The 57671-nt window shown below is 66.7% G+C and carries 49 protein-coding genes (2 of these 49 only partly in view); 29 read left to right on the forward strand and 20 right to left on the reverse strand.

Annotation, left to right across the window (positions count from 1 at the left end):
• Together katG and IBX18_RS07810 are read right to left on the reverse strand one after the other, a co-directional pair.
• A protein-coding gene (gene katG, locus IBX18_RS07805; RefSeq protein ID WP_194833058.1) for a catalase/peroxidase HPI crosses the window boundary here: on the reverse strand, positions 1-266 show its beginning. 1957 nt of this gene lie to the left of the window's left edge; the window shows 266 of its 2223 coding nt (coding positions 1-266); it begins with the start codon at positions 264-266; its stop codon lies off the left edge, out of view.
• 35 nt (positions 267-301) lie between these two features.
• Positions 302-718 carry a Fur family transcriptional regulator gene (locus IBX18_RS07810; RefSeq protein ID WP_228540702.1) on the reverse strand — a complete coding sequence of 139 codons (417 nt, stop codon included), beginning with the start codon at positions 716-718 and terminating at the stop codon, positions 302-304.
• A gap of 162 nt (positions 719-880) precedes the next feature.
• Here IBX18_RS07810 and IBX18_RS07815 point away from each other — a divergent pair, with 162 nt between their 5' ends.
• From IBX18_RS07815 to IBX18_RS07835, 5 genes are all read left to right on the forward strand, one after another.
• A complete protein-coding gene (locus IBX18_RS07815; protein ID WP_194833060.1) occupies positions 881-1129 on the forward strand; it encodes a CsbD family protein in 249 nt (82 codons plus the stop codon).
• Between the two features lie 137 nt (positions 1130-1266).
• Positions 1267-2367 carry a glutamate--cysteine ligase gene (locus tag IBX18_RS07820; RefSeq protein WP_194833061.1) on the forward strand — a complete coding sequence of 367 codons (1101 nt, stop codon included), beginning with the start codon at positions 1267-1269 and terminating at the stop codon, positions 2365-2367.
• A 167-nt stretch (positions 2368-2534) separates the two neighbouring features.
• The gene (locus IBX18_RS07825; RefSeq protein WP_194833062.1) at positions 2535-2681 is read left to right on the forward strand and encodes a hypothetical protein; all 147 of its coding nucleotides are present in this window, start codon (positions 2535-2537) and stop codon (positions 2679-2681) included.
• Positions 2682-2706: 25 nt separating this feature from the next.
• Positions 2707-4086 (forward strand): acyl-CoA dehydrogenase family protein, encoded by a 1380-nt coding sequence (locus IBX18_RS07830; protein WP_194833063.1) that lies wholly within the window; start codon positions 2707-2709, stop codon positions 4084-4086.
• A 79-nt stretch (positions 4087-4165) separates the two neighbouring features.
• Positions 4166-4303 (forward strand): hypothetical protein, encoded by a 138-nt coding sequence (locus IBX18_RS07835; protein ID WP_194833064.1) that lies wholly within the window; start codon positions 4166-4168, stop codon positions 4301-4303.
• Between the two features lie 5 nt (positions 4304-4308).
• Here IBX18_RS07835 and IBX18_RS07840 read toward each other — a convergent pair whose 3' ends face one another.
• Positions 4309-4770 carry a VOC family protein gene (locus tag IBX18_RS07840; protein ID WP_194833065.1) on the reverse strand — a complete coding sequence of 154 codons (462 nt, stop codon included), beginning with the start codon at positions 4768-4770 and terminating at the stop codon, positions 4309-4311.
• A 123-nt stretch (positions 4771-4893) separates the two neighbouring features.
• On the opposite strand from IBX18_RS07840, the gene IBX18_RS07845 reads away from it, so the two are divergent.
• The gene (locus IBX18_RS07845; RefSeq protein ID WP_228540592.1) at positions 4894-5916 is read left to right on the forward strand and encodes a YafY family protein; all 1023 of its coding nucleotides are present in this window, start codon (positions 4894-4896) and stop codon (positions 5914-5916) included.
• Here the strand turns inward: IBX18_RS07845 and IBX18_RS07850 are convergent.
• The gene (locus tag IBX18_RS07850; protein ID WP_194833067.1) at positions 5863-6045 is read right to left on the reverse strand and encodes a hypothetical protein; all 183 of its coding nucleotides are present in this window, start codon (positions 6043-6045) and stop codon (positions 5863-5865) included. The genes IBX18_RS07845 and IBX18_RS07850 overlap by 54 nt on opposite strands.
• Positions 6046-6228: 183 nt before the next feature.
• Between IBX18_RS07850 and IBX18_RS07855 the strand changes: the two genes are divergently transcribed.
• Positions 6229-8190, forward strand: a complete 1962-nt coding sequence (locus IBX18_RS07855; protein WP_194833068.1) for a cutinase family protein — start codon at positions 6229-6231, stop codon at positions 8188-8190.
• Positions 8191-8234: 44 nt separating this feature from the next.
• On the opposite strand, the gene IBX18_RS07860 is transcribed toward IBX18_RS07855, so the two are convergent.
• The 3 genes from IBX18_RS07860 to IBX18_RS07870 form a co-directional block, all read right to left on the reverse strand.
• Positions 8235-9500 (reverse strand): DUF6545 domain-containing protein, encoded by a 1266-nt coding sequence (locus tag IBX18_RS07860; RefSeq protein ID WP_194833069.1) that lies wholly within the window; start codon positions 9498-9500, stop codon positions 8235-8237.
• 3 nt (positions 9501-9503) lie between these two features.
• The gene (locus tag IBX18_RS07865) at positions 9504-10043 is read right to left on the reverse strand and encodes a hypothetical protein (protein ID WP_194833070.1); all 540 of its coding nucleotides are present in this window, start codon (positions 10041-10043) and stop codon (positions 9504-9506) included.
• Positions 10044-10749: 706 nt separating this feature from the next.
• The gene (locus IBX18_RS07870) at positions 10750-11334 is read right to left on the reverse strand and encodes a hypothetical protein (protein WP_107656979.1); all 585 of its coding nucleotides are present in this window, start codon (positions 11332-11334) and stop codon (positions 10750-10752) included.
• Between the two features lie 260 nt (positions 11335-11594).
• On the opposite strand from IBX18_RS07870, the gene IBX18_RS07875 reads away from it, so the two are divergent.
• From IBX18_RS07875 to IBX18_RS07915, 9 genes are all read left to right on the forward strand, one after another.
• Complete coding sequence (locus IBX18_RS07875; protein WP_194833071.1) at positions 11595-11927, forward strand: hypothetical protein; 333 nt, start codon at positions 11595-11597, stop codon at positions 11925-11927.
• A gap of 177 nt (positions 11928-12104) precedes the next feature.
• Positions 12105-20573: a type I polyketide synthase gene (locus IBX18_RS07880; protein WP_194833072.1), complete on the forward strand. Its 8469-nt coding sequence runs from the start codon at positions 12105-12107 to the stop codon at positions 20571-20573.
• Positions 20574-20595: 22 nt separating this feature from the next.
• The gene (locus tag IBX18_RS07885) at positions 20596-22170 is read left to right on the forward strand and encodes an NAD(P)/FAD-dependent oxidoreductase (RefSeq protein ID WP_194833073.1); all 1575 of its coding nucleotides are present in this window, start codon (positions 20596-20598) and stop codon (positions 22168-22170) included.
• Between the two features lie 35 nt (positions 22171-22205).
• A complete protein-coding gene (locus IBX18_RS07890; protein ID WP_194833074.1) occupies positions 22206-22346 on the forward strand; it encodes a hypothetical protein in 141 nt (46 codons plus the stop codon).
• Between the two features lie 36 nt (positions 22347-22382).
• Positions 22383-24170, forward strand: coding sequence for a long-chain-acyl-CoA synthetase (locus IBX18_RS07895; protein ID WP_194833075.1), 1788 nt, complete (start codon positions 22383-22385; stop codon positions 24168-24170).
• On the forward strand, positions 24167-24985 hold the full coding sequence (locus IBX18_RS07900) for an alpha/beta fold hydrolase (RefSeq protein WP_194833076.1): 819 nt from the start codon (positions 24167-24169) through the stop codon (positions 24983-24985). The genes IBX18_RS07895 and IBX18_RS07900 overlap by 4 nt, the downstream gene beginning before the upstream one ends.
• A complete protein-coding gene (locus tag IBX18_RS07905; RefSeq protein WP_194833077.1) occupies positions 24975-25451 on the forward strand; it encodes a PaaI family thioesterase in 477 nt (158 codons plus the stop codon). Before IBX18_RS07900 ends, IBX18_RS07905 begins: the two co-directional genes overlap by 11 nt.
• Before the next feature lie 61 nt (positions 25452-25512).
• The gene (locus IBX18_RS07910) at positions 25513-26910 is read left to right on the forward strand and encodes a cation:proton antiporter (RefSeq protein ID WP_194833078.1); all 1398 of its coding nucleotides are present in this window, start codon (positions 25513-25515) and stop codon (positions 26908-26910) included.
• Positions 26907-27629: a LuxR C-terminal-related transcriptional regulator gene (locus IBX18_RS07915; protein ID WP_194833079.1), complete on the forward strand. Its 723-nt coding sequence runs from the start codon at positions 26907-26909 to the stop codon at positions 27627-27629. The genes IBX18_RS07910 and IBX18_RS07915 overlap by 4 nt, the downstream gene beginning before the upstream one ends.
• A 16-nt stretch (positions 27630-27645) precedes the next feature.
• On the opposite strand, the gene IBX18_RS07920 is transcribed toward IBX18_RS07915, so the two are convergent.
• The 3 genes from IBX18_RS07920 to panC are packed head-to-tail and all read right to left on the reverse strand — an operon-like array spanning position 27646 to position 30406.
• Complete coding sequence (locus IBX18_RS07920; RefSeq protein WP_194833080.1) at positions 27646-28515, reverse strand: P1 family peptidase; 870 nt, start codon at positions 28513-28515, stop codon at positions 27646-27648.
• 12 nt (positions 28516-28527) lie between these two features.
• On the reverse strand, positions 28528-29511 hold the full coding sequence (locus tag IBX18_RS07925; protein ID WP_194833081.1) for a hypothetical protein: 984 nt from the start codon (positions 29509-29511) through the stop codon (positions 28528-28530).
• A 22-nt stretch (positions 29512-29533) separates the two neighbouring features.
• Positions 29534-30406 (reverse strand): pantoate--beta-alanine ligase, encoded by an 873-nt coding sequence (gene panC, locus IBX18_RS07930; protein WP_373889172.1) that lies wholly within the window; start codon positions 30404-30406, stop codon positions 29534-29536.
• Positions 30407-30723: 317 nt separating this feature from the next.
• On the opposite strand from panC, the gene IBX18_RS07935 reads away from it, so the two are divergent.
• The 9 genes from IBX18_RS07935 to IBX18_RS07975 all read left to right on the forward strand — a co-directional run bounded on the left by IBX18_RS07935 (position 30724) and on the right by IBX18_RS07975 (position 40173).
• Positions 30724-31125, forward strand: a complete 402-nt coding sequence (locus tag IBX18_RS07935) for a DUF4440 domain-containing protein (protein ID WP_194833083.1) — start codon at positions 30724-30726, stop codon at positions 31123-31125.
• Positions 31122-32714, forward strand: a complete 1593-nt coding sequence (locus tag IBX18_RS07940; protein ID WP_194833084.1) for an NAD(P)/FAD-dependent oxidoreductase — start codon at positions 31122-31124, stop codon at positions 32712-32714. The genes IBX18_RS07935 and IBX18_RS07940 overlap by 4 nt, the downstream gene beginning before the upstream one ends.
• Positions 32715-33998 (forward strand): hypothetical protein, encoded by a 1284-nt coding sequence (locus tag IBX18_RS07945; RefSeq protein ID WP_194833085.1) that lies wholly within the window; start codon positions 32715-32717, stop codon positions 33996-33998.
• Positions 33999-34012: 14 nt separating this feature from the next.
• Entirely contained in the window at positions 34013-35029 is a 1017-nt protein-coding gene (locus tag IBX18_RS07950) for a TauD/TfdA family dioxygenase (RefSeq protein WP_194833086.1), read from the forward strand.
• A gap of 127 nt (positions 35030-35156) precedes the next feature.
• Positions 35157-36719, forward strand: coding sequence for an ABC transporter substrate-binding protein (locus tag IBX18_RS07955; protein WP_194833087.1), 1563 nt, complete (start codon positions 35157-35159; stop codon positions 36717-36719).
• 10 nt (positions 36720-36729) lie between these two features.
• Positions 36730-37680: an ABC transporter permease gene (locus IBX18_RS07960; protein WP_107656963.1), complete on the forward strand. Its 951-nt coding sequence runs from the start codon at positions 36730-36732 to the stop codon at positions 37678-37680.
• Positions 37677-38573 carry an ABC transporter permease gene (locus IBX18_RS07965; RefSeq protein WP_306796190.1) on the forward strand — a complete coding sequence of 299 codons (897 nt, stop codon included), beginning with the start codon at positions 37677-37679 and terminating at the stop codon, positions 38571-38573. Before IBX18_RS07960 ends, IBX18_RS07965 begins: the two co-directional genes overlap by 4 nt.
• Entirely contained in the window at positions 38570-39403 is an 834-nt protein-coding gene (locus IBX18_RS07970) for an ABC transporter ATP-binding protein (protein ID WP_194833088.1), read from the forward strand. The genes IBX18_RS07965 and IBX18_RS07970 overlap by 4 nt, the downstream gene beginning before the upstream one ends.
• On the forward strand, positions 39400-40173 hold the full coding sequence (locus IBX18_RS07975) for an ATP-binding cassette domain-containing protein (protein WP_194833089.1): 774 nt from the start codon (positions 39400-39402) through the stop codon (positions 40171-40173). The genes IBX18_RS07970 and IBX18_RS07975 overlap by 4 nt, the downstream gene beginning before the upstream one ends.
• Positions 40174-40192: 19 nt before the next feature.
• On the opposite strand, the gene IBX18_RS07980 is transcribed toward IBX18_RS07975, so the two are convergent.
• The 10 genes from IBX18_RS07980 to IBX18_RS08025 are packed head-to-tail and all read right to left on the reverse strand — an operon-like array spanning position 40193 to position 51055.
• Complete coding sequence (locus IBX18_RS07980) at positions 40193-41506, reverse strand: cytochrome P450 (protein WP_194833090.1); 1314 nt, start codon at positions 41504-41506, stop codon at positions 40193-40195.
• Positions 41503-42702 carry an MFS transporter gene (locus IBX18_RS07985; RefSeq protein ID WP_194833091.1) on the reverse strand — a complete coding sequence of 400 codons (1200 nt, stop codon included), beginning with the start codon at positions 42700-42702 and terminating at the stop codon, positions 41503-41505. Before IBX18_RS07985 ends, IBX18_RS07980 begins: the two co-directional genes overlap by 4 nt.
• 23 nt (positions 42703-42725) lie before the next feature.
• Positions 42726-43640 (reverse strand): NAD(P)-dependent oxidoreductase, encoded by a 915-nt coding sequence (locus IBX18_RS07990; RefSeq protein WP_194833092.1) that lies wholly within the window; start codon positions 43638-43640, stop codon positions 42726-42728.
• Between the two features lie 38 nt (positions 43641-43678).
• On the reverse strand, positions 43679-44965 hold the full coding sequence (locus IBX18_RS43050; RefSeq protein ID WP_194833093.1) for a cytochrome P450: 1287 nt from the start codon (positions 44963-44965) through the stop codon (positions 43679-43681).
• Positions 44946-45623, reverse strand: coding sequence for a GNAT family N-acetyltransferase (locus IBX18_RS08000; RefSeq protein ID WP_194833094.1), 678 nt, complete (start codon positions 45621-45623; stop codon positions 44946-44948). Before IBX18_RS08000 ends, IBX18_RS43050 begins: the two co-directional genes overlap by 20 nt.
• Positions 45624-46769: an acetyl-CoA carboxylase biotin carboxylase subunit family protein gene (locus IBX18_RS08005; protein WP_194833095.1), complete on the reverse strand. Its 1146-nt coding sequence runs from the start codon at positions 46767-46769 to the stop codon at positions 45624-45626. It abuts the gene before it with no gap.
• Positions 46753-47871 (reverse strand): aminotransferase class I/II-fold pyridoxal phosphate-dependent enzyme, encoded by a 1119-nt coding sequence (locus tag IBX18_RS08010; protein WP_194833096.1) that lies wholly within the window; start codon positions 47869-47871, stop codon positions 46753-46755. Before IBX18_RS08010 ends, IBX18_RS08005 begins: the two co-directional genes overlap by 17 nt.
• Positions 47861-48844, reverse strand: coding sequence for an arginase family protein (locus tag IBX18_RS08015; RefSeq protein ID WP_194833097.1), 984 nt, complete (start codon positions 48842-48844; stop codon positions 47861-47863). The genes IBX18_RS08010 and IBX18_RS08015 overlap by 11 nt, the downstream gene beginning before the upstream one ends.
• A complete protein-coding gene (locus IBX18_RS08020; protein WP_194833098.1) occupies positions 48841-49860 on the reverse strand; it encodes a methyltransferase domain-containing protein in 1020 nt (339 codons plus the stop codon). Before IBX18_RS08020 ends, IBX18_RS08015 begins: the two co-directional genes overlap by 4 nt.
• 28 nt (positions 49861-49888) lie before the next feature.
• Positions 49889-51055 carry a 4-hydroxyphenylacetate 3-hydroxylase N-terminal domain-containing protein gene (locus IBX18_RS08025; RefSeq protein WP_194833099.1) on the reverse strand — a complete coding sequence of 389 codons (1167 nt, stop codon included), beginning with the start codon at positions 51053-51055 and terminating at the stop codon, positions 49889-49891.
• A gap of 622 nt (positions 51056-51677) precedes the next feature.
• On the opposite strand from IBX18_RS08025, the gene IBX18_RS08030 reads away from it, so the two are divergent.
• The 4 genes in view from IBX18_RS08030 to IBX18_RS08045 are tightly spaced (at most 43 nt apart) and all read left to right on the forward strand, a layout consistent with a single transcriptional unit that may run on beyond the window.
• Entirely contained in the window at positions 51678-56504 is a 4827-nt protein-coding gene (locus IBX18_RS08030; protein WP_194833100.1) for a type I polyketide synthase, read from the forward strand.
• Positions 56501-57343, forward strand: coding sequence for a 3-hydroxyacyl-CoA dehydrogenase family protein (locus IBX18_RS08035; protein ID WP_194833101.1), 843 nt, complete (start codon positions 56501-56503; stop codon positions 57341-57343). Before IBX18_RS08030 ends, IBX18_RS08035 begins: the two co-directional genes overlap by 4 nt.
• 43 nt (positions 57344-57386) lie before the next feature.
• Positions 57387-57650, forward strand: coding sequence for an acyl carrier protein (locus tag IBX18_RS08040; RefSeq protein ID WP_135231292.1), 264 nt, complete (start codon positions 57387-57389; stop codon positions 57648-57650).
• Positions 57650-57671, forward strand: the start of a protein-coding gene (locus IBX18_RS08045; RefSeq protein WP_194833102.1) for an acyl-CoA dehydrogenase family protein. 1133 nt of this gene lie beyond the right edge of the window; only the first 22 of its 1155 coding nucleotides appear in the window; its start codon is at positions 57650-57652; its stop codon lies off the right edge, out of view. Before IBX18_RS08040 ends, IBX18_RS08045 begins: the two co-directional genes overlap by 1 nt.

A 57671-nucleotide genomic window follows, 5' to 3' on the forward strand; every position in this document is an offset into this window, starting at 1 on the left:
TTGGTCATCACCGCGGCGACGTCGGCCTTCAGCGCGTCGACGTCGAGCTTCGCGAACTCCGCGGGGTAGTCGAAGTCCGCGCCCAGCGGGTTGGACTTGGACGAGTGGGCGTGCAGCACCGACACATCGATCTGCTCCGGCCACCAGTCCCGGTTGGTGTGCGGGCGGCCCTCCTTGACGGTCGGCGACGGGATCGCCGGATTCTCACTCTCGCTTGCGCTTCGGGTTTCGGTGTCCGGAGTGGGCGGGCGGCTTTCGGATGACACAGAATTCCTTCCTGATCGAGTTATCTGGGCTGTGGTCAGGGGTGGGCTGGGGCGGTCGGTGACGCCGAGCAGTCGGGGCACAGACCCCAGTAGATGACCTCGGCCTCGTCGATCGAGTAGCCGTGGTCGTCGGACGCGGTCAAACACGGTGCCTCGCCGACGGCGCAGTCGACATCGGCGATGGCCCCGCAGTTGCGGCACACCACGTGGTGGTGGTTGTCGCCGACCCGCGTCTCGTACCGCGACACCGAGCGGGACGGTTGGATGCAGCGGAGCAGGCCCGCGGCGGTGAGCGTGTGCAACGAGTCGTACACCGCCTGGTGCGACACCGTCGCCAGCCGGGACCGCACCGCGCGGATGATCGAGTCGGTGTCGGCGTGCGGATGCTCGTGTACCGCGCTCAGCACCGCGACGCGGGGAGCTGTTACGCGCAGCGAGACTTCCCGCAACATCTGCTGGAACTCTGTGGCCGTCGTCACGTCGGAGAGTCTGGTCCCTTTTCTGGAATGAGTCAAGCATTTGTTTCGCGATCGCGGACAGGCGGATTGGGGCGGCCGATAGCGGGTACGCGCCGAATGTCAGTCGTTCGTCGGATCGGTCGGAGGTTATTTGCTGTGACGGAGCAGGGAAGCGGGCCCCGCGAGGGTGTCGAAGGTGTCGTCGAGGACGTGAAGGGCAAGGCCAAGGAGGCGGCCGGCGTCGTCACCGGAGATGAGAACCTGAAGGGCGAGGGCCAGGCGCAACAGGACAAGGCCGAGTCCGAGCGCGAAGCCGCGGCCAAGGAGGCGGCTGCGGAGAAGGCGCGCGCCGAGGCCAAAGTGGACGAGGCGCGGCAAGCGAGCCATCAGCACGACGGTCAATAGCGGGCACGCGCATACACTTGGCTGGCAGGCAGGCGAATTCGCCTGCCTGCCAGTCTTTTTCGGGCGCTCGTCGGCCCAGGCGGTATTGCTCGGCGGCGCACTGTTTGCCGGGTCGCTCGGCGGGCATCTTCCCGAGCATGGAAACTCCAGCGACGGTCGGTGTCGAAGAGGAATTCTTGTTGGCCGATCCGGACACCGGCGCCCCCGTCCCCAAGAACATCGAAGTGGCCCGCACCGCCGAGGACGTCGGCGTGGAGTTGCAGCTGGAACTGACCAGTTGTCAGGTGGAGACCAGCACGGGGGTGCACTCCGATACCGCGGCACTGCTGAAGGAGCTCGGCCAACTGCGGCGTGACGTCGCGGCATGCGCCGAGCGCAACGGTGCGCGCCTGCTCGCCGTGGCGGTTCCGCCTACCGTTCCCGAGCAGTACCCGATCACCGAAACACCCCGCTATCAGCGCATTGCGCGCGAATTCGGGATGATCGCCCGCGAACAGGGCCTGTCCGGTTGCCACGTGCACGTGGCGGTTCCGGATCGTGAAGTCGCCGTGCAGGTCAGCAACCACCTGCGGCCCTGGTTGCCGGTGTATCTGGCCATGACCGCGAATTCGTCGATCTATCGCGGCTCGGAAACCGGGTATGCCAGCTGGCGCAGCATCCTGTGGCGGCGGTGGCCGAGCGCGGGTCCGCCGCCGTACTTCGACTCGCTCGACGACTACGAGAGCATGGTCGACATGATGCTGTCCAGCGGCAGCATCATGGACCGGAAGATGGTCTACTGGGACGTCCGGCCTTCGGAATCCTTTCCGACAGTGGAGGTTCGGGTGAGCGACGTCCCCGCCACGGTTGCCGAAACCGCGTTGCTGGCAACCCTGGTCCGGGCCACCGTGATAACGGCATTGGCCGACATCGAGCAGGGTCGCACCGCTCCTGACGTACCCGCGGAGGTACTCCGCGCCGCCTACTGGAACGCCGCCCGTTCCGGCCTCGACGGCGAGGGCTTGGACCCGCTCAGCCGTCGCGTCGCACCTGTCCGCACCTTGATCGCCGGGTTGGTCGACCACACCCGATCCGCCCTCGACGAATTCGGCGCCTACCCGTTCGTCACCGACACCCTGGCCGAGTTGTCGCAGCGCGGCAACGGTGCCCGCCGCCAGCTCCGCGCCCTGCGCACCCGCGGCGAAATCACCGACGTCACAGCCGAACTCGCGACCGCGACGTTGGAAGGTTGCCAGTGAGAGCGGCGGCGGGCGCACCGGCCCGCCGAGGCAGGGTGTTTGGGCAGGGCGACGCCGGTTACCACCCAGTAGAGGCGGATGCGTCCGGCTCATCCACGGATCGAATCAACCGACCCCGCGATCCGGGTGCACCAGCGCATCCGATCGCCACGTAGACGGGAGAGTTCATGACCCACCAGGACGTTATCGCGCAGCTGAAGCAGGACATCACCACGGCCGAAGACGCCGACGACAAGGCGACCGCCGATCGGCTCCGTGCGGAACTGGCGGAGGCGCAGCGCTCAGCCGGTGAGGGCCAGGAGAGTCGATCATGATGGTGTCGATAACCGAGGTCTAGTCATGGCTTTCGATCTGACCCCGACGGCGGCCCAGCACGACCTGGCCAAACGGGCGCACGAGTTCGCGCAGGACTGCATCAGGCCGGTGGCGCAGCATTATGACCAGGCTCAGGAGTTCCCGTGGCCGATCCTCGAGGAGGCCGCCGAGCGCGGGTTCTACAGCCCGTTGTTCTATCGCGACCTGATCGGCGACCCGACCGGCTTGTCGCTGCCGATGTTCATGGAGGAACTGTTCTGGGGCTGCGCGGGCATCGGGTTGGCGATCGTGATGCCCGCGCTGGCCCTGTCGGCGATCGGCCAGGCCGCCACACCGGAGCAGATGTTGCAGTGGGCGCCCGAATGTTTCGGCACGCCAGGTGATTTGAAACTCGCCGCGCTCGCCATCTCCGAACCGGAGGGCGGCAGCGATGTGCGCAACCTGCGCACCAGGGCGGTCCGCGACGGGGACGACTGGATCATCGACGGCCACAAGATGTGGATCGGCAACGGCGGCATCGCCGACGTGCACGTGGTGAACGCGGTGGTGGACGAGGAACTGGGCCACCGCGGGCAAGCGCTCTTCGTAGTGCCTGGCGGCACACCAGGTTTGCAACTGGTTCGCAAGCTGGACAAACTGGGTTGCCGCGCCTCGCACACCGCGGAATTGAAGTTCGACCACGTGCGCGTGCCTGCCGACAATTTGCTCGGTGGCCTCGACAAGCTCGAGCACACACTGGCCAAGCGGCGCGAAGCGGCTCGCGACGGTGGCCGATCGGGTTCGGTGACGCTGGGTACCTTCGAGCAGACCCGCCCCATGGTGGCCGCGCAGGCCCTCGGAATCGCCAGGGCCGCTTTGGAATACATGACCACCTACGCGAATCGGCGCGAAGCGTTCGGCGCGCCGATCATCGACAATCAAGGCGTCTCGTTCCCCATCGCGGACCTGGCCACCCAGATCGATGCCGCACGGTTGCTGACCTGGCGGGCGTCCTGGATGGCGGCCAACGGAGTGCCTTTCGAGCGCGGCGAAGGATCGATGGCGAAACTGGCGGCCAGCGAGGTCGCCGTCCGAGCCACTGAACGCGCCATCCAGACCATGGGCGGCTGGGGGTACATCACCGACCATCCGGTGGAGAAATGGTACCGAGATGCCAAGCTCTACACCATCTTCGAAGGCACCAGCGAGATCCAGCGCATCGTCATCTCGCACGCACTCGGCGCGGTCGACGGCAGGCCGCCGCTGCACGTCGACCTCGAGCCCTCGGGCGGGCCGCTGAACAAGATGTTCGGCCGCGGCACCGAGGTGCGCGGCAGAGCGGCGGCCTCGGCGCTGAACATGCGCGATCACGTCCCGGGGCCGATCCTGAAGGCCGCGCTCAAGATCCTGCGCCCGCCCCGCTGAATAGGTAAACACCGTTTGATATTCGCGGAAGCGGGAATCGCGAAGTCACAACCAGCCCGACGACCGGAGGTCCTTGCTCATGGCAGTGTCGCGCACCCGCCCGAACGAACCCGCTCTCATCGACAGTGTGTCCGGCGTGCTCTTGACGCTGCTGTTGCTGATCGTGCTCGGCGCCCTCGTCCTCAACTACACGCTCACCGCCGCCATCCCGTACTGAGGCGCTCAGTCCAGGCAGAATTCGTTCCCTTCGGGGTCGGTCATCACGATGTGGCCCGCCCCTAGCGGTGGCTCGGGGTCGTGCCGCTGTACTCGCTTCGCGCCCAGCGCGACCAGCCGATCGCATGCGGACTCCAGCGCCGCCATCCGCTCCTCGCCCTGCAAGCCGGGTGCCGCGCGGACGTCGAGATGGACGCGGTTCTTGGCAATCTTGTCCTCCGGCACCTGCTGGAAGAACACCCGCGGGCCCTGCCCGTCCGGATCCTCGATGGCCGATCGCGTATTGCGCTGCTCCGGCGGCACCCCGATCCGTGCGAGGAACTCGTCCCACGCGGCCAGCGGGTCGGCGTCGGCGGGCAGCTCGACCCCGGGCGGGCCGGGATGGACGTAGCCGAGCGCGTCGCGCCAGAAGGTCGACAGCGCCCGCGGGTCGTGCGCGTCGAAGGTGATCTGGATCTGGCGGCTCATCGGGCTGCTCCGTTCGTAGGTCGGTTCTGGTTCCAGACGAAGGTGTCTGCCTCCACGCGACTATCCTGACACCCTTAGCGGACAGAATCGGTCCGCTATTGCGGACATGCTGGGGGAGTGCAGATGGCAGGCGGTGACGAGCGGGGCACGACCGAGCGGGTGTTGACGCTGCTCGGACTGCTGCAGCAACGTCCCGTGTGGACCGGCCCCGAACTCGCCGAGCGGCTCGGCGTCACACCGCGCACCGTCCGGCGCGATGTCGAACGGCTGCGCGCGCTCGGCTATCCCGTGCACGCCAGCCAGGGTGTCGGCGGCGGTTACCAACTCGGTCCTGGACAGGACCTGCCGCCACTGCTGCTCGACGACGAGGAAGCGATCGCCACCGCGGTCTCGCTGCTCGTCGGTGCGGGTGGCGCGGTCACCGGCGCGGGCGATGCCGCGCTGCGGGCGCTGACCAAACTCGATCGGGTGCTGCCCACCCGGCTGCGGCACGAGGTGCGCGCGCTGGCGGGGGCGGTCGAGTCGTTCGATATCGGTTATCCGCGAGTCGATTCCGAGGCGCTGATGGTTTTGGCCCGGGCCTGCCGCGACGAGGTCGAGGCGGGCTTCGACTACCAGTCCGGAGATCGGACGCGACGGCGACGAGTCGAGCCCTATCGGCTGGTCGCTTCCGATCGGCGCTGGTACCTGCTCGCTTACGACCTCGACCGCGACGACTGGCGCACCTTCCGCGTCGACCGGATGACCGACGTGGCCGCCCGCACCTGGCGTTTTCGGCCGCGCGCCGTACCGGATGCGGCGACCTACGTGCAGGAAGGCGTGGCGAGCCGGGTGTACCCACACCAGGCCCGCTTTCTGGTGCACGCCCCAGCCGACACTGTGCGCGTGCAGGTTCCGGCGTCGGCGGCCGTGGTGCACCCACGCGGCGATGAACACTGCGAGCTGATCAGCGGCGCCGCCAGTCTCGACTTCGTGCTCATGCACGTGCTTCTGCTCGGACACGACTTCGAGGTACTCGACCCGCCGGAGCTGGCCGCGCGCTGCCACACTTTCGCGCAGCGCCTACGCGCGGCCGGTATCGAACCGAAGGGCTCAGCGGCGACGGCGCAAGTTCCACGAACGAGCACCGGTGCCGACGCCGGCTAGGTGCAGTGCGACGAGCAGCAGTCCGAGGGTGGTGAGGGTGCCTGCGGTGATCTCGTCACCGAGGCTGGCATCGGTCAGATCGAACAGCAAAGCGAGCCCGAACGCGACAGCGGCGGCATAAGCCATCATGGTGAACCTCCTGTGGTGCCAAGGAATTACCCGATGTTCGTCCGCGCAACCATTGCCGTTGCGGAATTCTCGAAGAACTTCTTAACGACATTAAGAACGACACTGCGGACAATTCATGATTCGAGAATTTGTTTTAACGTGGTCGGCGATCGCCCAGCCGAAGACCGTGTGCAGGAGTCAGTGATGCGTTCGTCCAAGCGCTATGTGGTCACCACGCTGGTGACCGTCGGCGTTGCCGTGGGTTCGTCCGGTGCCACCGCGGTGGCACACGCCGAACCAGGCACGTGCGCAGCAACATTCAACCTGTTCATCCCCGGCACCTGGGAGACCGACGAGGACGCCGACCCGGGGCGGCCCATCGGCATGCTCGCGCCGATCGCCGAGGCCATCCAGCGCCAGCAGGGCCCGAGGTCCGAAATCTACTTCACGCCGTACATGGCTCGCGCCTTCGACAACGGCTACACCTACGCCGACAGCAAGAACACCGCGCTGGAGAACGCCACCGCCGCGCTGCGCGACTACGGAACACGCTGCCCCACAGCACGATTCACCATCAATGGCTACAGTCAGGGTGCCGACGCCGCAGGCGATCTGGCCGCCGCCATCGGCAACGATCGCGGCCCGGTGCCTGCCGATCGCGTCCTGGCCGTCGGCCTGCTCGCCGACCCCGGCGCCGGCACGCCGGGCGAGACGATCGTCGGTCCGGGTACCGCAGGCACCGGCATCGCCGACCCGCGTCCGCAGGGCATGGGCAAACTCTCAGGACGGGTCACTTCGATCTGCGACCCCAAAGACCTGTACTGCTCGATCCAGAAGAGCGCCAATCCACTGCTCGGCGCGCTGGGCTCGATCCTGAGCAAGGCGCTGAGCGGTGGTGCACCGCCGCCGGACGCGAATTTCCCGATCGGCGCCGCGCTGACCTCGGACTTCTCCAAAGCGGACCTGCCAGGACTGGCGACCACCGTGGCCGGTCTGACCGCAGGCCTCGCCGCCCCCTCGGGGGTCGATCTGGCCCAGGTCCGCAGCAGTGCGGAAAAGTTGCTGGATACCCTCAACCCCCTGGTGGACCTGATCGATTCCGGCGCGGCCAACCCCGCTGCCACGGCCCAGCTGGTCGCCGCGCCGACCGGTACCGCCGAGCGCGACGCGGGGGAGGTGCTGACTCAACTCGACCAGTCGGACCTGTCGGGCGCCGTCGCGGCCATGACCACGATCGCCGACACCGCGACCGAACTGCTGGACAACGGCGTAGGCACGCTGCGGCCGAATTCCCCCAAAGCCCGTTCGCTGCGTGCGGCGGCCAAGTCCGTCCGGCGTGAGGTCGCGCCGCTGGCCGCCGCCTCGCCCGAAACCCTGGGCGCCGCAACAAGAGTCCTTTCGCTGCTCAAACCTACGGTGCTGGTCGACCAGGCGCTCGATGTCGCCGCCGACGTCACCACGTTCGACTTCCCCCGGATTCTCGACAACCTCATGCTGCTCCCGCAGAAGATCGTCGCGATGGACGCCGAGGGCGCCAACCAGGTCGCCGCCGAGCTGAACGACCAGCTGCAACCCCTGCTGAAACTCGTTGGCACCGTTGACCTGAAGTGGATCTCGCAGGTGCTGTCGGTGATCCCGGACGCGCAGGGCTTCACCGAGGTCGCGGCGCAGGTCACCTCGATCCTGTCCAACTTCGACATCACCCGGCTGGTGCAGATCATCGGCCGGATCCAGGACGTCGCCTGGTCGGTGCTGACGAAGCTGGTGCCGCCGCCGGGGCAGGCGCCCGACTTGGCCGGCGCGGGCGTCGCGCTGTCCGGCCTACTGCCGATCGGGGCCGACTTGGCCGCCGCCACAGTCGATTTGCTCACCGGCAAGGCGCAGCAGACCCCGCCGGTGGTGCTGGGCAGGCGGGCCGACACCCCGGCCAAGACCATCGCGGAGCCGGGTCCGGACCTCGACGACCTGACCGGCCCGCTCACCCGGATCACGACCTTTCACGACATCAACCTGGTGAACCTCATCGTCGACGGCCTCAGTGCCGCGAACTTCGTCGCGTCCGGCGCGCACGTGAACTACGGATCCCTGGTGGTCGACGGCGCCGGTCGCAACGCCGTCCAGTGGCTCGGCGACTGGATGAATCAGCGGATCGGCCACGTCAAGTGACACCCGAAAGTGGTGCCGGACTGCGGGTTACCCCGCTGCGCCGACTACCCGACGACCTGACCCGGCTGCCTGCTCTCGAACGCGCCCGGCGCGAATCGCTGTGCGCCGACCGATGTTCGGCGTTCCGCGGTGCGATCGGTCGCGTGCAACAGGGACTTCGCGGGCTGCCAGAAGCGCAGCAGGGTCTGTTCGTCGGGGACGTCGGCCCCACGCGCGGTCGGTTCGCCCGCCGGTTCGCCGCTGTTGTCGGTGAGCCGCTGGGTCGCCAGCACCAGCTCGGCGACCATGCGAATGTTCTCCTGGTCGTCCTCGATGACGCTGGTCTCGATCAGCTCGTCGACCGCGGTCGGCAGCGGCAGCACGTAGCGGGCGACGATCTCGGCCGCGTCGTGGATCTCCATCCGCCGGCGGTGCAGCCGCTCCTGGGGCGAAACGTTCCAGTTGTCCGCCCATTTCAGCTGGAAGACGACCTGCGGCGCGGCCGCGGTCAGGTCCCGCCAGAGCGGATACACCCGGCGCGCGGCGCGCGATTCCCGATCCAGCCGCAGCAGTTGCACGACGGCCTGCACCGAGGATGGCAGAAACACCATGATCAGCGCGCTGAAGAAGAACAACCCCGGCTCGCCGGTGGCGAATCCCTCGGCCACCATGTTGTACGCGTTGTCGGTGAACGCGCTGCCCGCTCCGGCGGCGTCCAACGCCACCGAGACCGCGATGAGGCAGGCGGGCAGCGAGCTGGCGATACCGAAGATGACCAGGGCGGCCACCGTGAGCCGTTCCCGCAGCGTGGTCGTCCGCCACATCGTGCCCCTGGTTTTCAGCACGTAGTAGTAGGTCGAAACAATAACGGGCAGAGCGGAATACAGCCCGATGTAGACGCCGTAGCGCCAACCGCCGTACTCGGCGATGGACGACATCCCGTTGGCCCGGGCGGGCGCGCTCAGCAGCAGGAAGGCCAGGCCGATCGCGAGCGACGTGCCGATCACGACCTTGAACTGGATCCGGTATCGCACCGGCCCGTTCTCGTGCAGCAGCGCCATCCCGAGTCCGCAGGCCCACGCCGTGACGGTCAGCCAATGCCAGGTGTCGAACACGGTGGGCAGGCCGCCCGGGACGAGCTTGGAGATCGGGCGCGCGAAGAGCGGCTCACGCAGGATGGCCGCTGCCGCGTCGAAGCCGAGCAGGATGTTGATCATGCGGCCGAACACCGAGGTGTGCAGGGTCAGTGAGAGCCGGATCAGGGCGATGACCACGATGAACAACGTCGCTGAGACGGTGACCCCCGCGGGTAGGTGGTCGTGCGGCCACATGCGTCACAACTCCTTCAACATCGGGTCGCGACGTGGTCCGACGGTCCTGGCACGGAAGCCGATCAGGGTCGCCAACAGTTCGGCTTCGTACTCTTCGATGGAGGCGTAACTCGATACTCCGCGCGCTGCGCGGACCGTGCTGAGGTCGATGTCGTGATTCAGCGCCACCCCGCTCGTCAGTGTCGACCATTCCACCGCGGAGATCGACGTGTCCTGTCCGTGGTCGAGCAACATATGGCTGACCTCATGCAAAGTTACGTGCAGTTCTACCGCCGGGTCCGCAGATTGCCGAAGAAAGATCACGTCGTAGTCCTTGCACGCCAACCACAGTCCGCACAATCCGACCGGCGCGGTCGTCGGCAGGAGTAATCGCACGATCCGCCGTCCGCGCATGCGCTCGACACACGCGATGAACTCCTCGATGGTCCAGTCCGCAGGCAGTTCGAGCCGGTCGACCACCGCTTGCAGGCGGGCCCGGGTGGAGATCTTCCCTCTAGGTTTCCAGGTGAGGGCGGCGACTCTGCGCCGGATCAGTTTCAACATCGCACCTGCCTCCTCGTCCGAGTGAGGCGGCGCGCGTCGGTGATGTCCGGCTCGTCGGCATAACCGCTGGTCCGAGCCGTTACGCCCGCGTCGAGGCCGGTGGAATCGAGAACATATCCAATCACGACTTCCTCCCCCCGAGCACCTGTGGAGATCTGATCTTGCTCACCGCGCGAACAGCGGCATCATTGCCGCCGGCGCGGTGTCGTTCGCCGAAGTCATCCGGTTCAACGGTTCGTTGAAGCCATCGGTTCAACGGCGGCACGACGTTATCCATTGTTCCGAATTGTCTTCAGGGGCCGGCATGTCGACACACGTCGACTCGTCGTCATCGGCTTGCCGGGCTCGCCTATACCCTACCTGGCGCTGCGGCCCTGGGTAGGGGGTGTTTTTGGGACACGATTCGCAAACTATGCATGTGACCTGCATGGACACCGGCGGACGGCAGTGCAAGATCGAACATAGGGGGAGGCGGGATTTCGGTTTCCCGCGGCTGCGCTCGCCCGCGCGCAGCAGTTTCGGCGACGGCGCCAACGCCCGGATGATCACAAGGGCGAACAGTACCCGTTCGCACGTCGAAAGATCCTGCTGTCGAACATGTTTCGGTGGACCCCGCGCCGCATCGATGGCAGCGGGGCCTGGCCAGGGCTTATCCAACGCATAGGCACCGCGGTGCGTGCGTCCGCGGCCGGCTTCTTCGCAGGTGTTACGTCTCCGGGGTGTCGTCTCGCTCGGATTCGTGCCCCGGATGTCCGGGGTCGGCGGTATTTTGCAGCGCCTGGAGCAGCCGATCGATCGCGGTCTTCGGGAAGACCAGCTGATACCCCTCGGTGTGGCTGCGTGCGCGCTTCAATTCGATGCCGAGCCGGTCGAGCTCGGTGACGAGATCGACGACCGACCGATGTTTGCGGGCCAGATTCTGGAGTGCGCTGACGCCGCTCTCGACGTCGTCGTCCACCGCAGGAGCGGCGGGCGGCTCGTCGGCGGGCGGCACGAGCGTGCCGCCGTGATACAGCGCCGCGGTCGCACTCCCGGCCGGCAAACCCAGGGCTTCGAGTGCTCGGTTGTACTTCGCCTCCGTGGTGGCGCTTATCGTGTCGACCTGCCCGCTTTCGATCCGGGACTGGACATTCCGCGTAGGACCTCCCAGGTCATGGATGAGCTGGTGTGTTACCAGGTCATCAGGAAGATTTCGCTGCCGGAACGCTTTCAGCTGCCGTCCGAACCGCTGTCCAGCCGACTCGACTTTATTACGCTTCACGGTCTCGCTGGCGCCCAATTCGTCGCCCATGGGAAGCATCGTACCACTTGTTTGCGCAGAGCTGGTCATCATGCACACCTACCGCCGCGCGGGTCGGTCTCGGTGCGCCGCAATACCAAGACCGTGCCCTTACGGCCCGTGCCGGCACCGAATACCGTCCACGACGGTGCGCATGCGCGGCCTTGCGACGCACATCGATGCACACGGATGTATTGACATGAGTGGTTGTGGTCGTTAAATTCTGTCCATGAGTGCGGATCTGGGCACTTGACGTGAGGTGGGCACCGATCATGTGGACGTTCAGCGCGACGAGAACTACTCCCGATGACCTGATGCCTGCCTGCGCCGACCAGTCCAACCGCCTCATCGACCACGACGCGTCGCATGCTCGGCGTCTCATCAGTTCGAGCCGACCATCGCACGATTGTGGATCGCGTGCTCACTTTGTTGTATTGAGTTCGGCCAACGATGTCGGTGCCGCTGCTTGCCGCAGCCGACGGGATATGGCCGGCACGGGGTTCGGCAACGGCCGGGAATGCGACACCGCCCGGCCGGCGACCGAAAGCCATTCGAATGGCGACCATCTCGTTGCAACAGTCATGTTCTTCGAGGGGGGAACATGACCGCCGGTGATCAATCAAGCCTGTCCGATATCGCCTCGCACACGGGATCGACGCCGCTATCGCGTGCATCGCCACTGCCCAGCGGGTGGTCGATATAAATCCTGATCGGCTCGCGGGCAACAAATGGCGTTGCCCGCGATGTCGATAGTTGTGTGGTTACAAAACGAAGGTAATGCGATGGAATCTGTGCACAGCTCCTCGATCGAGGCCGAGTCGACCGCGCACGAGGGCATAGCCGTCGTGGGAATCGGTTGCCGGTTTCCAGGACAAATTTCCGATGTGAGCGACTTCTGGCAACTGCTGCTCGACGAGCGGGATGCGGTCCGAGAGGTCCCGGAGGACCGGTGGTCCGGCGCTGCCTTCTACGACCGCGATGCGGCCAGGCCCGGTCATCTGCGCACGCGATCGGGTGGATACCTCGACGACGTCAGTTCGTTCGACGCGCAATTCTTCGGCATCACACCACACGAGGCCGCCCGGATAGACCCGCAGCAGCGCCTCTTCCTCGAAACGACCTGGGAAGCCCTGCAGGACGCGGGCATCGTGCCGGAGCACCTGGCGGGCACGAAAACCGCTGTCTACGCGGGCGTCTCCGGCCACGACTACGGCATCATCCAGCTCAACCCCGAGAACCGCTACCTCATCGGTGGCCACACGATGACCGGTGTCACGAACTGCATCGTGGCCAACCGCGTCTCCTATCTGCTCGATCTGCGCGGCCCGAGTATGACGGTGGATACCGCATGCTCGTCCTCGCTCATCGCAATCCACCTGGCCTGCCGCAGCATTCGCACCGGCGAGGCGACGATGGCGATCGTCGGCGGCGTCAGCACGCTGCTCATCCCCGAGGCGACCATCGGGTTCAGCCAGGGCACCTTCCTGTCGCCGGAGGGCCGGTCCAAGTCGTTCAGCGAGAACGCCGACGGCTACGTGCGCAGTGAGGGCTCGGGCACGATCGTGCTCAAGCCGCTGTCCGCGGCCATCGCCGACGGCGACCGCATCTACTCGGTGATCCGCGGCAGCGCGACGAACCAGGACGGTCGCACCAACGGCATCTCGGTGCCGAGCGAAGACGCGCAGGCGCAGATGATCGAGGACGCCTGCCGCGACGCGGGTGTCGCGCCCGCCGACATCAGCTATGTCGAGGCGCACGGCACGGGCACCTCGGTCGGCGACCCGATCGAGGCCCGCGCGCTCGGTAAGGCCTTGGCGCCCGGCCGTAACGGTCACGGCCCCTGCATCGTCGGCGCGGTGAAGTCGAACCTCGGCCACCTCGAGTCAGCGGCCGGCATCGCCGGTGTCATCAAGGCGTGCCTGGTGCTGTCCAACGGCGAGATTCCCGCCAACCTGCACGCGGAGGTACCGAACACCTCGATCCCGTTCGAGGAATTGGGTCTGCAACTGGCCCAGTCCCGGCAGGCATGGCCGAACGGGCGCCCGCGCCTGGCCGGGGTGAACTCCTTCGGCTTCGGTGGATCGAATGCCCACGTGATCCTGGAAGGCCCGCCGGAAGGCGTGGCGCAGGAGGACACGGACGCGGCAAACGCGAACGCGGACACGATGACCGAGCGTTCGGCGACCGAAGCGGCCGAGCCGGTGCTGTTCGCGCTCAGCGCGAAGACCAAGGACGCGCTGCGCGCCTACGCCGACAGCTACGCCGACTTCCTGGCCGAGCCCACCACGAAGCTGTCCGCCATCGCGGCCACCCAGGCGAAGACGCGGGCGCACTACGACCACCGGCTCGCCATGGTGTGTTCGTCCACCGACGAGCTACGCGACGCACTGCGTGAGGTAGCGCGCGGCGCGGCGCCGGAGGTGCTGCGCACCGGCGTGAAGGCACCGACCACATCGAATATCGCTTTCGTCTTCTCCGGCCAGGGCCCGCAGTGGTGGGGTATGGCGCGTGAGTTGCTCGCCACCAACGCGGTGTTCCGCCAGACCGTCGAGCGCATCGACGCCGAGCTGAGCAAGTACGCCGACTGGACCGTCACCGAGGAGCTCGGTCGCGACGAGGCCGACAGCCGCATCGGCGAAACATTCATCGCCCAGCCGGCCGTCTTCGCGGTGCAGCTCGGCCTGGCTGCCGTGTGGCAGAGCTGGGGCATCGTCCCGGCGGCCGTGGTCGGGCACAGCATCGGTGAAGTCGCCGCCGCCTGCGTGTCCGGGGCGTTGTCGTTCGAGGACGCGGTGCGAGTCATCTTCCACCGCAGCCGGGTCCAGCAGCAGGCCTCCGGCAAGGGCAAGATGCTCGCGGTCGGCCTGACGCACAGCGAGGTGGCGGAGCGGGTCGCCGGGTATCGCGGGCGGGTCGCCATCGCGGCGCTCAACGGCCCGCAGTCGGTGGCGCTGGCCGGTGATCCGGACGCGCTGGAGGAGATCGAGCGCGAGCTGAGCGCCGAGAAGATCTTCTGCCGCATGCTCCAGGTCAGCGTGGCCTTCCACAGCCACCACATGGATCCGCTGCAGGACGAACTGATCTCGTCGCTGGCCGGCCTCACCTCCGGCCCAGCGACCATCCCGATGTACTCCACGGTCTCCGCGGACATCGTGCCGACCGGTGGACTCGATGCCGAGTACTGGTGGCACAACGTGCGCGAGCCGGTGCGGTTCGCGCCGACCATTGATCGCCTGATCGAGGACGAGCACCTGACGTTCGTGGAGTTGGGCCCGCACCCGATCCACGCGACCGCCATCTCGGAGCTGCTCGCGCAGCGCAACGTCGAGGGCGTCGCCGTCGCCTCGCTGCATCGCAAGCAGAGCGATCGCGTTACCCTGCTGTCCTCGCTGGCCTCGTTGTATGCCGCCGGGTTCGACCCGGCGTGGGGCGCCCTGTTCGACGGGGCCGACGAGCGCGTACCGGTGCCGTTCTACCCGTGGCAGCGCGAAACCTATTGGGTGGAAACGCCTTCGGCCCGCGGGCGGCGCTTCCCGTCGCTGGCCCACCCGCTCGTCGGAGCGCAGGGCCGGGCCGCGGACGAGCCGGACAAGCACGTGTGGGAACTGGTGCTCGACCCGGCCGTGTACCCCTGGCTCGACGACCACCGGGTGCAGGGCCCCATCGTCTTCCCCGGCGCCGCCTACCTGGACATGGTCCTCGGTTGCGCGGAAGACGCGTTCGGCCCCGGCCTGTACTCGCTCGAAGACGTCGAGTTCCGCCGCGCGCTGTTCGTCTTCGACGACCGCCCGGCCCCCGTCGTCCAGGTCGTGCTGACCCAGTCGATGCACTACTCGGTGTACAGCCGTCAGGACGGCGACAAGGACTGGACCCTGCATTCGGTCGGCACGCTGCGCCGCGGCGCGCCCGCCACCGAACTGCCGGTGCCGTTCGCCGAGCTCGAGGCGGAGTGCCCGCTCGAGATCGAACCCGCGAAGGTCTTCGCCAAGCTGCGCAACAACGGCCTGATGCTCGGCCCGACGTTCAAGGCGATCACCAAACTCGGCTACGCCGAGCTCAAGTCGCTCGGCCGGATCGACACCCCGGCGGCCCTCGAGGACGAGGCGCCCCGGCACGCGATCCATCCGGCGGTGCTCGACTCGTGCTTCCAGTCGCTGTCCATCTCGATGGGCAACGACCCGAACAACGAGGACAAGACGCTCTACCTGCCGGTCGAGGTGAAGCGGCTCAGTTTCTACGCCAAGGCCAGCGGCCGGGTGTACTGCTACGGGCGCGCGCAGGTCAGCGAAGACCCCGCGTACTGCCACGGTGATCTGTGGATCGTCAACGAAGACGGAACGCTCGTAGCGGAACTCGAAGGCTTCCGCGGCAAGTCGATCACCACGACCACCGAGGACAGCGACGCGCTGCTGCAGTGGCTCTACGAGTTCCGCTGGCATCAGGCGCCGGTGCGCACCAAGACCCGCCTGCCCGCCGCGCTGCCCTCGGTCGAGGCGCTCGACACCGCTGTCGAGCCGCTGGTCGACGAGCTGCGGTACTGGCCGGTCAACCGTGAGTACCACGCGAGGACCGAAGCGGTGATGGACCGGCTCTGCATCGGGTATGTGACCGAGGCGTTCTACGAGCTCGGCATGGACCTCACGGTGGGCCGGCGTTTCACCGTCACCGAGCTCGCGGCCGAGATGAGCGTGCACGACAAGCATCACCGCTACCTCGCCCGCCTGCTGGAACTGCTGTCCCAGCACGGGATCACCGAAAAAGACGGTGACGCCTGGCGACTGCTGGCCGTGCCCGAGCGGTTCGACACCGCGGCCGAGCTCGCCCGGTTGAAGGAACAGCATTCCGAGTGCGAGCCCGAACTCGCGGTGCTCGGTCGTTGCGGCAAAGACGTGGCCGCGGTGCTGCGCGATGACGTGAATCCGATCGAGCTGATCTTCCCCGAGGACGAGTTCCAGTCGGTCGCCGACCTTTACGGTCCGTCGTTCTCGTTCGGCAAGGCCAACCGCATCGTCAGCCAGGTCGTCGCCGGGTGCGTGGCCGCGCTGCCGAGCGACCGGCCGATCCGGGTGCTCGAGATCGGCGCGGGCACGGGTGGCACCACCCCCTATGTCCTGTCCGAGCTGCCGCCGGAGCGTGCGGAATACGTGTACTCCGACATCACGCAGCTGTTCCTCGGCAAAGCGCGGCATCGGTTCAGCGAATACGACTTCATCGACTACCGGGTCCTCGACATCGAACGCGACATCGAGGGCCAGGGTTTCGACCCGCACTACTACGACATCGTGGTGGCCTCGAATGTCGTGCACGCCACCGAAAGCCTGACCGCCACCCTGGAAAACGTGCAGCGCCTGCTGACCTCGCAGGGTCTGCTGCTGGTCGTCGAGGCGACGGTGCCGCCGCACTGGGTCGACCTGACCTTCGGCATGACCGAGGGCTGGTGGAAGTTCAGCGACCACGACGTGCGGCCGGACTACCCGCTGATGCGGGAGGCGAAGTGGCGGGAGTTCCTGCCCAGCATCGGCTTCGAGGGCGTGCAGATCTTCTCCGATATGGCGACACCGGAGGAGACCGGCAACGCGGTGATCCTGGCGCGCACCCAGAGCATCGACCTCGAGCCGCATCAGCCGCGCATCGATCAGGCGCCCTGGGTGGTGCTCGCGGACGCGGACGGTGTCGGCGAACGCTACACCGCGCTGCTCGGCGAGGCAGGCTCGTCCGGCGTGCTCGTCACCCGCGGTGCCGAATTCGAGCAGGTCGACGCCCGCACCTTCCGGGCCGACCCCACCAGCAGCGCGGATTTGCAGCGCGTGCTGGAGCAGGTCCGGGCCGACGCGGGTGACGTGGCCGGCGTGCTGCACCTGTGGAACCTGGATTTCGCGGGGACCGAGCTGACCACCGAACTGCTGTCCGCGGTGGAGAGCGACGGCGCCTACAGCGTGATCGCGGCGGCCCAGGCCGTCGAGGAGCTGGACTGGGTGCAGGCCCCACGGCTGTGGGTGGCCACCTCGGGCGCCCACGTGCTCGATCGAACGGAACGTGTTGCGCTGAGCCAGGTGCCGAGCTGGGGCATCCTGCGGGTGACGCTGAGCGAGCACAGCAGTCTGCGTGCGAAGATCTTCGACTTCGATCCCACCGCGTCCGCTGAGCAGCGGGCCACCCAGCTCTTCGACGAGCTGCTGCACGTGGATGCGGCGGACGAGGAGATCGCCTTCCGCGGCGAGACCCGGTTCATCGACCGCCTCGAGCACGTCTCGCTCGCCGAGTTCGAGGCCTCGGTCGCGACCCCGGCGAAGGTGTCGGACAAGACCCCGTTCGCGCTGGCGGTGCCCGCCGAACCGGGGGTCGAGCAGCTGCGCTACGAAAGGCAGGAGCTGCCCGTCCTTTCCAGCGGTGAGATCGCCATCCGGCCGCTGGCCACCGGCCTGAACTTCCGCGACATCATGCTGACGCTCGGCCTGCTCTCGGCGGGTGCGACCTACGGCGGGTTCTACGACAACAACCTGGGCGTGGAGTGCGCCGGCATCGTCACCGAGGTCGGACCCGACGTGACCGGACTGGCGGTGGGCGACCGCGTGGTCGCCTTCGCCCGCGGCTGCTTCGGCAACCTGGTGGTCGCCGATGCCCGGCGGGTGTACCCGGCACCGGCGAGCCTGTCGGATGTCGAGGCCGCGACGCTGCCGATGGCGTATCTCACCGCCTGGTACGCGCTGGTGGAAGTGGGCAGGCTGCGCGCGAGCGACCGGGTGCTGGTGCACGCGGCCGCCGGCGGCGTCGGCCTGGCCGCGGTGCACATCGCGCAGTCGTTCGGCGCGACGGTCGTCGCCACCGCGGGCAGCGAGGAGAAGCGGGATTACCTGCGCTCCTTGGGCATCGAGGATGTCTTCGACTCTCGGTCGCTCGATTTCGCCCAGGAGATCCGGCAGCGCTACGACGGTGTCGACATCGTGCTCAATTCGCTGCAGGGCGAGACGATTCCGAAGAGCCTCGAGCTGCTCCGCCCGCGCGGCCGCTTCCTCGAGATCGGCAAGAAGGACATCTACGACAACTACAAGCTGGGCCTGAAGCCGTTCGGCAACAACCTGAGCTACTCGGCGATCGACATCGACCGGCTGCTCGGCGAGGACCCGGCGCTGTGCCGTGAGGCGATGACCAAGGTGATCAAGGCGGTCAATGCGGGCACCCTGCCCGCGCTGCCGCACACCGATTTCGACGCGACCGAGGTGGCCGCCGCCTTCCGGTACATGGTCACCGCCAAGCAGATCGGCAAGATCGTCGTCGAGTACAAGCCCGACACCGAACTGCTGGTGCATCCGACGTCCGACGGCGCGGAGACCTTCGACGCCGACGGCACGTACCTGATCACCGGTGGCTACAGCGGTTTCGGTCTGCGCACCGCCGAGTGGCTGGTCGAGAAGGGCGTCCGCACCGTAGTGCTGGTGGGCCGCCGCGGCCAGATCGACGAGGAGAACGCGGCGCCGATCGAGGCGATGCGGGCCCAGGGCGTCAACGTGGTGCTCGAACGGGCCGACGTGTCCATCGAGGCCGAGGTCGAGGGCCTGCTCGAGCGGATCGCACCGCTGCCGCCGCTGCGTGGGATCTACCACGCCGCAATGGTTCTCGCGGACGGGCCGCTGGCGGGCATGACCGAGGAGCAGTTCCTGCGCACCGTGCAACCCAAGGTCGACGGCGCGTGGCACCTGCACAACCACACCCGCGACCTCGAGCTCGACGCGTTCGTCATGTACTCGTCGATGAGCTGGAACGTCGGCACCCCAGGCCAGGCGAACTACGCGGCGGCCAACGGGTTCCTGGAAGCCCTTGCCACGCATCGCCGTGAGCTCGGGCTGCCCGCCCTGACCGTCAACTGGGGCGCCCTCGCCGAGGTCGGGTTCGTCGCACGCAACAAGCTCGACACGCTGGCCCGGCTCGGCTGGACGCCGATCCTGCCGGACCACGCGCTCGAGTTCGTCGGCCGGTGCCTGGCCCAAGGTGTCACCAGCACCAGTGTTTTCGGCGTCAACTGGGCGAAGATGAACCAGGTCATGCCGATCATCCGGAGCTCGCCGCGGCTGGCCCATCTGGCCATGGCCGACTCCGTCGGCACCGCGAGCACCGGCGGCACCGAGGGCCTGCGCGCCGAACTGCTCGAACTGGAAGAGGCCGCGCGCCAGCCCCGGCTGGTGGAGGCGCTGTCGCAGCAGATCTCGCGGATCTTCGACATGCCGATCGACCGTCTCGCGCACGACGTCGCGCTGACCGACCTCGGGATGGACTCGCTGATGGCGGGTCAGATCCGCAACGCGCTGGCCAAGCACCTCGACATCGACTTCCCGACCATGGGCTTGATGCGCGGACCGACGCTCATCGAGCTGTCGAACGAGGTCCTCGCCCAGGTGTTCGGTGAGGCGGCCGGTGTGCTGCCGGCCATGGCGGAAAACGCTGGCCCGCAACGCTGGATCCACACGGTCAAGGGCCGGTCCAGCACCGCGTCGCTGCGAGTGTTCGCCCTGCCGTTCGTCGGTGGTGGTGCCTCGGTCTTCACGCCGTGGCCGAACTTCCTGCCGGACACCGTCGAGGTGGTGGGTATCCAGTACCCGGGTCGCGAGGATCGGGTCAACGAGGTCCCGATCGACGCCATGCCCGAGTTCATCGAGGAACTGGCCGACGCCATGTTGCCGCACCTGGATCGCACCTTCGCGATCTACGGGCACAGCATGGGCAGCCTGCTGGCCTATGAGCTCACCAAGTATCTCGAGCAGAACTACGCCGAGGTCCCGCTCAAGCTGATCATCGGCGGCTGGCCCTCACCGGCCCTGGTGGAAAGCTACGTGCGGAACCTGAAGCACATCCGCGACGGCTTCGACATGGATCGGGAATCCGACAGCCGGGTGCTCGAAGTGTTGCGCGACAACGAGCTGCTCACCATCCCGGTCGAGGACGAGGCCTCGGTGAAGCCGATGATGCCCGCGGTGCGGGCGGACCTGAAGATGCTGGGCGACTACCGCTTCGAACACGGCGTCGCGCTGCGGGCGCCGATCACGGTGCTGCGCGGTGCGGAGGACCACCTGTTCGAGGCCGACCAGCTGCAGGGCTGGGAGAAGTTGACCAGCGGCAGGTTCGAGCTGAAGACCGTGCCCGGCGGCCACCTGTTCATCCAGAACCCGAGTGCCCAGGTGATGCGGACGATCGCCGACGAACTGTCCGCCGACGACGCCTTCCCGTCCTTCACCAGCCTTTTCGAAGAGCGCTGACCAGCTCGAACGGAGTAGAACCATGAAACCGATCGAACGTTACGACGTGGTGGTATGCGGCGGCGGCCTGGCCGGATTGACCCTGTCGCGCCAGCTCAAGCGGACCATGCCCGACCTGACGGTGCTGGTGCTGGAACGGACCACGGGCGACATCCCGGACGGGGCCTACAAAGTCGGTGAGGCGACCGTCGAAGGCGGCGCGCACTACTTCACCGAAAAGCTCGGCCTCACCGGGTATTTCAACAAGCAGCACCTGCACAAGCTCGGGCTGCGCCTGTTCTTCGGCGATCAGCACGGCCCCTTCGAGAACCGGCCCGAGATCGGGGCGCGACGGTTCCCGCGGGTGCCGTCCTATCAGGTCGACCGCGGCATCTTCGAGCGGGATCTGCGGCGCGGCGCCAAGGATCTCGGCATCGATCTGATCGAGCATGCCAAGGTGACCGAGATCGACCTGGCCGAGGGCGAGGACGATCATGTGGTCACCTACGAGGTGGCCGGCCAGGGGGAGCGTTCGGTGCGTACGCGCTTCGTCGCCGACGCCTCCGGTCGCGGAAAGCTGTTGCAGCGCAAGCTCGGCCTGAGCGCGCCGAGTCCGCACAAGATCAACGCGGCCTGGTGGCGCCTGCGCGGCGAATACGACGTCGAGGTGATGGCGGACGCCAAGAACCCGAACTGGTATCCGAAAACCCAAGAGCGCCGGTGGTTCTCCACCAATCACTTGATGGGCACCGGCTACTGGGTGTGGATGATCCCGCTGGCCTCCGGCAATACCAGCATCGGCATCGTGACCGACGAGCGCATCCATCCGTTCAAGACGTACTCGACGGAAACCAAAGCGAAGCAATGGATCGCCGAGCACGAGCCGACGCTGGCGAAGTTCACCGAGAACGCCGAGCTGCTCGACTTCCTGGTGCTGCGCAACGCGAGTTATGCCTCGACGCAGGCTTTTTCGCACAATCGCTGGGCCTGCGTCGGTGAGGCGGCGGTCTTCCTGGACGCGTTCTACAGTCCGGGCTCGGATTACATCGCCTACACCAACACCATCACGACCCGGATGGTCGAACTCGACCGCAAACGTGCACTGACCCCCGACGTCGCGCAGGCCTACAACAAGCTGCTGCTCGAGGATCTGTGGCCGAACTACCTGCAGATGTACCACGACAACTACCAGATCTTCGGGCACGCACCGGCGATGTTCACCAAGGTCATGTGGGATACGTCGTTCTACTGGGCGCTGCCTTCGCAGATGTTGTTCCGTGACTTGCTCACCAGCACCGACGCGGCGGCGGAGTTCCACCCCATCGCCCAGCGGTTCCTCGGCATCCAGACGCGCATGCAGGCGAACCTGCGTGCGTTCGCCGCACAGGCCCCGCAGCCGGACAAGTATCTGTTCGTCGAGTACAGCAAGGTACCCATCTGCGCCCAGCTGCACCTGGATCTGCTCACCGACAAGACGCCCGAACAGACCTTCCGCGATATGCGCGGCAATGTCGACCGGTTGGAAGCGTGGGCGGACTCGTTCGAGCAGGAAATCGCCGCGAAGGTGGACCTGCCTGCGCAGCCGGCCGAGCCGGCCCTGCAGGCCTCCGTCCAGTAACGCGTCCGACCGACAACACCGCGGAGGCGGGAATTTTGACGCAATTCGAGGATCGGGCCGCGATTGTCACCGGTGGCAGTCGCGGCATCGGCAAGGCGCTGGGCCCGGAGAACAACTTTGCCGCCATGGCGGCAAGCGGTTCGCCGAGCGTGTCGAAACCATTGGAGGGCGCGTAGCGTGCGAGTTGCTCATTTCGCGAACACGAGGTCACTGTGTCGCTGACCCACCGAATCCGGTCCTACGGAACCGTCGCGCGAGGCCTGCTCGAAGGGGCAGGCTCGCACCGAACACTGGCACTCGAGCTCGAGCGCCGCAGCGGGCAGTCGGGTCAGGCGGCGCGTCCCTTCCTGCTCTACGGCGACCAGCAGTTCGATTACGAGCAGGCCAATCGGCTCGTCAACCGGATCGCTCACGCGTATCGGGCCAACGGCCTGCGCAAGGGCGACGTGCTCGCGCTGCTGATGGAGAACCGCCCCGAGTTCGTCTGGCATTACCTGGCGGCCGGAAAGCTCGGCGTCGTGGTGGCTTTCGTCAATACGCGGGCCAGGGGAGACGGGCTCGTGCACGCCCTCACGGTGTGCGGGGCGAGTCACGTGATCGTCGGTTCGGAGTGCCTGCCCGCGTTCCTGGCGGTGCGTGACCGGGTGCCCGACGAGCTGCTCGTCCACTGCCGGGTGGACGAGGACGTGAAGGTACCCGCTTCCGACACAACGGGTCTGGCCCGATTCGAGCCGAGCGCGACGTCGGACGATCCGGCGGAGACGACCCAGCACACCCTCGGCGACACCGGCGCGTACATCTTCACCAGCGGCACGACCGGGCTGCCCAAGGCCGCGGTCATGAGCTACACCAGGTTGACGACTGTCGGACGGATCACCGGCGCGCTGTCCTGGCGGCTCGAACCCGGCGACATCGTCTACAACTGCCTGCCGATGTTCCACACCAACGCCCTGGTGATCGCCCTGTCGAGTGTGCTCACGCACGGATCCACCTTGGCGCTCGGCCGCCGGTTCTCCGCAGGCACGTTCTGGCACGACATCCACCGTTTCGAAGCGACGGGCTTCAACTACATCGGCGAGATGTGCCGATACCTGGTCAACACCCCACCCGACGACCGCGACCGCGGCCATCGGGTCCGGGTGATGGTCGGGCAAGGGTTGCAGTCCGATGTCTGGACCGCGATGCGGGAGCGGTTCGAGATTCCGCGGATCGTCGAGATGTACGCGTCCACCGAGGGCAATATCGCCACCATCAACCTGGCAGGCACGGTCGGGTCGGTCGGCAAGCTGCGCCTCGGCGGCAAGCTGGCGAAGTGGGACTTCGAGCAGGACGACTTCGTTCGCGACAACGGGCGCCTGGTCGAGTGCGGGCCAGGCGACACCGGCGTGCTGCTGGGGCCGATTCGCAAGCGCACCCCGTTCGGCGGCTATCGAGACGAAAAAGCCACTCGCGCAAAGATTGTCACGAACGCCTTCCGCGAGGGCGACGCGTTGTTCAACACCGGCGACGTGTTCCGGATCGACGCCGAGAAAAACCTGTTCTTCGTCGACCGGCTGGGTGACACCTTCCGCTACAAGGGCGAGAACGTGTCGACCACCGAGGTGCAGGAGCAACTCGTGCGTTTCCGGGACATCGCCGCCGCCAGCGTGTACGGCGTGCCGATACCGGGCCGCGAGGGGCGGGCCGGGATGGCGGCGATCGTGCTCGCCGACGGAGCGCGGTTCGACGGCGCGGCACTCGCCGCGTACCTAGACGAGGCGTTACCTCCTTACGCACAGCCGATTTTCCTTCGGGTGCGCGCCTCGCTGGAAACGACGGCGACCATGAAGCTGGCCAAACTCGCTTTGCAGCGTGCGGGTTTCGCGCCCAGCGAGGGGGAGACCATCTACGTGCGCGACGCGGGGGACCGCGCCTACGAGGAGCTCACGCAGGAGCGTTACGAGGCACTTGTCAGGGGACATCAGGGGGCTTCAACCCAGGAAAGAACCGAGGTGCCATGACATTAGAAGGAACCTTCGACTCGGCGGACGCGCCTGCCGCCGAGCCCATCGTCGTCCGGACGTCGGGGACCGGGCCGCCGGTCGTGCTGGTGCACGGCGGCATGCCCGCCCCGATGACCTGGGCCGCGCAGCAGGAGCTCGAAGCCGCCTGGTCGCTGATCGTGCCGAACCGGCGCGGCTTCATGCCCAGCCCTGCCGCGCCGTCGCAGGATTTCCTCGCCGACGCAGACGATTTGGTGGAACTCATCACCGACGTGCCCGGCGGCGTGCACCTGGTCGGCTTCTCCTACGGCGGTCTCGGCGCGTACCTCGCGGCCGAGCGCCTGCCGCACCTGGTTCGCTCGCTGACCCTGATCGAGGCGCCGCTGTGGAACGCGGCGCCGGAGGACGAAGCCGTGCGGACGCTGGCGGACCTGGCCGACCGCTTCGCCGCCAGTCCGGACGACGTCGCGGCCGAGGACGAGTTCCTCGCGCTGGCCGGGGTGAACCAGGAAATGCTGGCCGGGGTGAGCGACGACGTGCGCCAGGCGATCGAGCTGGGGCGCAAGCTGCGTTCCCCCTGGGAGGTCAAGCCCCGGTTCGAGGCGATCACCGACGCGGGCATCCCGACGCTGGTGTGCTCGGGCGAGCACAATCCCGCGCTCGAGCAGCTGTGCGATGCCCTCGCCACACACCTTGGCGCACAACGGGTCCGGTTGCCCGGCGCCGAACATGCTGTGCAACATGCGCCCGGATTCAACACGATATTGGCAACATTTCTGACAGCCGCGGAACAGAGCCGCGGCAATGGAGCAGGAGGCACCAATGAGCGATGAGGCGACGATCCACGGACACGACAAGGTCCTGGAACACACCATCGAGCTGTTTCGCAGCTTCACCCCGCCCGGCGTCACCCTCCAGCTGCCACCGCCTTCGGCGAAGGAAATGGACATGCAGTTCGAGGAGTACGTGCCCGGTCAGTCGCTGACCGCGACGGTGGTGGCGCCCTCGTCGTATGCGAATGCGGTGGGAATCCTGCAGGGCGGCTTCATCTCCGCGATGTTCGACAACCTCATCGGCCCGCTGAGCTACCTGACCGCGCGGGGTCCGACGACGTCGCTGGAGCTCGGCACGCACTTCATGCGCACGGTGGTCACCGGCGAACGGCTGAAACTGACTGCCACCGTGCGGAAGCCGGGACGATCGGTCATCTATCTCGTTGCGGACGCGCATAACAAGGACAACAAGCTGGTGGCCACGGCGGTGTCCACCGTGCAGGTGCTAACCATGCCGAAGCAGTAGCCGAGTGCCCACCTTCGCTGGCGAAGGTGGGCACATCTTTCCCCCTCAGCGAGGTTTTACGATGCCCTCTCTACTCGAAGTCACGACGCAGTTCTTTTTGCAGGTCGCCGTTATTCTCGTGGCCTGCCGCCTGCTCTGGCCGCTGTTCCGGCGGCTGGGTCAGGTCCAGGTGGTGGCGATCATGGCCGCCGGCTTCGTCTTGGGGCCATCGGTTTTGGGCGCGATCTGGCCGGCCGCGCAGGAATGGCTTTTCCCCACGACATTGGCGGTGGGTACGGAGACGATCACTCATCCGAACCTGACCGCCATCTACGTCGTCGGCCAGCTCGGTCTCGTGCTGTACATGTTTCTGGTCGGCGCCTCGTTCAAGCTCGACATTCTCCGGTCGCATCTGGGCAAGGCGGGCGCTACGTCCGCCGCGGGCATCGGCGTTCCGCTGCTGCTCGGCGGCGTGCTCGGCGCGTGGATGGTGGGCCAGGGCGACTACTTCACGAGCAAGGTCGGCACCTGGCAAGGCGGGTTGTTCGTCGCGGCGGCGGTGGCCATCACGGCGTTTCCGATGCTGGCCTGGATCATCTACGACTCGGGTCTGTTGAACACTCGGCTCGGCACGATGTCGCTGTCGTGTGCGGCGGTCGACGACGCCTGTGCCTGGGTGCTGCTGGCCACGGTGATCGCCACTACCAAGGACAGCATGTCGGGCGCCGCGCTCGCATTGGGTGGCGGCCTGGCCTATTTGATCTTCATGATCGTGGTCGGCCGCCGCTTGCTGTTGCGGCTGAACACCTGGGTGCCGCGCTCGGGGGATCGTGAACACAGCGGTGGTCTCGCCGTCGGTCCGCTCACCGTCGTGCTGCTGGTCGTGCTGCTGGCGAGCTGGTTCACCGATTACGTCGGAATCTACTCCGTCTTCGGCGCATTCGTGGCCGGCACGGTGATGCCGCGTGGCCAGTTGCTCGACACCATCCGTGAGCGTTTCGAACCTCTCGTCGCTTACCTGCTGCTGCCTGCGTTCTTCATCTACTCGGGGCTCAACACCGAACTCAGCCTGATCTTCGAGCCGAAGGTGCTGCTGGTCGCGGTCATCGTGATGATCGTGTCCTTCGCGGGCAAGTTCGGCGCGATCGGCCTGGTGGCGCGCTGGCAGGGGATGGGTTGGCGGGAAGCGGGCGCGATGGGTGCACTCGCCAACGCGCGCGGGTTGATGGAGCTGATTCTGCTCAACATCGGTCTGGGCGCGGGCCTGATCACCGGTCAGCTCTACACGATTCTCGCCTTGATGACGATGGTCACGACCTTCGTGGCCACGCCGGTGATGCGAATGTTCGAACGCAGCGGCTGGAAGGAAGGTGTCGTCTTCGGACCCACCGGCGAAGAGCCGGCCCCCTCGGAAGAATCTCGAGAGCCCGCGAAAGCGATCGACATTCCCCGCGCACAAGTGGCTGATGGTCCGCCATGACGCTCGGGTTCAGATCGGATCAGGAAAACCAGCTGCACAACGGTCGTCGCCGCCGGGTCGGGATACGCACGCCTGCCGTGGTCCAGGAGCGGACCCTGCTGGTCGCCTCCGACTTTCCGTTCGCCCGAACGGATTTCGAGGACGCGGTTGCGGTGCACGACGGTTTCGCGCTGGCGGGCACCTGCGCCTGGCGCGAGGTGGTGGACCGGACCGCGCGCTGGCGCCCCGACGTGGTGCTGCTCGATGCCTCGGTGTCGCGCCTGGCCGGGCTCGCCCCGACGGTGACCCGGCTGCGCGAACTGCCGCATTCGCCGATGATCACGCTGCTGGTGGAGCACGGCGCCGCCAAGGCGGATGTCGACCTGGTCGACGCGGTGGTGGCGATGGAGCACGGCGCGGACGAGGTGCTCAAGGTGCTGGAGGTGCTGATCTCGGGGACGGTGCTGGCGATGGCGCCGCAGCAGAGCCGGGTGCACGCCGGGGTCTCGATGGATTACGAAGTGCGGCAGCGTCTTTCCACGCTGACCAAGCGGGAGCGGGAGATTCTGCGGCTGGTCGTCGACGGGCTGTCCAACCGGGAGGTCGGGTCCCGGTTGTTCATCAGCCCGGAAACGGTGAAGGAGTACGTCAGCCGCATCCTCGCGAAGCTCGAGGTGACCAGCCGGATCGAGGCGGCGGTGGCGGCCGTCCGCGCGGAGTTCGACAATGGCGACTGGTAGCCGATCGGTGCGATCGCTACTGGCTCGCCTGCGCGACCGAGCGGATGGTGTCGGCCACCGCGGCCAGCGCCATCAGGCGCACCAGGTCGACGTCGGCGGCGACGGAACCCGTTGCGGCGGTGACGAATCCGTCGCCGTCGAAGCGGCAGTGCGGCGGCGTGAGGGCGCGCGACAATCCGTCGTGCGCGCCTTGCGCGACGATGTGACAGCCGATCTTGTCCAGCCGGGCGTTGGTGACCACCACGCCGATCGTCGTATGCATCCGCGCCGCGGGGTCGACCAGGCCGCCGAGTTGGGCGACCGAGTCCAAGGCGATCTCGGCGACGCCGTCGTCGATGTCGCCGAACGCGTTGACCACGCACAATGTGCCGACCACGAGCTCGTTCCAGCGTCGTTCGGTGTAGGCGAGGCCGCCGGGCTTGCGGTCGACCGGCCCGCGCCAGTGTGCGGTGTACGCGCCCGCACCCGCGCCGATGCGACCGGCGAGCACCTGCTCGCCGGCGCTGGCACAGGCCGCGGTGTATCCGTGTTCGGCCGTCGGCCGCGCCTTCGGGTCGCCCACGCTCAGATCGAACAGGGCGAGCGCGGGCACGATCGGCACCTTGCCGCCGGGAGTCGGTACGCCACGCCCGATTTCCTCGAGGTAGCGCATGACACCGTCGGCGGAGGCGAGGCCGAAGGCCGAACCGCCCGTCAGCACGACCGCGTCGATACACGGCACGGTTTTGTCCGGGGCGAGCACGTCCAACTCCCGGCTGGCCGGCGCGCCGCCGCGCACCTCGCAGGACGCGACCGTGCCTTCCGGGAGGATGACGACAGTGCAGCCGGTTTCGCCGAGCGGATCGGTCCAGTGGCCGACTTTGATCTCCGGAATGCCTATCGTCATACCCACCTCGGCTCAAGAATTTTCGTTCGCGATCACGACGAAGAAGTCGTCGGTAGTCGTGGGGAAGCCCATTTTGTGCACATCGGTCGGCAATGGCTGATAGTCGAACAATTGCCGCTCGTTGTATGCAAACAACTCCGCCCCGGTTCTATCGGCAGAATATATCGTGATGCTCTTGGTCCACGCCACTTGGCTCGGATCGGTCACTGGTCGAAGTGCGACATTTTTGTATCGGTCCGCGTCGTCGGTGTCGCGATAGGGCGGCCGAATGGCCGAATGGCGGTCGGCGAGCCAACTTTCGTCCGAGTAATCGGGGGCATCGGCGTCGGTGCCCGCGAAAACGGACACCCACGGACCCCACGAAGGCAGGTTCTCCGTCGGGGCCGCCACGCCGTCGGCGCGGCTTTGCAGATGTTTGCCGAATTCGTCATCGGCCGCGGCGCCGGTTTCGGTCAGCACGTGCGGGCGGTCGGCGGCCAACGAGGTGGTCGCCACGGTATCGCGACCGTCGAACGTGACCACGAACGCATTGTTCGAGTCGGCTATCAGCAGGTGGAATCCGGGCATCCGCCGGGCGCCGTCCAGCGCGGGCAGCAAGCGTGTCTCCAACAGTTGAACGGCGTGTTGCGCCGAATCGGCGGCCACGCAATCCAGTGGCAGCCCGCTGGCCGAGACGAATTCGTCCCCGGTCGCGGTATCGGCGAAAATTCGACAATAGACGCCGGTGCCGCGATGGAAAGCGAGCCACGAGCCGCCATCGATATCGAGACCGCCGACGACCTCGGCCGGCACCGGGGTGCCCGCGTCACGGATCGTGAATACTCGATCGCGCAGACTCGGATTCGCGAACCAGTGCGGTCCGTACGAAAAGCGGTGTGCCAGCCCGAGTTTGCGGGCCGCTTCGTAACCGTGCGGGCGATGTATCGACTGGTCACGGGACTCGATGGCGACGAATCTCGCGTTTCGGCTGTCGAGGAGGAACAGGCAGGTGCTCATGGTATTTCCGTCTCACGTCTCGTTATGTCAGGGTCAACGAAATGTTGTCGATCAGCCTGGTGCTGCCGACGTGCGCCGCGACCAATAGCCGGGCGGGGCCCGAGGTGGGCGCGGGTCCGAGCTCGGTATCGCGCAATTCGAGATACTCGACCTCGACTCCGGTCTGCGCGTCGAGGATCGTGCGGGCAGCGGCGAGCACAGCCTCGGCTCCCGAACCGCCCGCCCGCGCACCCGCCCGCAATGCCTCCGGCAGCGCGATGGCGGCGTGCCGCTCGGCCGGATCGAGATACCGATTGCGGGAGGACAGTGCCAGCCCGTCCGGCTCGCGCACGGTCGGGACGCCGACGATCCGGATGCCGAAGTTCAGGTCCCGGACCATCTGCTGGATCAATATCAGCTGCTGGTAGTCCTTTTCGCCGAAGTACGCGACGGTCGGCCCGGCGATCTGCAGGAGCTTCGCCACCACGGTCAACATTCCGCCGAAGAGCGCGGGCCGGGTGGCGCCGCAGAGTTCGGCGCCGAGCGGGCCCGGCAGCACGGTGGTCCGGCGGCCGTCCGGATACATGTCCGCGGCGGAGGGTGCGAAGACCAAGGGCACGCCGGCTTCGCGGAGCAGTGCGAGATCGGCCTCCAGCGTTCGTGGATAGCGGTCGAGATCCTCGTTTGCCCCGAATTGTAATGGGTTGACAAAGATTGAAACAATGACCTCGGATTTGCTTTCCTGCGCTTGTTCGACCAAAGCGAGATGGCCGTCGTGCAGTGCTCCCATTGTGGGCACGAGAGCGACATCTCGGCCACTCGCGCGCAGCTCGCGAGATACCTCGGACATGGTTATCGGATCATGATGAACAGTCAATGCGCCATCTGCGTAATCGCTGACGCGCGGTCTCTCCAACGATTCTCCCCTCCTGTTTGTTTCGAACGCCCTCGGTCGGTGCGACGGAGGTATGGGTGAACCACTTCGACCGTACCCGAACCGTGCCGACAACGCAGCTGTATAACGCACCCTGATTGGTTTGTTGATGAATCATCATTCGGTCATCCGGACAACTCGAAAACTGTTGCAGCCCATGCGCGGACCGTGCTAGTGTTTGCAAACGGAACAAAAAACTATCGGCGGCCCAGGGGAGGGCCAGGCGGCCCGGCTGTCTCCTCGCGGGAATTAGGCGGGTACTCATGGTCACTCCAGTCAATACTAATGTCGGTGCATCGGTGGACGACAATGTCGCCGATCTCGGTCCGGCCGAAATTGAATTCCTCCAATGGCGAGCACTGAGCGCAGGCGAAGGTGCCGAGTTCTACGACAGCGTCCTGGCCGACGATGCCGTGCTGGCGGTGCCGTCCCCGCATGCGTCGCTCTCGCGGCAGATCGCGCTGAACGCGGTCGCCGGAGCGCCTGCGATCGAGACGTACCAGATACTCGAATTCCACGAGCGCCCGTTAGGCGCCGATGCGCACATAGTTTTCTATGAGATGTATCAGAAACGCGTGGGTCTCGACGGTATCTATGCGGCTATTTCTACAGTGTATATCAAGCGCGACAATCGCTGGTTGATGCAGTATCACCAACAAACTCCGCTGCGTAGGGAATCAGGCAAGGGAGCCCAGTCGTGAGTCACAAATTCGATGTGCTGATATTGGGCTCGGCGCTTTCCGGAAGCTCGCTGGCACTGTGTCTCCAAGCCTCGGGTCTGAGCACCTGCATGGTCGATCCCAAACCGCATCCCAAATTCGCCATCGGTGAATCGACCATTCCGAACACCTCGAAGCTCTACAAACTGATGAGCATCAAATATGGTGTGCCCGAGCTGGCCGTGCTCTCCTCGTTCGACAATCTCATCGGGTCGGTCGGCACCTGCGGTATGAAGAACAACTTCGGTTTCGTTTATCACGAGCCGGGCACCATCGCGCAGAAAGTGCATCAGTTCCCGCTGTCCGAGATCGTGGAAACCGAATCGCACCTGTTCCGGCAGGATGTCGACCACTGGCTCGCGCTGCGCGCCCGCGATTATGGCGCCGTGCTGCTGGAAGGGGTCGGCACCCGCAAGCTGGATATCACCGACGCGGGTGTGCACTTCGAAGGCGACGACGGGACACAGATCACCGCCGAGTACGTCGTCGACGCGGGCGGCCGCAATTCACCGCTGGCGGCGCAACTGGGACTGCGCACCACCGAGGGGCTGCGCTCCTGGTCGAAGTCCATCTTCACGCACATGAGCGGCGTTCTCCCGTTCGATGACATCACCGAAGTGCACGGCCCGCGGCAGTGGCACACCGGCACGCTGCACCACGTCTTCGACGGCGGCTGGATGTGGGTGATCCCCTTCGACAACACCGAGAAATCATGCAATCCGCTGTGCAGCGTCGGCATCGTCTGGCGCATCGATGACGGCGACGAGAAGCCGCACCCGAATCCCGAGCAGGCCTTCGCCGATTTCCTGGAAACCTATCCGGAGATCGGCAAGCAGTTCGCGCACGCGCGCAACGAGCGCGAATGGGTGAGCGCGGGCCGGCTGCAATACTCGTCGACACAAACGGTGGGCGACCGGTGGTGTCTCACCTCCAACGCCGCGGGCTTCATCGATCCGCTGTTCTCCCGCGGCATGCAGAACACGGCGGTCGTGGTGGATCGGCTGGCCGAGCGGCTCATCGAACAATTCGAGGGCGGCTTCACCCCGCGCACGTTCGACGACATCGAACAGATGCAGGCCAGCCTGATCGAGGAGAACGATTTCATCGTCGGCAACGCCTTCCGTTCCTTCACCGATTACCGACTCTGGAACGCGTGGTTCCGGGTCTGGCAGGTCAATCAGGTGACGGGCACCATGCGCACCGAAGCCCGATTGCGCCAGGTCGCCGATCAAGCCGCCGCCCGCGCCGCCGGGCAGGACGCGCTGCCGAAGACCGCTGCGGCACCCGGCGCCGGGCTGGACGGCTTCATCGACGCGTTCTACCAGAAGTCCGATCAGATCATGGAGTCCTACTGGCGCAAGGACATCAGCCTCGAAGCGGCTGTTACGGAGTTCGGCACGCTGTTCGCCGATGTCGATTTCGTCCCGCCGTCGTTCGGCCTGACGGATATGTCGCAGCCGTACTTCGACATCGACATGGACAAGGTGGCCAGCGCGATCGAGTGGGCGCGCACCGCTCGGCCCGGCATTCGCGAGCTCTATCTCGGCGGCCTGCCCGCCTCGGAGAGTTAGGTGGATATGAAGGGGGTAGCCATCTCGTCCTACAGCGACCGGGTAGCGGCGGCCGTCTCCGGTTCGCTGAACGGACTGCTCAGATTCGACCGGTCCATGGTGACGTCGCTGGACGGCCTCGAGCACGACGAGGCCGAGCAGCCGATCGTCGTCATGCTGCGCGCCTATCTCTATCTGCTCGGTGGCGTCCGGCCGCCGGTGGAGGTGGTCGATGCGCTGCGCAAGATCGACGCCGGCACGTTGTCCGCCCTGGAAGCCGCCCACCTCGACGCGATCCGGCATCTGCTGCACGGCGCGTACGGCGCGGCAGGCGATACCCTGCTCGATATTTCCCGCCAGTTCCCGACCGACGAATTGGCCTTGGCCGCAGGGCATCAGGTCGATTTCCTGACCGGGGCGACGGAGACGCTGCTGTCGCGCCTGTCCAGCAGTCCGCTGTTGACCGAGGGCGCGACCGAGACCTACCCGTACCTGCTGGCGATGCTCGCCTTCGCCTACGGCGAGAACCACGAGTTCGCCAAGGCCTACGAGGCGGGTAGCCGCGCGCTGTCGCTGGCCCCGCAGGACAACCCGTGGGCGGTGCACGCCTGTGCGCACGCACTGTTCGAGAGTCGAGACCACGGCGCCGTCTCGGAGCTGTTGTCCGCCACGCGCGGCCGGTGGAACTCGGAAAGTTGCCTGCTGCGTACGCATCTCAGCTGGCATCACGCGTTGAACTCGATGGCCGAGTCCGACCACGACGCGCTGACCGGCCTCACCGGCGATGTCACCGCGGTGCTGGCCACCGAGTGCTCGGCCATGCAATTCTGCGACGCGGTCTCCCTGCTGTGGCGATTGCGGCTCGCGGGCATTGTCGGGCCGGACGATTTCGCCGCGGTCGCGGACAAGGCACTGGATATCCGCAGTGCGTCGAATTCGGCCTTCGTCGATCTGCATGTGCTGCTGGCGATCATCGGCGCCGATCGACACGAGCTGGCCATGCGGCTGGCCCAAGAAATAGGGGCGGACGCCACGGATATGGCGGCGCACCTGACCGGAACCCGCCGCACCGCGGTCGGCGTGGCCGAAAGTTTCCTCTATTACTGCCAATCGAACCCGGAACAAGCAGTGCGACGCTTGATTTCGGTGCTGCCCGCCGTGGTGGGTATGGGCGGCAGCATGGTGCAACGCGATCTCGCGCTGGAACTTCTGGTCACCTGCACGCACGGCCGAGGATTGGACGTGACCGTCCCGGCCGGAGTCGGCATCGATAGGCGTCCACTGGTGACGTATCTCCGCTCGTGAAGGGAATGATCGACATGGATACCGATTCGTATCCCCTCTGCACCGACCTCATCACCGGCCCTGCTGCCTGGAAGAGCAGTGACTTCACCGATCCCGCCCAGTGGACGACGCCGCTGACCTCCGACGATATCGGCGAACTGTTCACGGCGCTGCAACACGCCCGGCAGACGGGAAAAGACCTCGGTAGCATTACCCGCGAAGACTTTCCGCTGGACGGCCTCGCGCAGAAGCTGAAAGCCGTCTCGCACGAACTCACTTCGCAGAGTGGGCTGGCTGTGCTGAGCGGTTTCCCCATCAGCTCCGACATCCCGCGCACCGATGTCGAGCTCATGTACTGGGGTTTGTGTGCGCACCTCGGGCCCGCGGTGACGCAGAACGCGCGCGGCGAAATCATGGTGCCGGTCAAGAACTATGGCAACGGTGGACTGTTGAACGCGGCTACCCGCGGATACCAGACCAACGAGGCGCTACCGTTCCACACCGATAGTTCCGACATCGTCGGCCTGCTGTGCCTGCAATCCGCGGGCGAGGGTGGATTGAGCAGCATCACCAGCTCGATGACCATTCACAATGAGCTGCTGCGCAATCACCGGGAACTGCTCGGCCTGTACTACGCCGGTTTCTATTACGACCGGCGCGATGAACAGCTCGACGGCGAGGTGCCGTACTACCGCAATGCGGTGTACGCCTGGCACGAGGGCAGGCTCACCTGTCGCTATTACGTGCGGCACTTCATCGAGTCCGCGCACGAGCGATTCGATCTGGAGCTGTCCCCGGTGGAACGATTGGCGCTCAAAACCTTCGAGGAGATCGCCGACCGACCGGAAAACAAGATCACCATGCGGATCAACCCCGGCGATATCCAGTTCTTGAACAACAATGTCGTGGTGCACGCCCGTACCGCATTCGTCGATGCCGATGAGATCAACCGTGAACTACTGCGGGTCTGGCTGAATCCGTTCGACGCGCCGACCCCGCCGCGAGGGCATGCGGCGTTCCGAGAAGGTATGCCGCAGAAGCAGATTCGCTGACCGACGACGACACGCGTGGTATGCCTTGCGTGTTCGGCTTCCGAAAGAGGTCCGTAGTGCTAAATTCTAGTCTCGCCACTGGATTCCAGTTTCGCAATATTGCTGTTCGCACCGTGGGGAGCGTAATTTGAGGCGCGTACGTCCGATTACTGTTGTTGCGCTGGCCCTGGTGGTCGCGCTGTCGAGTGCCTGCGGGACCGGCGGTGAGGTCGGCCCCGACGGGACCGACGGGAGCCAGTCGACCCAGTCCGCGACGCCACCGGACGATCAGCTGAACCTGAACGGCACGGTGAACGTCCGATTCGCGCTGGAGCCGGCGAGCCTGAACACCTTCACCACGGCCGGTGTCGCACTCGACCAGGTGTTGCTCGACAACGTCTACCAGGGCTTGCTCGCGGTCGACACCAACGCCAAGGATCAGCTCGTGCCGTCGCTGGCGACCTCGTGGGAGCAGTCGCCCGACGGCCTGACCTACACCTTCCGGTTGGTGCAGAACGCGAAGTTCCACGACGGCTCGCCGTTGACGTCGGCGGACGTCGTGTGGTCGCTACAGCAGGTGATCGCGCCGGGCTCGAAGTCGTTGCGCGCGCAGGACTTCACCTCGGTGGCCGACGTGTCCGCGCCCGACCCGGCCACCGTGACGATCCGGTTGAAGCAGCGCGACACGACCCTGCTGTGGAACCTGGCTCATCGCGGCGGCATCGTCTACAAGAGCGGTACCGACTTCGCCACCCTCGACGGTGCGGAGAACGGTTCCGGGCCGTTCCGGGTGACGCAGTGGAACCGCGGCTCCACCCTCACGCTCTCGCGGTGGGACGACTACCGCGGCCCCGCGCCGAAGGTGGCAAAGGTGGTGTTCCACTACATCATCGAGCCCAACACCGCGAACAACGCCGAACTGACCGGGCAGATCGATGTCTTGACCGCGTCCGATCCCACGCTGCTGCAAGCGTTCCGCGGCCAGGACGACAAGTTCAGCGTGCTGCGCGGGACCAGCACCGACGAGTACACCCTCGCGTTCAACGAGGCCAATCCGGCGCTGGCGAATCCTGATGTGCGCCATGCCATTCGGCAGGCGCTGGACAAGGACGCCATCATCAAGACGTTCGGCGCGGGTATCCGCATCGGCGGCCCGGTGCCGCCGCAGGATCCCTGGTACGAGGACTTGACCTCGCTGGACCAGTACAACCCGGAGAACGCGCGCAAGCTGCTCGCCGCCGCCGGATACGGCAACGGCCTGCAACTGACCGTGGAGTACCCGAACCACTACATCCCCGCGCTCAGCGACATCCTGGTGTCCAACCTCAAGGATGTCGGCATCACACTGAACGTCCGGGTGGTGGAGTTCCAGACCTGGCTGTCGAAGGTGTACAAGAACCACGATTACGAGCTGAGCGTGGTGATCCACGCGGAAGCCCGCGACATCGGTAACTACGCCCGTGCGGGCTACTACTTCAATTACGACAACAAGCAGGTGCAGCAGTGGTACCGCGACGCACTGTCCGCGGAGACCGAAGACGCACGTAACGACCTGCTGCGCAAGATGACTCGGCAGATCGCCGAGGACGCGCCGTGTGACTGGCTGTTCCTCGTCGAGCTGAACACGGTGGTGCGCAAGGGCATCTACGGCGTCCCGCAGCACGAGACCAACAACCGGTTCCCGCTGAGCAAGCTCGCGGTGGCCAAGTGACGGAGGTGTTTTGCTCTGGTATCTGATCCGGCGAGCCGGGCTGCTCCTGCTGTCGCTCGCGGTGGCGAGCGTGCTCATCTTCGCGATGCTGCGCTTGCTGCCCGGCGATGTCGCGGCCACCGTCGCGGGCATCCAGGCCACGCCGGAGCAGATCGCCGCCCTGCGCGCCGACCTCGGCCTGAATCGGTCGCTGCCCGAGCAGTATCTGTCCTGGATCGGCGGTGTCTTCCACGGTGACTTCGGGCATTCCCAGCTGAACGGCACCTCGGTGGGGGCCGAGCTGGGCGAGAAGCTCGCCGTTACCGCGCCGCTGATCATCGGATCGCTGCTGATCGCCCTTGGTCTCGCGGTGCCGCTCGGCACCTGGGCCGCGGTCCGGCATCGCACCAAGACCGGTGAGGCGGCCAACGCGCTGTCCCAGCTCGGCACCGCGGTGCCCGGTCTGTGGCTGGCGATGCTGCTGATCCTGGTCTTCGCGGTGGAACTGCAAGTGCTTCCGGCACAAGGCTTTCCGGTCAACCGCTGGGAGCAGCCCGACGACGCGGTGCGCAGTTTGATCCTGCCGTGTGTGACCCTCGGCCTGTCCGAAGGCGCGGTGCTGTTCCGCTTCGCGCGCTCGGCCATCCTGGGGGTGCTGTATTCGGAGTATCTGCGCACCGCGCGCGCCAAGGGCATGACCCGGACGCAGGCGTTGGTACGGCACGGTTTCCGCAATGCGGCGCCGTCGGTGGTCTCGATCCTCGGGTTGCAGTTCGCGGTGCTGATCGTCGGGGCCGTGGTGATCGAGCGGGTGTTCACGCTGCCGGGTGTGGGCAGCATGCTGCTGTCCGACGTGGCGAACCGGGATCTGGTGAAAGTCCAGGGCGAGGTGCTGTTGATCGTCTCCGCGGTGCTGGTACTCGGCTTCGTCGTCGATATCGTGCACCGGCTCATCGACCCACGGCTGGAGGCCAGGCTGTGATCCATGCCGTCAACCGGCCCAAATGGGCGCGCAGGCGCCGCGCCCTGCAGGTGATGGGCGCCGCGCTGATCCGAATGCCCAGTGGGGTTTTCGGGCTGATCATGGTGGGCACGCTGGTGGTCGCCAGCCTGGTATCGCTGTTCTGGACCCCTTACGATCCGCAAGCCACCAACCCCGGCCGGGCCTGGTTGCTGCCGCTCAGCAACGGCCATCTGCTCGGCACCGACCGGGTCGGGCACGATGTGTTCAGCCAGGTGCTGGCCGGCGCGTGGCAGACCCTCGCGGTGGCCTTGGTGGTCGCGGCGATCGCCGGTGTACTCGGCCTGATCCTGGCGCTGGCCAGCCAGCTGACCCCGCACCTGGTCGGCTCGGTGGTGGTGCAGCTGATCGACATCATGATCGCGTTCCCGGCGCTGCTGCTGGCGATGGTGCTGGCGGCGGTCTACGGCGGCTCGATGATGACGGTGGCGGTCGCCATCGGCATCAGTTCGGGCGTCGCGGTTGCCCGGGTCGCGCGGGCCGAGGTAGCCCGGGTGCTGACCAGTGATTTCGTGCTCGCCGCGCGGGCGTCCGGCGCATCCACCGCCCGAATCGTGCGCAAGCACCTGCTGCCTGCCATCGCACCGACCCTGATCGTGCAGCTGTCCTGGGTGATGGCCTTGGCGGTGCTCGCCGAGGCGGCCCTGACCTACCTCGGCTACGGCAGTTCACCGTCCGCACCGTCGTGGGGCGGCATCCTGCGCGCGCAACAGGACTACATCAAGGTGCGGCCACTGCTGGTGGTGTGGCCGGGCTTGGCGGTGGCGCTCACCGTGCTCGGCTTCAATCTGCTCGGTGACGCCCTGCGCAGCGTCACCGATCCGCGGCTGCGCAAGGGGGTGCCGGTGCGATGACGCTACTGAAGGTGACCGACCTGACGGTCGAGATCGGCGAGCAGGTCCTGCTCGACCAGGTCGACCTGGCCATGGACGCCGGTGCGCGCCTCGGCCTGATCGGCGTCTCCGGATCCGGGAAATCCCTGCTCGCACTGGCGATCATGGGCCTGCTGCCGGAGGAGACGCGGGTACGCGGCAGCATCACCCTCGACGGTGTCGAACTGATCGGCCGCAGTGACCGGCAGCTGTCGAAGGTCCGCGGCAGCCGGATGGCCATGGTGTTCCAGGAACCGCTGTCGGCGTTGAATCCGCTGATGCGGGTCGGCAGGCAGATCGCGGAACCGCTGCGGCTGCACCAGGGGATGGGGCGGCGGCAGGCCCAGACCGCGGCGACCGAACTGGCGGCCCGGGTGGGACTGCCGGATCCCGCGCATACCGTGCGCGCCTTTCCGCATCAGCTCTCCGGCGGGCAGCGGCAGCGGGTCGGCATCGCGATGGCGCTGGCCGCCCGGCCCGCGTTGTTGATCGCAGACGAGCCGACGACCGCGCTGGATGTCACGGTGCAGGCCGAAATCCTCGCGCTGCTCCAGGATTTGGTGTCCGAGGAGGGCTCGGCGCTGCTGTTCGTCACGCACGATCTCGCGGTGCTCGCGCAGATGACGCAGCGCGTGGTGGTGCTGGGGCAGGGGCGTGTGCTCGAGGACGGCGACCTGGGGGAGATCCTGCGCGGGTCCACCCATCCGTACTTGCAGACCTTGTTGGAGCTGGCTCGGGCCTCGTCGTTCCGCCGGGGCTCCGGCGCGACCCGACTGGGTATCGACAGCGACTCGGCGGAGGTGGTCTCGTGATCCTGCTGGAGGCCGAGGGATTGAGCCGGTCGTTCCGGTTGCCGCGCACCAGCCTGGTGCACCGCGCACCACAGCGGCACGCGGTGCGCGACGTCGACCTGACCCTCGCGGAGGGCAGCCATCTCGGCATCGTCGGCGAATCCGGTTCCGGCAAGTCGACTTTGCTGCGTCTGCTGCTCGCTCTCGACCGGCCCGATGAGGGCGTGGTCCGCTATCAGGGCAAGCCGGTGACCGGTCGCGATCTGGCCTGGTTCCGCAGGGAAGTCCAAGTGGTGCTGCAGGATCCGCTGAGCTCGCTGGATCCGCGGATGATCGTCGGCGACTCGATCGCCGAACCGCTGGAATGCCTGCGGATACCGGGCAATCACGACTACCGGGTGGCCGAGCTGCTGGTGGCGGTCGGGCTGGAACCCGATGCGACAGCGCGCTATCCGCACGAATTCTCCGGCGGACAGCGCCAGCGCATCGCGATCGCCCGCGCGCTCGCGCCGAATCCGAAGGTGCTCGTCGGCGACGAACCGTTCTCCGCGCTGGACGCGCCGACCCGCGCCCAGATCATCGAGCTGCTGCGCGATCTGGTGCAGCGGTTCGGGCTGTCGCTGATCCTGGTGTCCCACGACGTGGGCGTCGTGCAGCAACTGTGCGACCAGCTGCTGGTGATGAAGGACGGGGCCATCGTCGAGCGCGGTACCGCGGCGGCGGTGCTGGAGAATCCCCAGCACCCCTACACGCAAGCCCTGCTCGACGCGGTCCCCATGCTGCCGTTCTGAGCCGAAACCTGTTCCGCTGTCAGTTGTCCAACGCGGTGACCACGAGACGCGCGCCGCGTGCGGGCACGTTGGTGATGTTGCGGACGCGCCCGCGCTCGGGCGCACCGGGCAGCGCGAGCTGGTAGCGCGTCAGCACCGCCCGCAGCACCACGGCACCCTCCATCAGCGAGAAGCCCGCGCCGATGCAGCGGCGGACCCCACCGCCGAACGGCAGCCACGTATTCGCCGCGACCGTGCCTTCCAGGAAGCGCTCGGGCCGGAAGCGTTCCGGTGCAGGATGATTGGCCGGATTCTGGTGGGCGAGCACGATCGAGGTCGACACCCGGGTGCCACGCGGCAGCGGCACGCCGCCGATCGTCATGTCCTTGGTGAGCTGGCGCTGCACCCGGCCGATCACCATCCGGTGGCGCAGCGCCTCTTTCACCACCGCCTCCAGGTATTTGTCGTCCCCGTCGCGGGCGGCCTGCCTGGCCCGATCCTGAACCTCCGGTGCGGCGGCCAATTCGTGCAGCGCCCAGGACAGCGCCGACGCGGTGGTCTCATGGCCCGCCAGCAGCAGCGTGACGAGTTGGTCGCGCAGTTCCGCATCGCTGAGCGGGGCCGTGCCTGGATCGTCGCCGGAGCCGACCGCCAGCAGCCGGGACAACACATCGGCGTGCTGATCGATCTCCGGATGGGCTCGGCGACGGGCTATTTCGGCATAGAGCAGCTCATCGACCCCGGTGAGCGCGTCGCGCATCCGCCGCCACGGCCCGAACTGCCGCAGCAACGGCCACTTCCAGCCGAGCAGCACGACCGGGCTCATGTCGGTGATCCGGCGCAGCTGCGGGGTCAGCTCGGCCCGGCGCTGCTCGTCGGCCACACCGAAGACCACCTGGGTGATCACGTCGAGCGTCAGATCCTCCATCCGGCTGAGGATGTGCTCGGTCGAACCGGCGGTCCACCGCTCCACCTGGGTCTTGGCGATGTCCTCGACCAGGGCGCGGTAGCCGTTGAGGGCCGCGCCGGCGAAGGCTGGCATCAGCAGCCTGCGGGCGCGGGCGTGCTCGCTGTCGTCGGTGAGCAGCACCGAGTGCTCGCCCATGATCATCGAGAGCTCCCGATAGGCCTCGCCCGCATGCAGATCCGCCGGACCGGCGGTGAAGATCTCCTTGATGTGGTCGGGCCGGGAGAACACCACGATGCGCTCCGGATACGGCGGCAGCAGCCGCACCGTGAAGACGTCACCGAAGCGGCGCGCCTGGGCGCCGAGGAACTGGGCGTGCCGCTTGGTGTGCAGCACGGTCTGTAGTAGCCGCGGTAACCGTGGGGCCGGTGGGTATGCGCCGGTCATGGGGTGGTCCTTTCCGCCGAGTCGTGCTGGAGCCGCTCCGCCGCCGTCGCGCGCCGCGCCAGGCCCTCGATGACGAGGAAGGCGACCGCGCTGAGTGCCGCGGCGGCGATCGGGAGTGCGAAGGGGCTGAACAGGGACAGCGTCACGCCACCGGCGATGCTGCCGAGGGTGACGCCCAAATAGGTCGACGAGGAGTTGAGTGCCAGCACCTGGGTCGCCGAATCCGGTGCGGCATCGAGCAACATCGTCTGCATGGCGGGTGCGTTCCAGTAGAGCGCCAACGACCACACCAGCGTCAGCGCCACCAGCACCGGCATCGGGATGGGCGCGAACATCGTCAGGATCGAGAAGACGACCATGGTGCCCAGGAACAGGCCGAACCCGATGCGCAGCGCGGCCGACGCGCCCTTCTTGTCCACGAAGATGCCGCCGACCACCGAGCCGATCAGGCCCGCGATGCCGGCCACCGCGAACAGCAGACCGCGTTGGCGCAGTGAGGTATTCGAGAAGTCGGCCGCGAACGGCCCGAAATAGGTGAACATCATCAGCGCGCCGCCGAGCAGTATGGTGTTGCCCAGCAGGACGGTGAGCACCGGCCTGCTGGACAGGGCCGTGAGATGCGTTCGGGCCGAGACTATTTCGCCCGGCGCGCGCAGATACTTACGGACACCGAACAGCAGCGCCATCGATAGCACGCTGAGTCCGGCGAAGACGACGAAGTTGCCGCGCCACCCGAAGACGCTGGCGATCAGCGTGCCGAAGGGCACCCCGAGTGCGAGGGCGCCGACGATGCCGGAGGACACGATGCCGATGTAGGCGCTGCGCTTCTCCGGCGGCGCCAGCGTCGGCGCGAGCGCGAACATGGCGGGCAGGCAGGCGGCGGCGGCAGCGGCGGCCAGCACCCGCAGCACCATCAGCACCCAGAACGTATCGACCATGGCGGACAGCAGATTCGCGAGGGTGAACACGACCGAGGCGATGACGAAAACGCTGAGCCTGGTGCGCCGCGCCGATGCGAACGCGATCAGCGGAGCGCCGATCACCAGCACCAGCGAGTAGGCCGAAACCAGCTGTCCCGCCGTGGATTCCGAGACGCCGAGGTCGGCGGCGAGTTCGGGGAGCACGCCCGCGATCATGTAATCGTCGGTGTAGAAGACGAATACGGCGAAGGTGATCGCTATCAACCAGAACGGCATCGGGCCTCCAGTGGGACGAGTGGTCAGGGAATGAGGTAGTCCACGGCGATCTGCTGCGGGTCGATGCGCAGCGACTGCTGCCTCATTGTCGATCGATCGAAGGTTCCGGTGGCGTAGATCGCCGCCCAGTCCCGGTGATACAGCGGATCGCCATCCCACGGCCGCCATGCGGTGTGCGGTGTCAGCGTGACGCGGCCCTTGTCGATCCAGGGCCGCAGCAACTCGGCCCGGTCGTCGGTCTCGACGTCACTGGTGAGCCGACCGGCGCCGTCGGCCAGCCAGCGCAGCAGCGCGTCACAGTCGACCGGGGACGAGCGCGCCGGGTTGATCAGATGCCCGTCGAGGCGCAGCCTGCGCAGCAGCGCGTCGTCGACGAAGTTCACCACCTCCGGTATGCCGGGCAGCGCGACGACCATCAGATGCGCGAATCGGTTCGGCAAATGCTCCAGCGGAGTGGCCGCCACACTGCCGAACGGATGCGCGGTCCGGCAGCGCGGCCGGACAACGGTCACCCGGGCGCCGAGCCCGGCCAGGGTTTCCGCGATGGTGCGGCCGAATGCGCCGTAGCCGACCACGAGGGCGTTGCGCCGGTGAAAAGGCTTGGGCGCGTCGTCGATCGGGTCCGTGGCGCAGTGCAGGACGTGCTGGGTGATGACGTACTCCGACAGCGACGGAGCGTAGGCCCTGGCACTTCGGGTCACCAGGTTGTTGCGTGCGAGCGTGGGGATGTGCGGATAGTTCGGCCCGGACGACACCAGGTGCACCCAGGAACCTCTTGTCATGGACGAGGTTTCGGCGAGCTCGTCGTCGGTGAGGTCGTGCGCCGCGAGGGCGACCATCCGGTGGCCGAGCGGGGTGCCCGGCGCCACCGGCTCGACCCGCACCGGGTGGGCCCGCAACGCACCGGCCACGGTGACCGGATCGGTCGAGGTCCCCAAGCAATAGAGCGTCGACGGGTCGACGGTGACGGCGCGCATCAGCTGGTCAACGCCAGCGGAGCCCGGATATGTCCGTGTAGGACAATGGAATCCCGCCATTGGCGGCCCGGTAGCAGTCTGGCGTTCGGGTAGGCGGACAGGAAGCTGCCGACCGCCACCTGCCCCTGAACCTTCGCCAAGGAGGCACCGAGACAGCGGTGCACGCCGGTGGAGAAGCTCATGCTCGTCCGGGTGGCGACATTGGCCACGTCGAGCCTGCCCGGGTTCGGATAGGCGCGGGTGTCGTAGTTGATCGCGCCGACCCAGATCAGCGCCCCGGTGCCGGGGGCGACGACCCGATCGCCGATCTTGGTTTCCACCCGCGCGGTGCGGTGCGTCAGCTGAATGGGGGAGTCGTAGCGCAGCAGCTCTTCGAACCAGGGGTCGGTCAGGCGGCCGTCGGCGAGCACCTCGGTGCCCAGACCGTGTTCCAGCACGGTGACAATGGAATTCGCGATGAAGCTGACCGTGGTTTCGAAGCCGGCCGCGAAGACGAAGCCCACCAGGGTGAGCATCTCCCCGAAGGTGAGTTCGCCCGCGAGGTGCATCCGCACGCAGTCCTTCAGGAAGCCGTCCTGGAGCTGATCGGGATCTCGCTTGCAGTCCGCGACGAAGGCGGTGAACTTACGCGCCTCGGTCATGCCGCGCCGGTACTCCGGAAAGGTGATGCCGACGTCGAGCAGTTTGGCGCCGTGCCCGCCGAGCGAGTCGAGCATGTCGTCGCCCAGATCGGGAATGCCGAGGAAATCGGAGATGACGCGGATGGGGATCTTGCGGGCGAAATCGGCGACCAGGTCGATGTTCTCGCGGCCGTCGAGTTCGGCGAGCACCGTCTCGGTGTGCTTGGTGATGACGTCGATCGACCCGGTCACCGCCCGGTGGGTGAACATCGGGAAGACCAGTTTCCGCAACCGGGTGTGTTCGGGCGGGTCCATGAAGACCAGGGCGGGGGCGTCCAGGGCGATGGGCACCGAACGCTGGGTCAGCCACCGGTAGAACCCGGCGGTCGGCGGCAGCGCCACCGGCTGGTCGGCGGACCAGTCGTTGCTCCGCAGGATTTCTTCGCTCTCCTCGTAACCGGTCACCACCAGCCCGGCGGCGCTGTCGTGCACGCCGGCGTCTGCGCCGATCTTGGTGAGGATGGCCCGGTAGGGATCACCCTTCTCCGGTGGCCGCAGAAAGAGCCTGCCGACGTCGTTCTCGTCGCCGAGCATCGAGTCGGGCAGCAGCCGCAGCGGACCGTGTAGCAGGAACCAGCGAATCGGATCAGTGACCACCGAGCTCACGGAGGACAACGTCGACACCCCCTTGGCGTTTCATTGCGGCGTAAAAGTTTTCGCGTTCGAACCGGAACAGCGCGGCTTGCTTGTGCGGTAGATCCACCTCGCCGAGTTCGTGGCCGTCCACGATCTTGCACACATTCCGGTCCAGCGTGCGGACCAGCTGATTGGAGGCGGTCGGGTCCGAGATCACGCCGGTGCAGTCCGGGTAGGTCTCGAAGACACCGGCGATGAGCGCGACCCAGAACGGCAGGGCGTACCCGAAGTAGTCGGGTTCGCCGATGCAGCCGTGCATGCCCATATCGCGGTCCGGCGTGTCGTAGGAGTCGGCGACCGCGTCGAGCGCGACGCGGTACAGCTCGACGTAGCCGCCGCGCTGCCCGTCCTGTCCGACGAGGAAGGGCCGAGTCTTGTTGTCGGAGAACTGGAATTCGATCTCGGCCTGCCAGCCGTCGCGGTCCCAGTCCTTGTGCATCGCGAACTGCACGTGTGGCTGCGCCATCCAGTGCACCACCTGGTCGATCTCGGCGGTGGTGGCCGGGGTGACCGGCGTGAGCTCCCACGGCGGCGGGAGCGTCGGCACCTTCCACTCCTGAAAGGCGAAGTCGCTCAGCGGTTTCCCGTAGCGCCGGGACCGATCGATGGGCTGTCGCTTACTCGCCACTCATTGCACCTCGTTCGCGACCGCCAGCAGTTCCAGTGCGGCCAGCACGGCTTCGGTGCGGCCGGTGAGCCGGGCCCGTCCACCCAGGGTGATCCGATCGAAGGTCGCCTCGACGCCGAGGTGTTCGATGCGGTCGGCCCCGGCGACCGGGCGCCCGACGTGCCACAGCCACCCGCCCGAGACCTCGGGATCCACCTTCGGCTCGGACCAGTCGAGCCCGGCCTGGATCCGGAGGTTGAGCAGCTCGAGATCGATGCCGGTGATCACCCTGGATTGGAACGGGACCTCACCGCCGGACGCTCGCGCGCACACCTCGCTGACCACGATATCTTCGAAAGTGTCACCGCTGGAGAGATATTCGACATGGGCGGTGAAGATTCCGTCGAGGCCCAGCGCCGTGCAGGTCCGCACGGCGAGCTCGGCCAGCCGCGCCTCCGTCGCCGGGGCGACGCGCGCGGAACCCGAGGGGCCGCCCTTGGTGAGGTCCAGCAGCGAACGGATGTAGAGCCCGGAAAACAGGTGTGTCACAGTGCCGTTCGCGATGAGCACCTCGGAGTGGAACTGCGGCCCTTCGAGCAGCCGTTCGACCGTGCCGTCGCCGAGGGCGGCGTTGTCGACATTGTCGAACCGTTCGATCCGGATCCCGCGCAGGTTCGCCTCCGCGGCCGGTTTGACGATGACCAGTTCGTCGTCGTCGAAACCGGTGCAGCCGCCCGCCTTTTCGACGCTGCCGCCCGTCACGATCAACGTCTCCGGGACCGCGATGCCCGCGGCCTCCAGTGTCCGGCGCATGACTCCCTTGTGCCGGTAGTTCTCCAGGGAGTCGACGGGAATAGGGGAGCTCAGGCCGAACTCACTACACAGCTGCGCGGCCAGACCGAGCAGATATTCGTCATTGGTGACGATGGCGGTGGTCCCGGTGGGGATCAGCGACCGCCACTCGTCGATCTCGGCGATGTATTCCTCGCCGAGACCCTCCAGCGCCACATCGGCGTCGCGGACCAGGGGCACCTCCCCGGTCCGGAGTATCCGCAGTTCGGCGCCGGACGCCGTGACGGCGGAACCGAATTCGGTCAACCCGACACTGCCGAGCGACTGCTTCGCCTGCAACAGCACCACTGTTGCGCGATCACCTGATGACAACACGCCTCCAAGCCTCGAGGTGCTGGTCGACGCGCTGGCAACCGGTGACGACGGAGTCCGGATCGCGCGCCAGCGATATACGGATCAGATCGGTGCCGAGGTGCGGCTGCGCCCAGTAGAAAAGCTCGCCGGGCAGCACGTGCACGCCGACCTCGCCCAGCTCAGCGTACAACGCGCCGGCCGTGACGCCTTCCGGAAGCCGGAAGGTATCGACCGAGATCCGGGAGTCCGGGTAGGCCGGTGTCAGCTTGATGTTGTTGCGCGCCAGGCGCCGATTGCTCTGCAGGCCGTTGCGCAGCAGGTCGTAGCCGCCGTGCACGCCGTCGTCGGCGAACAATTCGATTACCCGCAGGATGAACGGCGACGCCGAAAGCATGTGATCGGAGTACATCCGGGCCAGGGGCAGCGGATTGCCGACATTCCAGTTCAGGAACCCTGCCTTCAATTCCTGTAGCGGCCAGAGCTTTCCGGTGTCCTCGATGATCACCCAGTCGAGGTCGTAGCGCGCGAGCACGGCGTACATGTCGTACTGCGCCCGCAGATCCTGTGCCCGGAAACAGGAGTCGATCACGAGCACGGTGTCGCGGTCGGCGCAGGCGGCGGCGATCCGGTGCAACCGGTCCTCGTCGAGCACGGTGCCGGTCGGATTGTTCGGCGAGACGGTGAACAGCACCCCGTGTGCGGGCGGAAGGTGCTCCAACGGCCCGGTCGCCAACTCGGCTTCGGCGACCGACCGAATGTCGAGCCCGTGGCCGGCCAGCAGGTCGTGCAGGTTGTCGAAGGTCGGCTCGACCATCACCACCGGCCGGTCGGCGAGGCGGATCGCCTTGCCGATCATGTCGATGGCGGTCGAGGAGGAGTAGCAGCTGCGGAAGTCGACGTCGTCGGCGAGCGCGCCGTGCTGGCCGATCGAGGACAGGAACGCGTTGCGCGAACTCTTCTCCACCACGTCCACCGGCAGCTTGCGCGTCTGCGCGAAGATCTCCGCGAAGCCCGCGACGATCTCGGTTTGACTGGGGGACAGCGACATTCGCGGGTGGCCGTCGGACAGGTTGACACCGTCGACGAGCGCCCTGACTTCCAGGTCGGTGATGTTATCGGGCATGCAGACGACCATCCTGTTGCATCGTGGTCCGCCGGGCGGCAGCGGCGAGGGTCATGATTTCGAAGATCACCGCGACACCCAGGTGCGCAGTGATGTCGGCGGTGTCGTACGGCGGCGAGATCTCGACCAGCGACACGGTGCGAATGTCCGGCAGGTCGAGTTCGCGGAGCAGCCGCAACGCGAAAGCCGAGGAGGGGCCGCCGACTTCCGGCGTTCCGGTACCCGGCGCGCACGAGGGATCGACGAAGTCGATATCGAAGGTCAGCGCGACCGGGTTGGTACCGACCTTGTCGCGAACGATCCGGCCGAGTTCCCGGCAGCCGAGCTCGATCGCCTCGTCGCTGTGGATCACGGTGAAGCCGAGCCCGTCGTCGGCCAGGTCTTCCCGGGGCACGCTGCCGCGCATGCCGATCTGGATGCTGGTCGTCGGGTCGATCAAACCCTCTTCGGCCGCCCGGCGGTACACCGTGCCGTGGAAGTGCTTGACCCCGAAGTAGTCGTCGAGCACGTCCCGGTGTGCGTCGAGCTGCACGAGCGACAGAGGCCCGTGTTTCTTTGCGGCCGCGCGTAATTCGGCGATCGCCAGGCTGTGGTCGCCGCCGACGAGGATCGGCAGCGCGCCGATACCGTGCACGGCGTCGACGCTCTTCTCGATCAGCTCGAGCGTTTGCAGGTGGTAGCCGGGCACGATGTGCACGTCGCCGCCGTCGACAACGGTGAGCAGATCGGTGATGACCAGCCCGCGTTCCCGGCTGCCCAGCCGGGCGAGCGTGCTCGCCGAGCGGACGGCCTCGGGGCCGAAGCGCGCGCCGCTGCGGTAGCCGGTGGCGCCGTCGATGGGCACGCCGAGGATGACGGCGTCGACTCCGTCCTGCTCGGTCAGCTCCCGCACCGGCCGGTAGGGGAGCCGGAAGAAGGTCCGCGGCCCCGAACTCAGCCGGCAGACCGCCTGGCTGTCGGTGTAATCGGTCATGCTTCGGTTTCCTTGGACCGCAACAGCATTGCGGTCACGATCCCCGTTTCGTCGAGGCCGGGAGTGTCGACATCCTCCACGACCACCTCGAGGCCCTCGCTGGCGTACAGGTCGGTCCAGTACTGCTTGGGTGCCAGGCGCTGGTCGGTGAACGGGTGCAGCAGGAAGTAGTGGTTGTAGTAGTTGGTGCGGTGCGGGTCCTTCATCTTTTCCGCATCGTCCCAGCAGTAATCGATGTCGATGACCAGGAGTTCGAGGCCGGGGTTGTTGTCGAACAGCGTCCGGAGGAACTTCCGCACCCCGGCTTCGCCGTCCTGGCCCAGGATTTCGTGGATGACGAAGCTGATGATGCCGAAGTCGTAGTGGGATTCGGTCTGCTCGAGATGGCCGATCGCATCCGCGTTGACGATGTCGATCCGGTCGGCGTGCGCGGACCCGGACACGAACTCTGTCGCGGCCGCGGCGCCCTCGGGGCTCGGCTCGATGCCGGTGAGCCGCATCTCCGCGTACTTGTCGGCCAGGGTGGTCAAGAAGATGCCGCTGCCACACCCGAGATCGATGCCGCTGCGATAGCTCTTGCCGCGCTGGTCGAGTACCCGGTACATCAGCGGAATGGCATCGTGCACACTGATCGCGCAGCTGCCGACGCCGACCATGCGGCCGTCGCGCGGTACCGCGGCGGGCGAGGTGAAGCCCTGCCCGATCTCCAGGAAGGTGCGGCCGTAGCCGCCGATCATCATCTGGTACCAGCCGCGCGCTTCCCAGATCTGCACGAGCTTGTCGGTGGCCCGATCATTGTCGGTGTAGCCGGCCGTGCGCAGGAACAGGTGCAGGGCCTCGACGCGCTCGGGGGTGGTGATAACCGATTCCAGCGCCTTGCGGGCCGAAATTCCATTGACCACAATTTGTTCCAGGATGCCGTGCTCGATCAAGTTGTACAGCACTGCCGACTGCACATATCCGCTGAACGGCTCCAGCGCTTCGATCAGGCGGTTCCGGGTAAGCATGGTGTTCATACCTCTCTTTCGGGACTTTCTCCGCCTGTCAGCCAGCGGCGAGCCGATCGGGGTCGCCGACGAAAGCAAGCTCGTATTTGTTCTGCCGATAGCCGTACGCTCCCGACGAAAGGTTCGTGAACAACGTCCAATCGGACAGCTGTGGCGCGGCGGGGATCAGGCCGTGCTGGGTGGTTCTGCCGGGTTTGGGGCAGATGAGATCGAGTCCGGCGATCTGCGCGAGCAGGGTCGACGCGCCCTCGATGCGCTCGGTGAAATTGCCGATGCCCTGCAGCAGCATGGTGCGGTCGGCGGCCCAGAAACCGTAGCGATCGTCGAATGCCGCCGACTCGATCGCGGCGGTGAAATCACGCTGAGTGCTCGCGGCGAAACGACGAAGCTTCGCCAGGATCACGCCGGGTTCTTTGACGGAGGTCTGTCCGCCGTCGAGCACCCGCTCGGCCAGCGTGTAATACATCTCGGCCTTGGCCGCCATCCGCCCCAGCGCCTGGATCCAGGCGGGATGGGTCATGCCGGTGCGGGCGCGCAACGTATTGCACTGCGCCACCGAACCATCGATGAACACATGGGAGTTGGGCACGAAGGCGTGGTCCAGTTCGATGATCGCGTCTTGTTCGTCGAGCGCGTCGATCGATTCATCCGGAATCTCGTGTGCGGCACGGAAGCCGGCCCGGGAGTGCACCGTCACGCCGTCGCTGTCCGGCGCGATCGCGACGCACAGCGCGGTGCGGTCCTCGGCCTCGGTGAGCATGCGGTAGGGGTAGATCAGCAGCACATCGGCGTACAGCGCCAGGGTGGCCAGCTGTTTGAAGCCACTCAGGTAGATACCGTCGGCGTCGCGGGCCACCACCTCGAGCAGCCGGTCCTCGGCGATCCGCCCGCGTTCGGAGATGTCGGAGATCGCATGCGTGAGAATCGAATTCTCGGCCCGGCACTGGCGGTGGAACTCGCGCAACTGTTCGGCGCCGTCGCCGAAGTGGTCCGCGTTGGCGGCCCAGGCGGACACGATGCCGGCCAGGAAGTCGGGGCTGCGCCCGAGCAGGCCGCCGCTGTGCGTCGCGAACCGGCGCAACTGCCCGGTGTACTCCAGAAACTGGTCGCGGGTTTCCGGCGGCGTCCAAATGCAGTCCCAGAATAATTTCAATTCCGGATTGGTGCGCAGGCCGTCCAGCGTTTTGGCGAATGGGGTACTCATCCGGTCCGCGAAAGCGACCGAATGATTTTCGGCCGAGCGGCTGATCTGCTGAGTTTCCAATGGACGTCCTTGCCTTAGATCTAATGCACAGCCCCACCGTTCACAAGGCGGACAACCCGTAGCCTGCCCCCGCACTTCAAGATAGTCGACCGGTCGTTGGGTAACCATTTGATGCCCATGTGACGCTTCTCACATTGTACCATTTCATGATCCCTCATCAAATAAGCACCTTCGATATCTTATCGGCATTGAACAGGCAATATGTAAACCCCCCGATCGGGGGGTTTCGAATTTGCCGATAGCCCCCTTTTCGGGGGGTTGCGGATTCTCCGCAGTTGACGAGAATGAAGCCTGGCCGGGTGCGAAACAGCCTGTGCCGCAATGGTCTCGCATCTCGGGGTCCGGTGGTGGAAGTATGCTGGAAACAGCGTTGCGAGGGGGTTGTGTCGGTGCTAGATTCGGGGCCACCAGGGGCTGAGCTCTCCCTGTTTCGGGTATTCGGTGAAAGCTCTCGAAGAATTAGAACAATTCAAGCCATGACCCCGATGTCCGAAGGGCGGTATTGGTGGAGACGAATCGGGTCGGGTCCGGTGCCTTCGATCGAACGGCGATCGAAGAATGGGTGGCAGCGAACATAAGCCAGATCATCGGAGCGGATCCGCAGGCGATCGACCGGACCACCACTTTCGCCGCCTACGGGTTGACATCGTCGGACGCGGTCGGCCTCTCCGGTGAACTGGAGGAATGGCTCGGGTGCAAACTCCCCGAGACCCTGCTGTACGAGCATCCGACGCTGGAAACATTGAGCGCGGCGCTGGTCGGCGAGACCGCCGAGGTCGGCGGCATCGCGGAAAACGCCAAATCGGGCGTGCCCGACCAGAAGCCCGCTGCCGACGACGACACCATGTGCATCGCGGGCATGGCGTGCCGATTCCCCGGCGGCGCGAACTCACCACAGTTGTTCTGGCGCAACCTGGCAGACGGTATCGACACCGCCGCCGACGTGCCACCGCAGCGCTGGGACGCGCAGCGCTACTTCGATCCCGATCCCTACCGTCCCGGAACCGCTTACACGACGCGCGGCGGCTTCGTGGACGACCTCGCCGGCTTCGACGCCCGGTTCTTCGGCATCTCGCCCCGCGAGGCCCTGCGGATGGATCCGCAACAGCGGATGCTGCTGGAGACCGTGTGGGCGGCGTTCGAGGACGCCGCCCTCCCCGCCGACCGGCTCCGGGGTACCCGCACCGGCGTATTCGTCGGCATGATGGCGGACAGTCGCTACGGCAACGTGCTGATCGACCACGGCGGCCGCGCGGAACTCGACGACCCGTATCTGGGTCTGGGTAGCGCGTCGAGCGTGATGGCCGGTCGGCTGTCCTACCTGCTCGATCTGCACGGGCCGAGCCTGGTCGTCGACACGGCCTGTTCGTCGTCATTGGTCGCATTGCACTTGGCGGTCAACAGCATTCGCAACGGCGAGTGCGATCGCGCGGTCGTTGCGGGCGTCAGCGCCACCGTGCACCCCGACACCTTCCTGCAGGCCTGCAAGATGCGGATGCTCGCCGCCGACGGGCGCTGCAAGACCTTCGACGCCGCGGCCGACGGGTTCCTGCTCGGCGAGGGGTGTGGCGCGGTCGTTGTCGAACGGCTCGCCGATGCCCGCGCCCGCGGCCATCAGGTGCTCGCGGTGGTGCGCGGGTCGGCGGTCAACCAGGACGGCATGAGCAACGGCCTGACCGCGCCCAACCGTGCGGCCCAAGTGGCTGTCATCCGCGCGGCGCATCGGAGCGCCGGAATCAGCGCCGACCGCATCGACTACGTCGAGGCACACGGCTCCGGGACGCAACTCGGCGACGCGATCGAGATCGGAGCGCTGACCGAGGTTTTCGGTGCCGTACGGCCGGATGACCAGCCGCTGTATGTGGGCGCGGTGAAGACCAACATCGGACATCTGACCGGCGCGGCCGGGATAGCCGGATTGATCAAAACGGTGCTGGCGCTGAACCGCCGCATGATTCCGCGGAATCTGCATCTGCGACAGCCGAATCCGGCGATCGACTGGGCCGCGAGCCCGGTTCGCCTGCCGCACGAGAACATTCGCTGGCCGCACGCGGACATTCGTCCACCGACCGCCGGTATCAGTTCGTTCGGCTGGTCGGGTACCAATGCCCACGTGGTGCTGGCCGCCCCGCCGGTCGCCGCGGTCGAGCAGGAACCCGCCGACGAGCAGCGCTGGCATATCCTGCCGCTGTCGGGGCGCTCGCCCGAGACGCTGACCGCCACCGCGCACGCGATAGCGGAATACCTGCGCAGCAACCCGCGACTCGCTCCGGCGGCGGTGGCCGCCACCTTGCAGGCCGGGCGCAGCCCCATGCCGTGCCGCACGGCCATCGCCTTCCGGACTCTTCTCGACGCTGCCGAGGCACTCGACGAGGTCGGGCGCCGGGTACCGGTGCAGACGGCGCCGTCCGGCAGGCAGCCGACCGTGCGATTCGTGTTGCCGGGCACCGGCGATCAGTTCCCCGGCATGGGACGCGACCTGTACCGCACGCATCCGGTATTCCGCGAGGCGATCGACCACTGTGCCGAGGTAGCGGCCGAATCGCTGGGCATGGACCTGCGTACCGCCCTGTACCCGGACGCGGCACCGGCGGCGTCGGACCCCTTCGCCGCCCTGCGACGGGACACCACCACCGGCCCCGGTGAGCTGGTGACCCGCATCGACCTGGCCCACGCGGTCATCTTCGCGTTGAACTACGCGGCAGCGCGACTGTGGCAGAGCTACGGCATAGAACCGAGCGGCCTGCTCGGCTACAGCCTCGGCGAGTACTCCGCCGCCTGTCTCGCAGGCGTTTTCGACGTCGAGGCCGCGCTGCCACTGGTCGTGCGGCGCGCCCAACTCGTCGCGGCCGCCGAGCCCGGTGCCATGCTGACCGTGGCGACCTCCCAAGACCGCATCGCCGAGTACCTCGGCCCGGACCTGTCCTGTGCCGCGGTCAACAGCCCCACCACGGTCGTCGTCGCCGGTACCGAAGCCGCGATCGCTGAGCTCGAACAACGCCTCGAAGCCGCCGAGATCGCCGCGCGCCGGGTGCCGACCACCCGAGCCATGCATTCGCACCTGCTGAACCCCTTGCGCGAGCGGTTGATCGAGCTGTTCGACGGAGTAGAGCTGCGCGCGCCGCGAATCCCGTTCGTGTCCAACCTGACCGGCGATTGGATCAGCGACGACCAAGCACGCGATCCGCAGTACTGGGCCGAGCACATGTGCGCGACAGTCTCGTTCGCCGACGGCGTGGACACCCTGGCAGGCTCGGACCCGTGCGTGCTGGTCGACCTCGGCGCCGGTCACCTCGCCAGTCTGGCCAGTCAAACGCTGATGCAGGCCGGTGGCACCGCGGCGCTGCCCACCCTGCGGGGCTCCTCGGTGCGCGAGCCGGACCAGATGATCGTTGCCCGCACGCTCGGCCGGCTGTGGGCCGCCGGGGTCGACGTGGAGTGGACCCGGGCCGGATCGGCTGGCACCACGCTGTCGTTGCCGACGTATTCGTTTCAACACGAACAGTTTTGGCCCGCTTCCGAGAAGAGTGCGGTCCCTGCTCGGGCTGTCGCGGCGACCGACACGGCGGCCACGGAGGTCCTCGAACCCCAGTGGGTCACGGTGCCCGCGTCGGGTGCCGCAGACCGGCACGGTCCGTATCTGGTCTTCACCGATCCCGAAACATGCAGCGCAGAGCTGGCCGGGTATCTGGCGAAGGCGCTCGACGGTGCCGACTGGGTAACCGTCACGCCCGGAACCGGATTCGAGGCGACCACCGCCGACGAATACCGCATCCGGCCCGGTGAGCGGGCGGACTACGCCGAACTGGTCGCGGCGCTGGAGGAACGAAACCTGCTGCCGCGCACCGTAGTGCACCTGTGGTCCGTGAACGGTAAGAGCGGCGACCCGGGAAACGCCGACAGCGTGGCCGCGCATCGCCGACTCGGATACGACAGTCTGCTGGCGCTGGCCGGACAGCTGGGACGCCGCTGCGTCGACGGCTGCCGCGTCCTGGTGGTCACCGACCACGCCCAGCTCGTCGATTCCGAAGACGACCTGCATCCCGGTAAGACCACGGTGGCAGGCCCCGCGTTGACCACGAGCCAGGAATACCCGGGCTTGGCGGTACGCACGTTCGATGTGGTCACTCCCGTCGATGACGCGGAGAACTCGTGGGACGAGCTCACCGCCGCTGTGCTCACCGAAATGCAGTGGCATGGCACCGATCTTGCGATCGCCAGGCGCGGCAGGCGTCGCTTGGTGAAACGCTTCCGACCGCTCACCCTCGACGCACCCGCACCGTACGTGCGCGACGGCGGCGTCTACGTGATCACCGGTGGTACGGGAAGCATCGGCCTCCAGGCCGCGGCACACCTGGCCGCCGCAGCCTCCGGCGTCAAACTGGTGCTGCTGGCCAGGAGGCCACTGCCGGACCTGGACGATGCGGAATCCGTCGGGCAGGCGGACGAGAAGTCGCGCGCTCGAGCGACCGCGGTCCGTGCGCTGTCTGACGCCGGTACCGAGGTACAGGTACTGACCTGCGACATCGGTGACCGCGACGCCACCGCCGCCGCAATCGCCGACGTACGCAACCGATTCGGCGCGATCGACGGAGTGATCCACGCCGCGGGCGTGCTGTCCCCGGACGCGTTCACCACCATCGAGGACACGTCGCCGGAAATAAGCGCCGCGCACTTCCGGGCCAAAGTCGATGGCACCATCGCACTGGCCGACGCACTGCGCGGCGAGCGCCCCGACTTCGTGGTGCTGCTGTCCTCGATGTCGGCGGTCCTCGGTGGCATCGGTTTCACCGCCTACGCGGCCGCCAACGCGTTCCAGGACCAGTTCGTCGCGATGCGCGGCCTGCCCGGCGGATCCGCGTGGCGTTCGGCGTGCTGGGACACCTGGCAGGACACGGTCCATTCCGGCGAAAACCCCGGTTTCGCAGACTCACTGGACAAATACTCGTTCGCCGCCTCGGACGCGCTCGCCGTGCTGGATCGGCTCATCACCGGCGGCCCGCGCCGCGCGGTCGTCTCCGCCGGGCAGCTGCACGAACGGATCACGGCATGGGTCGGCGGCAACGACCCGCTCGCCGAATCGGCCACTCCGCCGGAACCGGGCACAGTGCAGCCCCGCACGGCACCGCCCGGCCGAACCATCGAGGACTACCAGCGCCGCCTCGCGGAACTCTGGCAGGAAGCACTGGGCGTCGACCACGTCGGTCTGCACGAGAACTTCTTCGAGTCCGGCGGCAATTCGCTGGTCGGTCTGCAACTGATCAACTCGATCAAGAAACAGTTTCGCGCGGTCATCCCGACCGTGGCGTTGTTCGAGGCGCCGACGATCGCCGATATGGCCGATTACCTACGCACGGCGACCGCGCCCGAAAGGAAGTCACGGACATGAAACTTGTCGGAGTCGTCGGGGCAGGCGTGATGGGTTCGGGCCTCGCGCAAGCCCTTGCGGCACATGGATATTCCGTCGTGCTGGTGGACCGTGCCCAGACCCAGCTGGACCGGGCGGCGGACGAGGTCGTCCGGTACGCCCGCACCGGGCGCCTGTTCGGCCACGACACCGAGAAGTACGGCGACCTGACCCAGCGGGTGAGCTACACGACCGAGATCGGCGACCTCGGTGCCGCGGAGTTCGTCATCGAGAACATCACCGAGAACTGGTCGCTCAAGGCCGAGATCTATCCGCGACTGGACGAGATCTGCCCGCCCGAAACGGTTTTCGCGGCCAACACGTCCTGCATTCCGATCACCAAGATCGCCGGGGCCACCCAGCGGCCCGATCGGGTGCTCGGCATGCACTTCATGAACCCGGTGCCGATGAAGTCCACCGTCGAGGTGATCCGCGGCTGGCACACCTCCGAGGCCACCATCGCCACCGCGATGGAACTGCTCGAAGGCCTGGAGAAACGCGGCATCGTCGTCAACGACATGCCGGGCTTCGTCTCCAATCGGGTGCTGATGCTGATGGTCAACGAGGCGATCTTCTTGCTGCAGGACGGTGTGGCCGGGGCGGCCGAGGTCGACGAGATCTTCCGGTCCTGCTTCGGGCACGCGTCGGGTCCGCTGGAGACCGCGGATCTCATCGGGCTCGACACCATCCTGTACAGCATCGAGGGTCTCCAGGAGTTCTACGGAGACAGCAAGTATCGGCCGTGCCCGCTGCTCCGCAAGATGGTCGACGCCGGACTACACGGCCGGAAAACCGGTCAGGGCTTCTTCTCGTACTCGTGAGAGAGGCCCGAACCCTTGCCCCCGTTACCGACAGGACGCAGTTATGTTCTCCGATGCCCGTTCCGAAATCCGTGAATTCGTCGCCAAGCGATTCCCCGACGGCCGGCTCGAAGACGATCACGACATCTTCGAAAGCGGCTTCGTCAACTCGCTTTTCGCGATGGAACTGGTCATGTTCATCGAGCAGCACCTCGGCGACCGCATCCCCAACGACGAGCTGATGCTGGACAACTTCCGGACGGTGAACGTGATGACCGACCTGGTCGGCAGGCTCAACGGCGGTGGCGCGGCCACCGAGGTGGCGTGATGCCGGTGCAGGCGGAGTCCG

The sequence above is a fragment of the Nocardia sp. XZ_19_369 genome, from assembly GCF_015355715.1.
In the GTDB taxonomy this organism is placed as follows: Bacteria; Actinomycetota; Actinomycetes; order Mycobacteriales; family Mycobacteriaceae; genus Nocardia.

Bases quoted from the DNA above. Each gene is read 5' to 3' on its own strand.
- IBX18_RS07950 (WP_194833086.1), top strand. From the start codon at position 34,013: ATGGATACCGATTCGTATCCCCTCTGCACCGACCTCATCACCGGCCCT.
- IBX18_RS07865 (WP_194833070.1), bottom strand. From the start codon at position 10,043: ATGTTGAAACTGATCCGGCGCAGAGTCGCCGCCCTCACCTGGAAACCT.
- IBX18_RS07905 (WP_194833077.1), top strand. From the start codon at position 24,975: ATGAGCGATGAGGCGACGATCCACGGACACGACAAGGTCCTGGAACAC.
- IBX18_RS07925 (WP_194833081.1), bottom strand. From the start codon at position 29,511: ATGAGCACCTGCCTGTTCCTCCTCGACAGCCGAAACGCGAGATTCGTC.
- IBX18_RS08040 (WP_135231292.1), top strand. From the start codon at position 57,387: ATGTTCTCCGATGCCCGTTCCGAAATCCGTGAATTCGTCGCCAAGCGA.
- IBX18_RS07870 (WP_107656979.1), bottom strand. From the start codon at position 11,334: ATGGGCGACGAATTGGGCGCCAGCGAGACCGTGAAGCGTAATAAAGTC.
- IBX18_RS07875 (WP_194833071.1), top strand. From the start codon at position 11,595: ATGTGGACGTTCAGCGCGACGAGAACTACTCCCGATGACCTGATGCCT.
- IBX18_RS07850 (WP_194833067.1), bottom strand. From the start codon at position 6,045: ATGATGGCTTATGCCGCCGCTGTCGCGTTCGGGCTCGCTTTGCTGTTC.
- IBX18_RS07845 (WP_228540592.1), top strand. From the start codon at position 4,894: ATGGCAGGCGGTGACGAGCGGGGCACGACCGAGCGGGTGTTGACGCTG.
- IBX18_RS07910 (WP_194833078.1), top strand. From the start codon at position 25,513: ATGCCCTCTCTACTCGAAGTCACGACGCAGTTCTTTTTGCAGGTCGCC.
- IBX18_RS07860 (WP_194833069.1), bottom strand. From the start codon at position 9,500: ATGTGGCCGCACGACCACCTACCCGCGGGGGTCACCGTCTCAGCGACG.
- IBX18_RS07900 (WP_194833076.1), top strand. From the start codon at position 24,167: ATGACATTAGAAGGAACCTTCGACTCGGCGGACGCGCCTGCCGCCGAG.
- IBX18_RS07885 (WP_194833073.1), top strand. From the start codon at position 20,596: ATGAAACCGATCGAACGTTACGACGTGGTGGTATGCGGCGGCGGCCTG.
- IBX18_RS08015 (WP_194833097.1), bottom strand. From the start codon at position 48,844: ATGACCGATTACACCGACAGCCAGGCGGTCTGCCGGCTGAGTTCGGGG.
- IBX18_RS07830 (WP_194833063.1), top strand. From the start codon at position 2,707: ATGGCTTTCGATCTGACCCCGACGGCGGCCCAGCACGACCTGGCCAAA.
- IBX18_RS08020 (WP_194833098.1), bottom strand. From the start codon at position 49,860: ATGAACACCATGCTTACCCGGAACCGCCTGATCGAAGCGCTGGAGCCG.
- IBX18_RS08025 (WP_194833099.1), bottom strand. From the start codon at position 51,055: ATGAGTACCCCATTCGCCAAAACGCTGGACGGCCTGCGCACCAATCCG.
- IBX18_RS07985 (WP_194833091.1), bottom strand. From the start codon at position 42,702: ATGCCGTTCTGGTTGATAGCGATCACCTTCGCCGTATTCGTCTTCTAC.
- IBX18_RS07840 (WP_194833065.1), bottom strand. From the start codon at position 4,770: ATGAGCCGCCAGATCCAGATCACCTTCGACGCGCACGACCCGCGGGCG.
- IBX18_RS07855 (WP_194833068.1), top strand. From the start codon at position 6,229: ATGCGTTCGTCCAAGCGCTATGTGGTCACCACGCTGGTGACCGTCGGC.
- IBX18_RS08010 (WP_194833096.1), bottom strand. From the start codon at position 47,871: ATGCCCGATAACATCACCGACCTGGAAGTCAGGGCGCTCGTCGACGGT.
- IBX18_RS07920 (WP_194833080.1), bottom strand. From the start codon at position 28,515: ATGACGATAGGCATTCCGGAGATCAAAGTCGGCCACTGGACCGATCCG.
- IBX18_RS07825 (WP_194833062.1), top strand. From the start codon at position 2,535: ATGACCCACCAGGACGTTATCGCGCAGCTGAAGCAGGACATCACCACG.
- IBX18_RS07970 (WP_194833088.1), top strand. From the start codon at position 38,570: ATGACGCTACTGAAGGTGACCGACCTGACGGTCGAGATCGGCGAGCAG.
- IBX18_RS07980 (WP_194833090.1), bottom strand. From the start codon at position 41,506: ATGACCGGCGCATACCCACCGGCCCCACGGTTACCGCGGCTACTACAG.
- IBX18_RS07915 (WP_194833079.1), top strand. From the start codon at position 26,907: ATGACGCTCGGGTTCAGATCGGATCAGGAAAACCAGCTGCACAACGGT.
- IBX18_RS07880 (WP_194833072.1), top strand. From the start codon at position 12,105: ATGGAATCTGTGCACAGCTCCTCGATCGAGGCCGAGTCGACCGCGCAC.
- IBX18_RS07835 (WP_194833064.1), top strand. From the start codon at position 4,166: ATGGCAGTGTCGCGCACCCGCCCGAACGAACCCGCTCTCATCGACAGT.
- IBX18_RS08035 (WP_194833101.1), top strand. From the start codon at position 56,501: ATGAAACTTGTCGGAGTCGTCGGGGCAGGCGTGATGGGTTCGGGCCTC.
- IBX18_RS07810 (WP_228540702.1), bottom strand. From the start codon at position 718: ATGTTGCGGGAAGTCTCGCTGCGCGTAACAGCTCCCCGCGTCGCGGTG.
- IBX18_RS07820 (WP_194833061.1), top strand. From the start codon at position 1,267: ATGGAAACTCCAGCGACGGTCGGTGTCGAAGAGGAATTCTTGTTGGCC.